This is a genomic window from Candidatus Hadarchaeales archaeon, from assembly GCA_038736355.1.
Lineage (GTDB): Archaea > Hadarchaeota > Hadarchaeia > Hadarchaeales > WYZ-LMO6 > WYZ-LMO6.
On record JAVYML010000002.1, the window covers coordinates 113,748 to 167,458 of the forward strand.

The 53,711-nt window shown below is 57.0% G+C and carries 65 protein-coding genes, 2 tRNA genes and 2 CRISPR repeat arrays (2 of these 69 cut by a window edge); of the genes, 47 read left to right on the forward strand and 20 right to left on the reverse strand.

Going from position 1 to position 53,711, the window contains the following annotated elements:
* Positions 1-45: the final stretch of an NAD(P)-dependent glycerol-1-phosphate dehydrogenase gene (locus QXG22_02840; protein MEM0358933.1), read on the forward strand. The gene continues 996 nt to the left of window position 1, outside the view; the window shows 45 of its 1,041 coding nt (coding positions 997-1,041); the start codon falls outside the window, past its left edge; it ends in the stop codon at positions 43-45.
* On the opposite strand, the gene hflX is transcribed toward QXG22_02840, so the two are convergent.
* Positions 42-1,127 carry a GTPase HflX gene (hflX, locus tag QXG22_02845; GenBank protein ID MEM0358934.1) on the reverse strand — a complete coding sequence of 362 codons (1,086 nt, stop codon included), beginning with the start codon at positions 1,125-1,127 and terminating at the stop codon, positions 42-44. The two genes, QXG22_02840 and hflX, sit on opposite strands and share 4 nt — an antisense overlap.
* Positions 1,128-1,201: 74 nt before the next feature.
* On the opposite strand from hflX, the gene QXG22_02850 reads away from it, so the two are divergent.
* Positions 1,202-3,025 carry a transglutaminase-like domain-containing protein gene (locus QXG22_02850; GenBank protein ID MEM0358935.1) on the forward strand — a complete coding sequence of 608 codons (1,824 nt, stop codon included), beginning with the start codon at positions 1,202-1,204 and terminating at the stop codon, positions 3,023-3,025.
* On the opposite strand, the gene QXG22_02855 is transcribed toward QXG22_02850, so the two are convergent.
* Entirely contained in the window at positions 2,962-4,326 is a 1,365-nt protein-coding gene (locus tag QXG22_02855) for a TrpB-like pyridoxal phosphate-dependent enzyme (GenBank protein MEM0358936.1), read from the reverse strand. The two genes, QXG22_02850 and QXG22_02855, sit on opposite strands and share 64 nt — an antisense overlap.
* A 36-nt stretch (positions 4,327-4,362) precedes the next feature.
* A complete protein-coding gene (gene cofC / locus QXG22_02860; GenBank protein MEM0358937.1) occupies positions 4,363-5,007 on the reverse strand; it encodes a 2-phospho-L-lactate guanylyltransferase in 645 nt (214 codons plus the stop codon).
* 76 nt (positions 5,008-5,083) lie between these two features.
* On the opposite strand from cofC, the gene cofG reads away from it, so the two are divergent.
* A complete protein-coding gene (gene cofG, locus QXG22_02865; protein MEM0358938.1) occupies positions 5,084-6,088 on the forward strand; it encodes a 7,8-didemethyl-8-hydroxy-5-deazariboflavin synthase subunit CofG in 1,005 nt (334 codons plus the stop codon).
* A gap of 25 nt (positions 6,089-6,113) precedes the next feature.
* Positions 6,114-7,256, forward strand: coding sequence for a 5-amino-6-(D-ribitylamino)uracil--L-tyrosine 4-hydroxyphenyl transferase CofH (gene cofH / locus QXG22_02870; protein MEM0358939.1), 1,143 nt, complete (start codon positions 6,114-6,116; stop codon positions 7,254-7,256).
* Here the strand turns inward: cofH and cofD are convergent.
* The gene (gene cofD / locus QXG22_02875; protein MEM0358940.1) at positions 7,238-8,179 is read right to left on the reverse strand and encodes a 2-phospho-L-lactate transferase; all 942 of its coding nucleotides are present in this window, start codon (positions 8,177-8,179) and stop codon (positions 7,238-7,240) included. The genes cofH and cofD overlap by 19 nt on opposite strands.
* A 65-nt stretch (positions 8,180-8,244) precedes the next feature.
* On the opposite strand from cofD, the gene QXG22_02880 reads away from it, so the two are divergent.
* A complete protein-coding gene (locus QXG22_02880) occupies positions 8,245-8,868 on the forward strand; it encodes an HAD family hydrolase (protein ID MEM0358941.1) in 624 nt (207 codons plus the stop codon).
* On the opposite strand, the gene cofE (QXG22_02885) is transcribed toward QXG22_02880, so the two are convergent.
* Positions 8,842-9,600: a coenzyme F420-0:L-glutamate ligase gene (gene cofE, locus QXG22_02885; GenBank protein MEM0358942.1), complete on the reverse strand. Its 759-nt coding sequence runs from the start codon at positions 9,598-9,600 to the stop codon at positions 8,842-8,844. The genes QXG22_02880 and cofE (QXG22_02885) overlap by 27 nt on opposite strands.
* Positions 9,601-9,662: 62 nt before the next feature.
* On the opposite strand from cofE (QXG22_02885), the gene cofE (QXG22_02890) reads away from it, so the two are divergent.
* On the forward strand, positions 9,663-10,427 hold the full coding sequence (gene cofE, locus QXG22_02890; protein ID MEM0358943.1) for a coenzyme F420-0:L-glutamate ligase: 765 nt from the start codon (positions 9,663-9,665) through the stop codon (positions 10,425-10,427).
* On the opposite strand, the gene QXG22_02895 is transcribed toward cofE (QXG22_02890), so the two are convergent.
* The gene (locus tag QXG22_02895) at positions 10,414-11,181 is read right to left on the reverse strand and encodes a hypothetical protein (protein ID MEM0358944.1); all 768 of its coding nucleotides are present in this window, start codon (positions 11,179-11,181) and stop codon (positions 10,414-10,416) included. The two genes, cofE (QXG22_02890) and QXG22_02895, sit on opposite strands and share 14 nt — an antisense overlap.
* Before the next feature lie 116 nt (positions 11,182-11,297).
* Here QXG22_02895 and QXG22_02900 point away from each other — a divergent pair, with 116 nt between their 5' ends.
* From QXG22_02900 to QXG22_03020, 25 genes are all read left to right on the forward strand, one after another.
* Positions 11,298-12,545: an anion permease gene (locus tag QXG22_02900; protein MEM0358945.1), complete on the forward strand. Its 1,248-nt coding sequence runs from the start codon at positions 11,298-11,300 to the stop codon at positions 12,543-12,545.
* A 40-nt stretch (positions 12,546-12,585) separates the two neighbouring features.
* Positions 12,586-14,034 (forward strand): RtcB family protein, encoded by a 1,449-nt coding sequence (locus QXG22_02905; protein ID MEM0358946.1) that lies wholly within the window; start codon positions 12,586-12,588, stop codon positions 14,032-14,034.
* Positions 14,035-14,871, forward strand: coding sequence for an RNA methyltransferase (locus QXG22_02910; GenBank protein MEM0358947.1), 837 nt, complete (start codon positions 14,035-14,037; stop codon positions 14,869-14,871).
* Positions 14,872-15,870 carry a 50S ribosomal protein L3 gene (locus QXG22_02915; protein ID MEM0358948.1) on the forward strand — a complete coding sequence of 333 codons (999 nt, stop codon included), beginning with the start codon at positions 14,872-14,874 and terminating at the stop codon, positions 15,868-15,870.
* Complete coding sequence (gene rpl4p / locus QXG22_02920) at positions 15,867-16,643, forward strand: 50S ribosomal protein L4 (protein ID MEM0358949.1); 777 nt, start codon at positions 15,867-15,869, stop codon at positions 16,641-16,643. The genes QXG22_02915 and rpl4p overlap by 4 nt, the downstream gene beginning before the upstream one ends.
* The gene (locus tag QXG22_02925; protein ID MEM0358950.1) at positions 16,640-16,903 is read left to right on the forward strand and encodes a 50S ribosomal protein L23; all 264 of its coding nucleotides are present in this window, start codon (positions 16,640-16,642) and stop codon (positions 16,901-16,903) included. The genes rpl4p and QXG22_02925 overlap by 4 nt, the downstream gene beginning before the upstream one ends.
* Positions 16,903-17,607: a 50S ribosomal protein L2 gene (locus QXG22_02930; GenBank protein MEM0358951.1), complete on the forward strand. Its 705-nt coding sequence runs from the start codon at positions 16,903-16,905 to the stop codon at positions 17,605-17,607. The genes QXG22_02925 and QXG22_02930 overlap by 1 nt, the downstream gene beginning before the upstream one ends.
* A gap of 6 nt (positions 17,608-17,613) precedes the next feature.
* Positions 17,614-18,021, forward strand: a complete 408-nt coding sequence (gene rpsS, locus QXG22_02935; GenBank protein ID MEM0358952.1) for a 30S ribosomal protein S19 — start codon at positions 17,614-17,616, stop codon at positions 18,019-18,021.
* A gap of 4 nt (positions 18,022-18,025) precedes the next feature.
* The gene (locus tag QXG22_02940; GenBank protein MEM0358953.1) at positions 18,026-18,475 is read left to right on the forward strand and encodes a 50S ribosomal protein L22; all 450 of its coding nucleotides are present in this window, start codon (positions 18,026-18,028) and stop codon (positions 18,473-18,475) included.
* A 7-nt stretch (positions 18,476-18,482) separates the two neighbouring features.
* Positions 18,483-19,124: a 30S ribosomal protein S3 gene (locus tag QXG22_02945; protein ID MEM0358954.1), complete on the forward strand. Its 642-nt coding sequence runs from the start codon at positions 18,483-18,485 to the stop codon at positions 19,122-19,124.
* Positions 19,102-19,314, forward strand: a complete 213-nt coding sequence (gene rpmC, locus QXG22_02950) for a 50S ribosomal protein L29 (protein MEM0358955.1) — start codon at positions 19,102-19,104, stop codon at positions 19,312-19,314. Before QXG22_02945 ends, rpmC begins: the two co-directional genes overlap by 23 nt.
* Positions 19,314-19,625 (forward strand): stress response translation initiation inhibitor YciH, encoded by a 312-nt coding sequence (gene yciH / locus QXG22_02955; protein ID MEM0358956.1) that lies wholly within the window; start codon positions 19,314-19,316, stop codon positions 19,623-19,625. The genes rpmC and yciH overlap by 1 nt, the downstream gene beginning before the upstream one ends.
* 1 nt (position 19,626) lies before the next feature.
* Positions 19,627-19,896 carry a ribonuclease P protein component 1 gene (locus QXG22_02960; GenBank protein ID MEM0358957.1) on the forward strand — a complete coding sequence of 90 codons (270 nt, stop codon included), beginning with the start codon at positions 19,627-19,629 and terminating at the stop codon, positions 19,894-19,896.
* The gene (locus QXG22_02965) at positions 19,893-20,216 is read left to right on the forward strand and encodes a 30S ribosomal protein S17 (protein MEM0358958.1); all 324 of its coding nucleotides are present in this window, start codon (positions 19,893-19,895) and stop codon (positions 20,214-20,216) included. Before QXG22_02960 ends, QXG22_02965 begins: the two co-directional genes overlap by 4 nt.
* Before the next feature lies 1 nt (position 20,217).
* Positions 20,218-20,640, forward strand: coding sequence for a 50S ribosomal protein L14 (locus QXG22_02970; protein MEM0358959.1), 423 nt, complete (start codon positions 20,218-20,220; stop codon positions 20,638-20,640).
* Positions 20,641-21,018, forward strand: coding sequence for a 50S ribosomal protein L24 (gene rplX / locus QXG22_02975; protein MEM0358960.1), 378 nt, complete (start codon positions 20,641-20,643; stop codon positions 21,016-21,018).
* 36 nt (positions 21,019-21,054) lie between these two features.
* Positions 21,055-22,194, forward strand: a complete 1,140-nt coding sequence (locus QXG22_02980; GenBank protein MEM0358961.1) for a hypothetical protein — start codon at positions 21,055-21,057, stop codon at positions 22,192-22,194.
* Positions 22,195-22,255: 61 nt separating this feature from the next.
* Complete coding sequence (locus tag QXG22_02985) at positions 22,256-22,915, forward strand: histidinol phosphate phosphatase domain-containing protein (protein MEM0358962.1); 660 nt, start codon at positions 22,256-22,258, stop codon at positions 22,913-22,915.
* Positions 22,912-23,982, forward strand: coding sequence for a histidinol-phosphate transaminase (gene hisC / locus QXG22_02990; GenBank protein MEM0358963.1), 1,071 nt, complete (start codon positions 22,912-22,914; stop codon positions 23,980-23,982). The genes QXG22_02985 and hisC overlap by 4 nt, the downstream gene beginning before the upstream one ends.
* A complete protein-coding gene (gene hisG / locus QXG22_02995) occupies positions 23,979-24,854 on the forward strand; it encodes an ATP phosphoribosyltransferase (protein ID MEM0358964.1) in 876 nt (291 codons plus the stop codon). Before hisC ends, hisG begins: the two co-directional genes overlap by 4 nt.
* A gap of 14 nt (positions 24,855-24,868) precedes the next feature.
* Entirely contained in the window at positions 24,869-25,570 is a 702-nt protein-coding gene (gene hisA, locus QXG22_03000; protein MEM0358965.1) for a 1-(5-phosphoribosyl)-5-[(5-phosphoribosylamino)methylideneamino]imidazole-4-carboxamide isomerase, read from the forward strand.
* Positions 25,567-26,139, forward strand: a complete 573-nt coding sequence (gene hisB / locus QXG22_03005) for an imidazoleglycerol-phosphate dehydratase HisB (GenBank protein ID MEM0358966.1) — start codon at positions 25,567-25,569, stop codon at positions 26,137-26,139. The genes hisA and hisB overlap by 4 nt, the downstream gene beginning before the upstream one ends.
* The gene (gene hisD / locus QXG22_03010; GenBank protein ID MEM0358967.1) at positions 26,136-27,410 is read left to right on the forward strand and encodes a histidinol dehydrogenase; all 1,275 of its coding nucleotides are present in this window, start codon (positions 26,136-26,138) and stop codon (positions 27,408-27,410) included. The genes hisB and hisD overlap by 4 nt, the downstream gene beginning before the upstream one ends.
* On the forward strand, positions 27,407-27,835 hold the full coding sequence (gene hisI / locus QXG22_03015) for a phosphoribosyl-AMP cyclohydrolase (GenBank protein ID MEM0358968.1): 429 nt from the start codon (positions 27,407-27,409) through the stop codon (positions 27,833-27,835). The genes hisD and hisI overlap by 4 nt, the downstream gene beginning before the upstream one ends.
* Positions 27,832-29,013 carry a cofactor-independent phosphoglycerate mutase gene (locus QXG22_03020; GenBank protein ID MEM0358969.1) on the forward strand — a complete coding sequence of 394 codons (1,182 nt, stop codon included), beginning with the start codon at positions 27,832-27,834 and terminating at the stop codon, positions 29,011-29,013. Before hisI ends, QXG22_03020 begins: the two co-directional genes overlap by 4 nt.
* Position 29,014: 1 nt before the next feature.
* Here QXG22_03020 and QXG22_03025 read toward each other — a convergent pair whose 3' ends face one another.
* Genes QXG22_03025 through rtcA form a run of 3 tightly spaced genes read right to left on the reverse strand, consistent with a single transcriptional unit; the run spans position 29,015 to position 32,489 of the window.
* Entirely contained in the window at positions 29,015-30,103 is a 1,089-nt protein-coding gene (locus QXG22_03025) for an isocitrate/isopropylmalate dehydrogenase family protein (protein ID MEM0358970.1), read from the reverse strand.
* 2 nt (positions 30,104-30,105) lie between these two features.
* Positions 30,106-31,416: a hypothetical protein gene (locus QXG22_03030; GenBank protein MEM0358971.1), complete on the reverse strand. Its 1,311-nt coding sequence runs from the start codon at positions 31,414-31,416 to the stop codon at positions 30,106-30,108.
* 23 nt (positions 31,417-31,439) lie between these two features.
* Positions 31,440-32,489, reverse strand: a complete 1,050-nt coding sequence (gene rtcA, locus QXG22_03035; GenBank protein MEM0358972.1) for an RNA 3'-terminal phosphate cyclase — start codon at positions 32,487-32,489, stop codon at positions 31,440-31,442.
* A 57-nt stretch (positions 32,490-32,546) separates the two neighbouring features.
* Between rtcA and QXG22_03040 the strand changes: the two genes are divergently transcribed.
* Positions 32,547-32,846: an MGMT family protein gene (locus QXG22_03040; protein MEM0358973.1), complete on the forward strand. Its 300-nt coding sequence runs from the start codon at positions 32,547-32,549 to the stop codon at positions 32,844-32,846.
* On the opposite strand, the gene QXG22_03045 is transcribed toward QXG22_03040, so the two are convergent.
* A complete protein-coding gene (locus tag QXG22_03045; protein ID MEM0358974.1) occupies positions 32,833-33,375 on the reverse strand; it encodes a nicotinamide-nucleotide adenylyltransferase in 543 nt (180 codons plus the stop codon). The genes QXG22_03040 and QXG22_03045 overlap by 14 nt on opposite strands.
* A gap of 62 nt (positions 33,376-33,437) precedes the next feature.
* Between QXG22_03045 and thiC the strand changes: the two genes are divergently transcribed.
* Positions 33,438-34,718 (forward strand): phosphomethylpyrimidine synthase ThiC, encoded by a 1,281-nt coding sequence (gene thiC / locus QXG22_03050; GenBank protein ID MEM0358975.1) that lies wholly within the window; start codon positions 33,438-33,440, stop codon positions 34,716-34,718.
* A gap of 3 nt (positions 34,719-34,721) precedes the next feature.
* Here the strand turns inward: thiC and QXG22_03055 are convergent, their stop codons facing one another.
* Complete coding sequence (locus QXG22_03055; protein ID MEM0358976.1) at positions 34,722-35,783, reverse strand: alanine--glyoxylate aminotransferase family protein; 1,062 nt, start codon at positions 35,781-35,783, stop codon at positions 34,722-34,724.
* Between the two features lie 39 nt (positions 35,784-35,822).
* Here QXG22_03055 and QXG22_03060 point away from each other — a divergent pair.
* Positions 35,823-35,899, forward strand: a tRNA-Pro gene (locus tag QXG22_03060).
* 258 nt (positions 35,900-36,157) lie between these two features.
* On the opposite strand, the gene QXG22_03065 is transcribed toward QXG22_03060, so the two are convergent.
* Genes QXG22_03065 through QXG22_03080 form a run of 4 tightly spaced genes read right to left on the reverse strand, consistent with a single transcriptional unit; the run spans position 36,158 to position 38,125 of the window.
* Positions 36,158-36,694 carry a hypothetical protein gene (locus QXG22_03065; protein ID MEM0358977.1) on the reverse strand — a complete coding sequence of 179 codons (537 nt, stop codon included), beginning with the start codon at positions 36,692-36,694 and terminating at the stop codon, positions 36,158-36,160.
* The gene (locus QXG22_03070; protein MEM0358978.1) at positions 36,648-37,454 is read right to left on the reverse strand and encodes a hypothetical protein; all 807 of its coding nucleotides are present in this window, start codon (positions 37,452-37,454) and stop codon (positions 36,648-36,650) included. Before QXG22_03070 ends, QXG22_03065 begins: the two co-directional genes overlap by 47 nt.
* 15 nt (positions 37,455-37,469) lie before the next feature.
* Complete coding sequence (locus QXG22_03075; GenBank protein MEM0358979.1) at positions 37,470-37,715, reverse strand: hypothetical protein; 246 nt, start codon at positions 37,713-37,715, stop codon at positions 37,470-37,472.
* 20 nt (positions 37,716-37,735) lie between these two features.
* Positions 37,736-38,125: a hypothetical protein gene (locus QXG22_03080; protein ID MEM0358980.1), complete on the reverse strand. Its 390-nt coding sequence runs from the start codon at positions 38,123-38,125 to the stop codon at positions 37,736-37,738.
* 110 nt (positions 38,126-38,235) lie between these two features.
* Here QXG22_03080 and QXG22_03085 point away from each other — a divergent pair, with 110 nt between their 5' ends.
* Positions 38,236-38,829, forward strand: a complete 594-nt coding sequence (locus QXG22_03085) for an ArsR family transcriptional regulator (protein MEM0358981.1) — start codon at positions 38,236-38,238, stop codon at positions 38,827-38,829.
* On the opposite strand, the gene QXG22_03090 is transcribed toward QXG22_03085, so the two are convergent.
* Positions 38,768-40,225 (reverse strand): AAA family ATPase, encoded by a 1,458-nt coding sequence (locus QXG22_03090; protein MEM0358982.1) that lies wholly within the window; start codon positions 40,223-40,225, stop codon positions 38,768-38,770. The genes QXG22_03085 and QXG22_03090 overlap by 62 nt on opposite strands.
* 98 nt (positions 40,226-40,323) lie before the next feature.
* Here QXG22_03090 and QXG22_03095 point away from each other — a divergent pair, with 98 nt between their 5' ends.
* From QXG22_03095 to QXG22_03105, 3 genes are all read left to right on the forward strand, one after another.
* Complete coding sequence (locus QXG22_03095; GenBank protein ID MEM0358983.1) at positions 40,324-40,821, forward strand: hypothetical protein; 498 nt, start codon at positions 40,324-40,326, stop codon at positions 40,819-40,821.
* Positions 40,822-40,879: 58 nt separating this feature from the next.
* A complete protein-coding gene (locus tag QXG22_03100; protein MEM0358984.1) occupies positions 40,880-41,029 on the forward strand; it encodes a hypothetical protein in 150 nt (49 codons plus the stop codon).
* A gap of 99 nt (positions 41,030-41,128) precedes the next feature.
* Positions 41,129-41,983: a radical SAM protein gene (locus tag QXG22_03105; protein MEM0358985.1), complete on the forward strand. Its 855-nt coding sequence runs from the start codon at positions 41,129-41,131 to the stop codon at positions 41,981-41,983.
* Between the two features lies 1 nt (position 41,984).
* Here the strand turns inward: QXG22_03105 and QXG22_03110 are convergent, their stop codons facing one another.
* Entirely contained in the window at positions 41,985-42,665 is a 681-nt protein-coding gene (locus tag QXG22_03110) for a hypothetical protein (GenBank protein MEM0358986.1), read from the reverse strand.
* A gap of 37 nt (positions 42,666-42,702) precedes the next feature.
* Here QXG22_03110 and QXG22_03115 point away from each other — a divergent pair, with 37 nt between their 5' ends.
* Together QXG22_03115 and QXG22_03120 are read left to right on the forward strand one after the other, a co-directional pair.
* Positions 42,703-43,398 carry a 5-formyltetrahydrofolate cyclo-ligase gene (locus QXG22_03115; GenBank protein ID MEM0358987.1) on the forward strand — a complete coding sequence of 232 codons (696 nt, stop codon included), beginning with the start codon at positions 42,703-42,705 and terminating at the stop codon, positions 43,396-43,398.
* A complete protein-coding gene (locus tag QXG22_03120; GenBank protein MEM0358988.1) occupies positions 43,395-43,847 on the forward strand; it encodes a hypothetical protein in 453 nt (150 codons plus the stop codon). Before QXG22_03115 ends, QXG22_03120 begins: the two co-directional genes overlap by 4 nt.
* A gap of 296 nt (positions 43,848-44,143) precedes the next feature.
* A CRISPR array of direct repeats spans positions 44,144-46,655; the repeat unit is 37 nt; unit sequence GTTTCAGTAGGATGCCCCTGAAAATGGGGATTGAAAG.
* Positions 46,656-46,726: 71 nt separating this feature from the next.
* On the opposite strand, the gene QXG22_03125 is transcribed toward QXG22_03120, so the two are convergent.
* The 3 genes from QXG22_03125 to QXG22_03135 form a co-directional block, all read right to left on the reverse strand.
* Positions 46,727-47,620, reverse strand: coding sequence for a GRP family sugar transporter (locus QXG22_03125; protein MEM0358989.1), 894 nt, complete (start codon positions 47,618-47,620; stop codon positions 46,727-46,729).
* Positions 47,621-47,707: 87 nt separating this feature from the next.
* Positions 47,708-48,049, reverse strand: coding sequence for an Mth938-like domain-containing protein (locus QXG22_03130; GenBank protein ID MEM0358990.1), 342 nt, complete (start codon positions 48,047-48,049; stop codon positions 47,708-47,710).
* Complete coding sequence (locus QXG22_03135; protein MEM0358991.1) at positions 48,049-48,735, reverse strand: MBL fold metallo-hydrolase; 687 nt, start codon at positions 48,733-48,735, stop codon at positions 48,049-48,051. Before QXG22_03135 ends, QXG22_03130 begins: the two co-directional genes overlap by 1 nt.
* 63 nt (positions 48,736-48,798) lie before the next feature.
* Between QXG22_03135 and QXG22_03140 the strand changes: the two genes are divergently transcribed.
* The 7 genes from QXG22_03140 (at position 48,799) to QXG22_03170 (ending at position 53,459) form a co-directional block, all read left to right on the forward strand.
* Positions 48,799-49,644, forward strand: coding sequence for a fumarate hydratase (locus QXG22_03140; GenBank protein MEM0358992.1), 846 nt, complete (start codon positions 48,799-48,801; stop codon positions 49,642-49,644).
* Entirely contained in the window at positions 49,641-50,201 is a 561-nt protein-coding gene (locus QXG22_03145) for a FumA C-terminus/TtdB family hydratase beta subunit (GenBank protein MEM0358993.1), read from the forward strand. Before QXG22_03140 ends, QXG22_03145 begins: the two co-directional genes overlap by 4 nt.
* Complete coding sequence (locus tag QXG22_03150; GenBank protein MEM0358994.1) at positions 50,198-50,950, forward strand: 7-carboxy-7-deazaguanine synthase QueE; 753 nt, start codon at positions 50,198-50,200, stop codon at positions 50,948-50,950. Before QXG22_03145 ends, QXG22_03150 begins: the two co-directional genes overlap by 4 nt.
* On the forward strand, positions 50,947-51,408 hold the full coding sequence (locus QXG22_03155) for a 6-carboxytetrahydropterin synthase (GenBank protein ID MEM0358995.1): 462 nt from the start codon (positions 50,947-50,949) through the stop codon (positions 51,406-51,408). Before QXG22_03150 ends, QXG22_03155 begins: the two co-directional genes overlap by 4 nt.
* A 6-nt stretch (positions 51,409-51,414) precedes the next feature.
* Positions 51,415-52,161 (forward strand): sulfite exporter TauE/SafE family protein, encoded by a 747-nt coding sequence (locus tag QXG22_03160; protein ID MEM0358996.1) that lies wholly within the window; start codon positions 51,415-51,417, stop codon positions 52,159-52,161.
* 226 nt (positions 52,162-52,387) lie between these two features.
* Positions 52,388-52,465 (forward strand) — tRNA-Pro (locus QXG22_03165).
* Between the two features lie 373 nt (positions 52,466-52,838).
* Positions 52,839-53,459 carry a hypothetical protein gene (locus QXG22_03170; protein MEM0358997.1) on the forward strand — a complete coding sequence of 207 codons (621 nt, stop codon included), beginning with the start codon at positions 52,839-52,841 and terminating at the stop codon, positions 53,457-53,459.
* A gap of 101 nt (positions 53,460-53,560) precedes the next feature.
* Positions 53,561-53,711: a CRISPR direct-repeat array (repeat unit 37 nt; unit sequence GTTTCAGTAGGATGCCCCTGAAAATGGGGATTGAAAG); it runs 1,488 nt beyond the window's last position.

Consider the following 53,711-nt stretch of genomic DNA (forward strand, 5'->3'; position numbering starts at 1 on the left):
AGAAGGATCGCCCGAAGGATTGCACAGAAAACGGGTGTGATCTAGCCGGAGAGGGGCAACATCCTTTCCTCGGATACCCCGAAGACCTCCCTCCTTATCTCCTCCAAAAGGAGATCGAGATTCTTCCCCTCCTTTGCGGAGATGGGGAGAAGGGGAAGGGGAAGTCTTCCCAGTACCTCCACCTTCTCCTTCAATTCTTGGGGGGAAAGAAGGTCTATTTTGTTCAGCGCCAACAGGATCTTCAAGTTTTTTCCAGAGAGTATTTCCAGGCTCACCTTGAGCTTTCTGAGGATCTCCGCCATGGGATCGCTCCCATCCAGCACCAGGATCACCAGATCCGCAGAGTAAATTTCCTCCAGGGCTGCCTTGAAGGCCTCCACCATCCACGGGGGGAGGCCCTCGATGAACCCCACCGAATCCGTCATCAGGATCCTTTCGCATCCCTTCACCGCCCTTGTCCTTACGGTCAGAGTGGTGAACATCCTGTTGTCCACCTCCACGTTGGAATGGGTAAGGGCGTTGAGAAGGGTGGACTTCCCGGCATTCGTATAACCCGCCAAGGCCACCAGCCTGAAACCCCTCCTCCTGCGCTGCTCCCTCCTCTTTTCCCTGGATTCCGCCAGGGCCTTGAGCTTCCTCCTCAGAAGGGCCATCCTCCTCTTTATCATGTCCATGTACATGTTGAGCTCGTATTCTCCCCTTCCCCTGAATCCAGGCTGCTCCACGGACAACAGGTTCCTTATCCTCTCCCTGATCCTGGGAAGCTCATAGCTGAGCCTGGCATATTCCACCTGGAGCTTGGCTTCCGGGGATCCTGCCCTGCGGGCGAAGATCTCCAAGATGAGCTGGAACCTATCCATCACCTCCACTCCCAGCTCTTTGTTCAGGTTGAAGAGTTGGGAAGGGGTGAGTTGGTTGGCGAAAATCACCAACTCTGCCCCCCTTTCTTTAACGAGCTCAGCTATTTCCTTCACCTTCCCCCTTCCTATTTGGAAGGCGGGATCGGTCTCCCTCACCTGTACTACTTTATCCACCACCTCATATCCCATGGTCTTCGCAAGTTCTTCCAGCTCTCCCAGCTCATCCTTCCCTCCGGGTTGTACCCTCTGCACTAGGATGGCTCGCATCCCTATCCTTTTGGTACGAAAGGGTTTAACCGATATCCCCTCCTTTAAAAACAGCCCCAAAGAAAAGAAAGGTGATGCCGACTACGAACCATCGAAGGGGAAAAAATTATTTTTTCCCCCTCGCTCTGCTAGTAACCCTCCTTCTCCCCACCCTTCCCCTCCCTTACGCCGGGGCCCTTTCCCTACCCTCCTACATCTTGGTGAAGAAGGAGTTCCAGATCCTAGAAAACAGGATGGTCAGGGCGGAGGAAAATTATCTTTTAAACCTCCCACGTCTCTATTCCTCCATCACCATCTATCATCTCCTCCCATCCCAGGATCTTTGGGAACTGAAGGCATGGTGTGAAAAGGGGACGCTGAAGCTGGAGAATCGGAGGGTGGAAGGCGGAACCGAGGTAATCCTCACCATTTCCTTCACTCCTCCCTTCAGTGGAAGGCTCGAGTACGGATTCTCCTACATGGCCTCGGGATGGGTGAGCGGGACTGGACCCAAATACGAGGCGAGGCTGGGAGGAGTGAGGATGGAGAGGGGGGATTATCCCTACGAGAACTATTTGCTCACCATCAAGGGTCCACCGGGAAGTAGACTCTTCTGGTACGAACCTAGGGAAGCCATCCCCTCAGCCGACGGTCTCTCCCTCACCTACTCCACCTCCGTGAGGGCTCCAGGAGTTTTCGAGGGATTGCTGGTAACCTTCTACACCTCTCCAGCATACTACAAGCTCACCCTCTCCGAGGAAGTGAAGAACACGGGAAAGGGTGATTGCGAACTGATAATGAACCTCCTCCTCTTCGGAAGGAAGGGAAATCATTTCGCCTCCATAGTCTCCTCCGATCCACCCGTGGGAAGTCTATACATCGATGGGGAGAACAACTTTTACGCCTCCTTCGGTCTCAAATTGGCACCTGGAGAAAAAAGGAGGTTAAAACTTGAACTCGTGTGGATGGTCGGGCTTCACGATCCAGCCCTCTCCCCCTCGAATGCGGGAACCCTCGATGATCTCCCCTCGGGAATGGAAGAATACACCAAAGGGAGGGAATGGTGGGAGGTGGAGGAACTTCGACCACTGGCCCTCCAATTGGCGGGAGGGGAAAGGAACCTCTATCTCCTCTGTGAAGGATTCCTGAAATGGATGGACCAAACGATCACCTACGTACCCACCGAGAGGAGACAGGGGGCCTTGGAAACCTATCAGAAGAAGAAGGGGGACTGTGACTGCTTCAGCGACCTCTTCATCACCCTCCTCCGGGCCCTCGGTGTGCCCTCCCGCCTCTCCTTTGGTTGGACGGTGGAAGAAAATGGAATAGGAAACCATGCTTGGGCCGAAGTTTATCTCCCGGGCTTGGAATGGCAGCCCGTGGATCCCACTTGGTCGAGGGGTTCTGAGAGATACCTCTTCAGAATGGACCCCCTTCACCTCTGTAGGGGCTCCAGGGGATTGTCCTCCTCCGATTCCTACCTCTCCAGGATCTATCGGGGAGGATATCCCGAGGTGGAACCCGAGGAGGTATCCCTCACCCTCCTCTCGGCTGAAGAAGCTTTCCAGGAATTCTTGCTTTCCGCCCGCTCCATGCTCGAACTGGCCGAAAAGGTTGGAAAGGGAGATCCAAGGCTGGAGAAGGGGAGGGAATACCTACTCAAAGGTCAAACGGAGAAAAGGATGGAGGATGTTCTCCTTTCCCTTTCCCTCTCCATGGAGATTCTCGGAGAAAGGGGGAAACCCCTAGAGCTTCCCTTCTGGGTTCCCCGGTGGATCCTCGTCCTCTTGGGAGTCCTCTTGGGAGTTGCGGTGCTGCTGGCGCTGGTGATATGGTTGGTCGAAAAGAAGTTGTCCTATCGTCCCCACTTGGGAAGCTGCATCAGGGCCTTCTCCACCAGTTCCTTCGGATACTCGTAATCCTCCAGCTTTCCCTCAAGGTAGGCACTCCAAGCCCCTAGATCCAAGAAACCATGACCGCTGCAGTTGAAGAGGATTACCTTCTCCTCCCCCGTACGCTTACACTTGAGAGCCTCGTCCACCACCGCTTTGACTGCATGAGCCGTCTCCGGCGCAACCACGAATCCCTCCGCTTGGGCAAAGAGACGGGCCGCCTCAAAGACTTCATTCTGATGGTAGGCCAGGGCACCGACATATCCCTCCTTGGTGAGCTTACACAGGAGAGGGGCATCGCCGTGGTATCTCAAACCACCTGCATGGATGGGAGGTGGAACGAAGGTATGGCCAAGGGTGTACATCTTCAGGAGGGGCGTGAGTCCTGCCGCATCTCCGTGGTCGTAGGTGTAGATTCCCTTGGTCAGGGTGGGGCAAGCTTTGGGTTCGCAGGAGAAGGCCTGTAGCTCCGGTTTCTTCCCCGTAAGCTTGTCCGCCATGAAGGGGAAGAGAAGGCCAGCGTAGTTGCTCCCTCCTCCCACGCATCCGAAGATCACATCCGGATACTCTCCCGCCATCTCCATCTGCTTCTTGGCTTCCAACCCCACCACGGTCTGGTGGAGGAGTACGTGATTGAGGACGCTCCCCAAGGAATACTTGGTGTTGGGATGGGTGACGGCGTCCTCGATGGCCTCGGAGATCGCTATTCCCAAGCTGCCGGGGTTCTGCGGGTCCTCCTTCAAGATCTTCCTCCCGTACTCCGTCCTATTGCTTGGACTCGGAATGCACTCCGCTCCCCAGATTTCCATGAGGATCCTGCGGTAGGGTTTCTGTTCATAACTCACCCTCACCATGTAGATCGTGCACTTGAGACCGAAGAGCATGGTGGCGAAGGCAAGGGCGCTCCCCCACTGCCCTGCCCCCGTTTCCGTGGTCAGTCTCTCCACACCTTCCTTCATGTTGTAATATGCCTGGGCCACAGAAGTGTTGGGTTTGTGACTTCCAGGGGGGCTCACCCCTTCCCACTTGTAGTAAATCCTAGCGGGAGTCTTCAGAAGGCGTTCCAGCCTGACGGCCCGATAGAGGGGAGTGGGTCTCCAAATCCTGTATACCTCCCTCACCTCCTCCGGGATGGGGATCCATCTCTCCCTGCTGACTTCCTGCCTGATGAGTTCCTTGGGAAAAATGGGTTCCAGTTCTTCTGGACGTACGGGTTCTCCCGTCGCGGGATTGAGGGGAGGATCGAGGGGGGAGGGAAGATCCGCCTGAATGTTGTACCACGCCTTGGGGAGCTCCTCCTCGTCCAGCAGGAACTTAACGCGGTCCATCCTCACCCCTCTTCCTGTAAAGAATAAAAAAGTTCCTCAACGCACAAATTTGTGCTTTCCAAGGGAAAGAAGGAAATCGAGGGTGCGGGTACCGAGTCCCAGGGTTCCCGCCTTCAGCAGATCCTCCACTTCATCCACATCTGTGGCCACCGTATCCGACTGGTAGATCTTTGGGGTTATCCCCACCCTCAAACTCTCCCTCACGTGGAGGGGAAAACTCTCCCCTCCGAACCTCAAGGGTATCACGTTGGGGGGGCGGAGAAAAAGGGCATTGGTTCCACGGGTCTTGGAGGGTGCTATCACCACCTCCCTTTGAGATGAGGCCATTCCCCTTATCCCCTCCACATCCTTTACCCTAAGAAAGGGAAGATCGGCGGGGAGGATCAAGACCTCCTCCATCCCCTCTCTCACCGCCTTTTCCACCGCCAGTGAGAGGGCTAGGTTGAGCTCCAAACCTGGTTCCTTCAGGCCCTCCGCTCCCCTCTCCGAGGCGAAGCGCAGGACCTCTTCGTCAGGGGAAACCACCACTTTCCTCATCTCCACCCCCGAAAGGACTGCCAGCATGTCCGAAAGCATGCACAGGACCAATTCCTTTCTCTCCTCGGGGCTGAGGACCTTTTCAAAACTGGACTTGGCCTTGGAAAGATGCTTGACGGGCAAGAGGATCCAGCCCCCGGTCATCCCATCACCCATAGGTCAGCCCCTTTTACTCCCTTTGGCCCTCTGCTTTTTTATGGGGAGGGATGGGGGGAAGATGATGGAAGGAACAGTGACCTATTCTTCGAACGTCTTCGTGCCCCTCACCAACCTATGCAGGAACCGTTGCTCCTATTGCGGTTTCAGAAGGGAAGAAAGGGAAGCCTCCTTCCTTTCCCCAAAGGAAGTCTTTTCCCTCGTCCTCAGGGGGAAAAAGGCTGGCTGCTCGGAGGTCCTCCTTACCCTGGGGGAGAGACCGGAAGTCCATCCCCTCGGGAGGGAAAAGCTAAGGGAATTTGGTTACCGAACCACCTCGGAGTATCTACAGGAACTCTGCAAGTACATCCTCAAGCTCGGCCTCCTCCCCCATACCAACGCGGGCGTGCTGAGCGAGGGTGAACTGGAGGGACTGAAGAAGTACAACGCGAGCATGGGATTGATGTTGGAGTGTGTTGCCGAGCTGGAAGCCCACAGGGAAAGCCCTGGAAAGGATCCGGAGCTGAGGCTTAAGTTCATAGAGAAAGCGGGAAGGCTGAGAATACCCTTCACCACGGGACTCCTCGTGGGGATAGGAGAAAGCAGGGGGGAAAGGGAGAAATCCCTGGAGGAAATCCGGAGGCTGCATGAGAAATACGGTCACATCCAGGAGGTGATCATCCAACCCTTTTCCCCCAAACCCGGCACTCCGATGGAAAACTTCCCACCCCCTTCCCTCAAAGAACTCTTGGATACCGTCAGGATGGCTGCTAGGATCCTCCCCCCGGGAATGGGTATCCAAATCCCACCGAATCTGGTACCGGATGTAGTACCCTTCCTCAAGGAAGGAGCAAACGACTTGGGAGGAATCTCGGAGATCACCCCGGATTTCATCAACCCCGAACATCCCTGGCCCAAGTTGGTGGAATTGAAGAGAAGGGTGGAAGGAGCTGGTTTCAAGTTGAAGGAAAGGTTGCCCCTCTATCCCAAGTATGCCCTCGATCCTTCCTTCATGTCGGAAGAGGTAAGGAGGGTGGTCTCCAAGCTGGCGGATGAAAGGGGCTACAGACTCTCTCCCCAAAAGGGTTAAGAAGATGGAGACGAGAGGCTCCAACATGGAAAGGATTTTTCCTGTCCTCGAGAGGAGATGGGAAAGGGAGCTGGCGGAAAGCGACCCGGTGGTGGTCCAGGCCCTAGAAAGGGCCCTCTCGGGAAAGGAGTTACAACTGAAGGAAACCGTTGAGCTTTTGAAGGTGAAGGGCAGGGAACTGCGCCTCCTCCTCTTCACGGCCGATTTTCTCAGGAAGAAGCTGGTGGGTGAAATCGCCACCTACGTGGTGAACCGAAACATCAACCATACCAACGTCTGCATGGGCTCTTGCAAGTTCTGCGCCTTCCGCCGCCCTCCTTTCCATCCCGAGGCTTACTCCCTCACGCGTGAGCAGGTGAGGGCCAAGGCGGAAGAGGCGGTGAGGATGGGGGCCACGGAGATCTGTTTACAGGGTGGTCTCCACCCCTTCCTCGGTCTGGAAGACTACCTCGAACTCATCCGCGTGATAAAAGGAGTCTCGGAAAGGCTTCACATCCACGCCTTCTCACCCGCCGAATTGGACCACCTTTCCAAAAGGGAGGGATTGCGAATGGAGGAGGTGGTGAAGATCCTGAAGGAAGCTGGCCTAAACTCCGTTCCAGGGACGGCTGCGGAAATCCTCAGCGACAGGGTGAGAAAGATGGTCTGCCCGGAGAAGATCCGGACAAAGAGATGGATAGAGATAGTGAAGACTTGTCACCGCATGGGAATACCCACCACGTCCACCATGATGTATGGAACCGTGGAAACCCTTGAGGAAAGGGCGGAACACCTCCTGCTCCTCAGGGAGATCCAGAAGGAAACCCGAGGCTTCACGGAATTCGTCCCCCTCCCCTTCGTTTCCAAAAACACTGAGCTCTCCTCCTTGGGTGTGAGGGGTCCCACCTTCGAAGAGAGCCTTAAGGTACATGCCGTCGCCAGGTTGGTGCTGGCCGGATACATCAACCACCTTCAGGCTTCTTGGGTGAAGCTTGGACCAGAAGGGGCCATGACCATGCTGTTCGCAGGAGCTGACGATCTGGGTGGAACCCTCTTCGAAGAAAACATCACGAGGGAAGCCGGGGGTGAATGGGGACAGGTGATGACACCCCAACAGCTCCGTTCTCTCATCGTCAGGGCGGGGAGGATACCCAGACAGAGATCCACCCTTTACGAGCTCCTGGATTGATGGGCCATCTCCTCCAGGATTTTCCTCGCCAACCTCCTCCTTTCCCCCAAGTTCCGCATCCAGAGGTTTGCCAAATGAACCTTCATCCCCAAATCCTCGATAAAAGGGGCAAACCCCCTATCGGAGGAATGGAGGAAAAAGTGTCCCGCCACCTCCCGATAGTAGCTCGCCACCCCTCTGGGGCTCACCTCAAAACCCAGGGCCTTCATGAGCTTTCCCGCCGGACCGCTGACGGGAGCCCTTCCCAAAATGGGGCTCACCACCACTACCTCCTCCCTCCTCCTTTTCAGCTCTTCCCGGATCTTCCTCAGCGATAGAATGGGACCTATGCTCGTCACTGGATTGCTTGGGCCTATCAGAATGAATTCACTTTTCCTGAGGGCCTGCAAAACCCCTGGCGCGGGCTCGGCGGTCTCCGAACCCCTGAACCTCACCCCCCTGACCCTCTCCCTTCCCTTTCTTCCCACCCAGAATTCCTGGAAGTGCACCCATCCCCTGGGTGTGAGGATCTCGGTAACCACCTTGCCATCCGTCATCGGGAGAACCTTTACCCTTATGCCCATCCTGGCGCAAAGTTCTGCGGTAAACTGGGAGAGGCTCTTTCCCCTCTCCAGTTCCAAAGTCCTGAAAAGGCAGGTGGCCCTGTCCCTATCTCCTAGCTTCAAGAGCTCCCTTACCCCCAGCCTTTCCAAGGCCCTATGGGTTTCAAAGGTATCTCCCTCTATTCCCCACCACGTCTCCTCGTTGATGATACCAGCAAGGGTGTAGACCACAGCATCCAGATCGGGGGAAACCCTGAGACCGGAAATCTCTATGTCCTCCCCCGTGTTGACCACCACGCAGAGATCCTCCTCTTTCGCCTCCCTCAACATCCCCTGAAGGAGCTTCGGAGTACCCGTCCCCCCGGATAGAAGGGTGATCATCTTTCTTGACTTTTCTCTCCTCCTAAAAAGGGGAAGTTTTTTCCTTCCCCCATCTATGAAGCCAGATGGGGATCAAAGCCATCCTCTTCGATCTGGACGGAGTGCTCGTGGATTCCCTGGAGGTTTGGTACAAAGCCATGAACGAAACCCTGCGCAAGTTCGGCAGGGATAGGTTGGGAAAGGGGGAATATCTGAGGAAATACTGGGGTTTCAGTCTTTCCAGGAACTTCGAGAAACTGGGATTGGGAAGGGAAGCCGTGAACTACTGCCTTTCCAGGTATGAGCATCATCTGGGGGAGATCGAGCCCTTTCCTGGAACCGAGGAAGTGCTGGGAGAGCTTAGGAAAAGGAGATTCAAGCTGGCCTTGGTAACCAACACTCCTTCAAGGATGGTAGAAGCCCTCCTTTCCAAACTTGGATGGAAGGAGCTCTTCGACACCATCATCACAGGAGATGAGGTGAAGAGGGCCAAACCCCATCCGGAAGCCGTGAGGAAGGCCTGCCGCAGATTGGGAGTTTCACCCGAGCACGCCCTGCTCGTGGGCGATACGAGGAGCGATGTCCTGGCTGGGAGGAACGCCAAGGTAAAGGTGGTGGGGGTAGGAGTGGAGGGGGACTTGAGGATCGAAAACCTGAAAGAACTCCTCCTCTTCCTCAGGAAATCAGGTGAAGAGATCCTTCTCCCTTGATCTCACCAGTTCCCTAGCACTTCCCTTTCCCCTTTGGTATTTCGCCCCCCTCACCAGCACGACCGGTGTGCCCTCCCCCGCCTCGCCCATCATGGAAACCGCTGCGGCTGCTATGGCATCTGCTTGGGCCACCACCGTCACCTCCAGTTCCTTCCCGTAGAGGTCCTTCCTTCCCCTCAGATCCCACAGGGGTTTCATTCCCGAAACTCCTATCGCCACCCCCAAACATCCGGTGCGAAAGGCCCTGCCCTGTGTGTCGGAAATGATCACGGCCACTTCCACTCCCAGCTCCTTCTTGATCTTCTTCCTGATCCTTTCAGCACTCCTGTCGGGGTCTCTGGGGAGAAGGGTTACCCTTCCCCCCTCCACGTTGGAGTGATCCACGCCCGCGTTGGCACACACGAATCCATGTTCCGTTCTGGTGATCAGTACATGGGAGGATCTCACGATCTCCTTGGCTTCCCTGAGAACCACTTCCACCTCTCTGGCATCCTTCCCCAGGCGCGAAGAGAGTTTCTTCGCCAGCTCCGAGGGTCTGATTTTCTTCAAATCCACGACTGCCCCTTCTGCCTTGGATACGATGGATTGCGCCACCACGAGCACGTCCCCGGTTTGGAGGGAGAACCCCTGGGAACGAAGGGTCTTCACTATCAGCTCCCCTATATCATCCCCCTTCTTCACCAGGGGAAAACCCGGAAGGGGGATCACCTCCATCTTGTTCAGCTCCGGCATCCTAGAGTGTGGGAAAGGGAGTTTAAAGGCACCTTCATAAGGGTCAAAGGTTACTTTAACCCGTGGAAGTGAAGCTCATAGGAATTAGGACTCCCCTCGTGAAACCCGGAGATCATCTCCCCTCCCTCCTCCTGAGGGCCCTCAGAAAAGCTGGAGGATTGAGAAACCACGATATTTTGATCCTTTCCTCTAAGGTGGTTGCCACAGCCCAGGGAAGATTGGTAAAGCTCTCGGAGGTAAAACCCAGTTCGCGCGCTAAGACCCTGGCGGAGAAAACTGGACTGAATCCCCTCTTCGTGGAAGTGGTGCTCAGGGAGGCCGATTCGGTGCTTGGAGTCTCGAGGGGGGCCATCCTCACCTTGGTGAAAGGACTCCTGTGCGCCAATGCCGGGGTGGATCTCTCCAACGCTCCACCGGGCTATGCCATCCTCCTTCCCTCCCATCCCCAGCTCTTCGCAGAAGAACTCAGGAAATACTTCGAGAAGGAAGAAGGGGTGAGGGTGGGAATAATCCTCTCCGACAGCACGGTGAGACCCCTAAGGCTCGGAACCGTGGGACAGGCAATAGGGATTTCGGGTATACCCGGCGCACTGGATTGTAGGGGAACGTCCGATCTCTTCGGCAAAAAACTAAGAGTTACCAGGAGGGCCCTGGCCGACCAGCTTGCCACCGCCGGAGAGCTTCTGATGGGAGAAGCGGGTGAAAGGATTCCGTTGGTGGTGGTGAGGGGACTACGGATAAAGGGCAAGGGCATACCCTCGCCAGCTGTCAGACCCGAGGAATGCCTCTATTTTTCCCTCCTGAGAAAAGGATTCAAACGCGGTTGAGAGGTTTTAGCTCCACTCCCCTCTTATCCGAATGTATCTCAAACATTTTTTCCTCCAAAAGGGTTCCGAGAAGCTTTTCGCAAACCATCACTTCCTTCCCGTGTTCTTTGCGGAAGGTGATAATGCCATCGGCCTTCGAGAGGATATTGGCCTCGAGGGAAGGATCCAAAGTGCCAGGTACTAACAGGGCCAAGATCACGAATCCCCACTTCCTGCAAGCCTCTCCCATTTCTTCCAAGAAAGCCAAAAACTCCACCTTCTCTTCTTCTGAAAAGAAGAGGGCGAAGTCGTTAAGAGGGAAGAAAATCAAAACGGAGTTGGAAGCTTCCCTCTCCAAAAACTTGGAAAGATCGGAAAAGATTTTGGCCTTGGCATCCCTCACCACCTTCCCATCCGTTTGTTTGAGCCATCTCGCCAAGTCCATGAAGGACTCGGGAAGTTCCCAGAAGGAGCGGAAAAAGGCCTTGGAGGAAAAAGTCTTGCAGAAATCCTCCGAGAATTTTCCACTAACATCTTGAAGCACGCTCTGCTTGGTAGTGGCGAGGGTAAGATACCAGATGCGTTCGGGAAGGACTTGATTTTCATGTAGCTTGGAACCGTTGAGTCTTGCCAGCCTAACGGAAAGCGTGTGGAGGAAGTCCTCCTTTCTGGTACCTGGAGGACCTACCAACACGATCAAAGAACCTAGAGGAAATCCTCCTTGAAACACCTTATCCAACGGTTCAAAACCCGTGGGAACCCTAAGAATCATCATTTTTTTTCTTACCCTCCTTTCTTTAAAAGTATAGCCTATCTTATAAATTATTTCCGATTTTGAAATAGCCTCTTGACAAAAGCTTTAGAGAGAAGCCGTTCACCTCAGAAGGTCGAATGGAAACTTCCAAGTGGGCCACGCTACTCATCTTTGTGTGTTGCTATGCCCTAGCGATTTCGCGCAAAACCAGACTTTCCCTGATCTCCCTTTCCTCCGCCCTTCTCCTCCTCTTGCTGGGGATTTTGAATCCGAGGGAGGCTTTCGAGTCCATCAGGTGGAGCGTCCTAGCGCTCTATTGGGGCTTCCTCCTTCTTTCCCTTTCCTTCTCGGAGAGCGGTCTCCCCTCCCTCCTCGCCCACCGTTTCCTCAAAGCTTCCAGAAGCGAGGGTAAGGCCCTCTTCCTCCTCTGTGGCCTCACCGCCCTCCTCTCGGCCTTCCTGGAGAACGTGGGGGTGGTTCTCATGATGGCTCCCATAGCCCTGGAGCTGGCGAGAAAAACCCGCACCTCACCCTTCTTGCCACTGGTTTCCGTGGCCCTTTCCTCTAACATGACCACCACCGTGAGCATGATTGCCGATCCCCCCTCCATCATCCTAGCCTCGGAAACCGGCATGCACTTCATGGACTTCTACTGGTTCAAGGGGAGACCGGGGTTGGGTACCCTTTCCGTGATAGGGGTGATAACCGGTCTCCTCACCCATTACTTCCTGCACCTAAAGAGGAGAAAGAACCGTATCGAAGTGAAGGAGGAAAGGATGAAGGTAGACTATTCTCCCCTCCTCCTCTTCCTCGCAGGGATCCTCCTCCTCTGTCTGGAGCCCTACTTGAAGATAGGCCAGGGAACTATAGGCTTGGGAGTAGGACTGGGTTCCCTATTCCTGTGCTGGAGGAAGGCCGGAAAACTCCTCCGCGAGTTCGATTGGGATTCCCTCCTCTTCCTGCTCGGTATCTTCGTGGTGATAAGGGCCACCGAAAAAGTGGGGCTTCTCGAAGACCTAGCGGGAGGTCTGGAAGGCCTGAAGCTCGGTTCCCTCTCCATCCTCTTCTTGCTCACTTATCTTTCCATGGGGCTTTCTTCCTTCATGGACAACGTTCCCCTCACCATCCTGATGCTCCCTATCTGCAAGGACCTAGGGGGCTTGTTGGGCATGAGTTCCCTTCCCCTCATGTATGGGGTACTGATAGGAACGGGAATAGGGGGAAACATAACACCCGTGGGTGCTGCTGCCAACCTCTTCGCCTGCAGGATTCTGGAGAAAAAGGGACACAGGGTAAAACTGAAGGAATACCTCAAGCTCAGCCTACCCCTTTCCCTCGTTTCCGTTTCCGTTTCCCTTCTCCTCCTTCAACTCTTCTGGATGTGACCCGGAAAACGATTTAGGCAGCACGGGGAAGAATAACAAGATGACCGTAAAACTCAAGAGGATAGACGAGGTCAGGTGGGAAATCCCTCAAGATTACAAGCCTGGGATGAGGGTACCTGCCCGCATCTACGCCGATGAGGAGATGATAAGGGAGATGGGGAAGGATCTGACGCTGGAGCAGGCCGCCAACGTTTCTTTCCTCCAGGGCATCTACAAGTATAGCATCACCCTACCCGATGGTCACCAAGGTTACGGCTTCCCGATAGGTGGCGTTGCCGCCACGGACGCGGAAACTGGTGTGATCTCTCCCGGAGGGGTGGGCTATGACATCAACTGCGGTGTTAGGGTTCTTCGTACCAACCTCACGAAGGAAGAAGTGATCCCCAAGCTCCACCAACTCGTAGAGACCCTCTTCAGGAATGTTCCCTCGGGACTGGGGAGCACGGGACACGTCAGACTCACCCCGCAGCAGCTGGACGAGGTCCTGGAGCTCGGTGCAAAATGGGCCGTGGAAAATGGCTTCGGTTGGAAGGAGGATTTGGAGAGGCTGGAGGAGGGAGGATGCATGGAAGGTGCCGATCCGAAGAAGGTGAGCACTGAGGCCAAGAAGAGGGGATTCCCACAGCTGGGCAGTTTGGGGAGCGGGAACCACTTCCTAGAAGTGCAGGTGGTGGACAGGATTTATGACCCCGAAGTGGCCAAAGTCTTCGGTCTGGAGAGGGAAGGGCAGGTAACCGTTATGATCCATACTGGTTCCAGGGGTTTGGGACACCAAGTCTGCTCCGACTACTTGAGGACGATGGAAAGGGCTGCCCATCATTACAAAATCCACCTCCCCGACAGGGAGTTGGTGAATGTGCCTTTCACCTCACCGGAGGGGGAAGCCTATTTCTCGGCCATGAAGGGTGCCGCCAACTTCGCTTGGGCCAACAGACAAATGATCACGCATTGGGTAAGGCAGAGTTTCGAACAGGTTTTTGGAAGGGAAGCTGAAGCCTTGGGCCTCCACGTGATCTACGATGTGGCACATAACATAGCCAAGCTGGAAGAACACAAAGTGAACGGGGAGAAAAAGGAAGTAGTGGTGCACAGGAAAGGGGCCACGAGGGCCTTTGGCCCTGGACATCCCCAAGTCCCCTCTCTCTACAGGAAGGTAGGACAACCCGTCCTCATCCCAGGGGACATGGGGACAGCTTCCTATTTGCTGGTGGGGACGGAGAGAGCCATGGAAGAGAGCTTCGGCTCCACCGCTCACGGTGCGGGAAGACATCTCTCCAGGGCCGCTGCCCTCAGGCAATTCAGGGGAGATGAAATAAGGAACGAATTGGGAGAGAGGGGTATCTACGTGAAGGCAGCCAAACTCTCCGTGATAGCCGAGGAAGCCCCCCAGGCCTACAAGAACGTGGATAAGGTAGTGGAGATCACACACCGGGCAGGTCTCTCCCTGAAAGTAGCGAGACTCATCCCGGTGGGGGTGGCAAAGGGTTAAATGGGTTCCATCTCCGTCCTTCTCCCCTCTTCCCTCGTTTCTGACAGTCAAAGCCAGCTCGAGAAAACCTTTAAGCTCGGGATGGTGGCCCGTGCCCTTGCCATCTTCAGGGTGGAGGAAGTGGTAATCTACAGGGATCGTGATCCACACGTGAAGGACCACAGGAAGGAGACCGACTTCATCTGTACAGTCCTCAGATACGCCGAAACCCCACAATACTTGAGGAGACTCCTCTTCCCCAAGATGGAGACCCTCAGATACGTGGGAATCCTTCCACCCCTCAGAACGCCCCATCATCCCCTTCAGACCGAAAAAAACACGCCTGGGGCCTTCAGGGAAGCGGTGGTGCTGAAGTCGGAGAAAGGGAGGAGCCTCCTGGAGCTCGGACTGAAGGAAAAGGGGGTTACGGAGAAAAGGCTGGAGGAAGGGAGGAGGGTGACCGTCAAGCTGGTGGAGAGGGTGGGGGAAGTTTGGAGGGTGGAGGTGGTACCGAGGGAAGGCACGGGAGAGTACTGGGGGTACAGGGTCTTGGAAAAGGGAAGCCTTTCGGAAGCCGTCAAAAGGTATGAGGCTTACTTTAAAATAGGGACGTCGAGATACGGTAAAAAACTGGAGGAGTTGAGGAGGAGTCTGAAGGAGATGAAACCGGAACGTCTCATGGTGGCCTTCGGAGGCCCCTATGCCGGTTTGCTCTCCATATGCGAGAGGGAAGGCAGGAGAGCGGAGGAACTCTTCCATCTCCTCGTGAACACCCTTCCCGGGCAGGGTGTGGCCACGGTGAGAACGGAGGAGGCCCTCCTCGCCACCCTAGCCCTCTTGAGAGCGGAGGTGGAATGAATGGGAAGGAGAGCCCATAGGCCTAGGAGGGGATCGCTGGCCTTCTCCCCGAGGGTGAGGGCGCCTTCCCCCATACCCCACATCAGATCTTGGCCGGAGGAAAAGGAGGTGCGTTTACTGGGCTTCGCGGGATACAAGGCTGGAATGACCCATGTTTTTTATATAGACGACAAGAAAACCAGCCCCACGGCGGGAAAGGAGATCTTTTCACCAGCCACCGTGATAGAGACCCCTCCCCTGAAGGTCTGTGGAGTGCGCCTGCTGGAAAAGACCGATCATGGCCTCCGAACCCTCACCGAAGTCTGGGCGGATGACCTGCCCAAGGAGCTGGGTAGGAGGATCAAACTCCCGAAGAAGGCCTGTCAGGAGGAGGGAATGAAGAAGGCTGAAGAGCTGCTGAAGGAGGGAAGGGTCGCGGAAGTGAGGGTGCTCGTTTGTACCCAGCCCTGGCTCTGCTCTGGACCCAAGAAAAAACCCGACCTCTTCGAGGTGGGAGTGGGTGGACCCGATGTTCTTTCCAAATGGGAATACTGCAAGGGCCTGCTCGGAAAGGAAGTGAGGGTTTCGGAAGTCTTCAAACCAGGCGAATACGTGGACGCCACCGCCATCACGAAGGGCAAAGGTTTCCAGGGACCGGTCAAAAGGTGGGGGGTGAAGATCCTTCCCAGAAAAACCGATGACGGAAGAAGACAGGTGGGTACCCTGGGTCCCTGGACCCCTGCGAGGGTAATGTGGACGGTTCCAGCCGCTGGACAGATGGGATACCACCAGAGGACGGAGTTGAACAAACGCATCCTCAAGATAGGGAAGGGAGAAGAAGTGACCCCGCCAGGGGGCTTCAAAAGGTGGGGAACCGTGAAAAGCGATTACGTACTGGTGGCCGGATCCCTGCCCGGACCCACGAAGAGACTCATCCATCTGAGACCAGCCGCGAGGATGAGGGAAAGCCCGGGAGTCCCCGTGGTGACCTACATAGCGAGTGCGGGTGGGAAGAAATGAAGGTCCCCGTTTTCTCCCTCGAAGGAAGCAGGATAGGGGAGGTGGAACTCCCCGAGGTCTTTCAGGAGGAATACAGACCGGACCTCATAAAGAGAGCCGTGATCTCCTCCCAGACCGCCCGTCTTCAACCAAAGGGGGTTGATCCCATGGCCGGCAAGCGCACGACGGCGGAGACGTGGGGGAAGGGTTATGGGGTGGCCAGGGTACGGAGGGTGAAGGGAAGGGGATCACCAGCCTCAGGCACGGGTGCCTTTTCCCCCCACACGGTGGGGGGGAGAAGAGCCCATCCTCCCCTTCCTTGGAAGATCCTGAAGGAGAGGATCAACAAAAAGGAAAAGAAGCTCGCCTTCCGCTCGGCGGTAGCAGCCACGGCAAGGGTTGAACTCGTGCGCTCGAGGGGCCATCTCGTGGAGAAAATACCTTCCCTCCCCCTGGTGGTGGAGGACAAACTCGAAGAACTCTCGGAGACGAAGAAGGTCAAGGAGGTCTTTCAAAAGCTTGGGCTCTGGGAGGAAGTGGAAAGGGTCTCCGAGAAGGAAAAGATAAGGGCTGGAAGGGGGAAGATGAGGGGAAGAAAATACAGGAGACCCGTTGGACCGCTGCTCGTCATCTCCGGGGACAAAGGGATAAAGAAGGGAGCAGGGAATCTTCCTGGGGTGGAGGTGGTGGAAGTGAGGAACCTGGGAGTGGAGGATCTGGCACCGGGGGGAATGCCGGCGAGACTCACGGTCTGGACCACCTCCGCCCTAGAAAGGCTGGAGGAGAGGGTATGAAGGATCCCCACAAGGTGATCCTCTATCCCCTTGCCACCGAAAAGGCCGTGAGGCTAATAGAGAAAGAAAACAAGCTAACCTTCGTGGTTTCAGAGGATGCCAACAAGATCGACGTGAAGAGGGCGGTGGAAGTGCTTTATGGGGTAGAGGTGGAAAGTGTGAGGATAGTGCGCGACCCGAAGGGCAGGAAAAAGGCTTACGTGAAACTCACCCCAAGATTTATTGCGGATGAGGTGGCATCCAAATTGGGGGTGATCTGATGGGAAAGATCATAAGGGCACAGCGAATAGGAAAGGGTTCCCCCACGTACAGGGCCAAGAGCTGGAGGAGGGTGGGGGAGGTGAAGCTTCCCCCGACGCGTGCCACCAAGGGGGTGGTGGTGGACATCGTACACGAACCGGGGAGAGGCTACCCCCTCATGCTGGTCAAGTTCAGGGAAGGCTTCAGGGTGGTCCTTCCCGCTCCCGAGGGGATAAAAGTGGGGGAGGAAATAGAATGTGGTCCCGGGGCGGGGGACAAGATAGGCAACATCAAAACTTTAGCGGAAATCCCGGAGGGAACCAAGATCTTCAACGTGGAAGCCCTTCCGGGGGATGGGGGGAAGTTCGCCAGAACTTCTGGCTCATATGCCGTTTTGGTGGCCAAGGAGGGGGGGAAGGCAATGGTGCAGCTGCCCTCGGGGGAAATAAGGGCCTTCGACCTGAGGTGCAGGGCCATCATAGGCACGGTCTCGGGAGGGGGCAGGATAGAAAAACCCTTCCTGAAGGCGGGGAAGAAACACCATGCCATGCTCGCGAAGGGGAAGCCCTATCCACGCGTGAAGGGTGTGGCCATGAACGTGGTGGACCATCCCTTCGGAGGCGGAAGGGGGAGGCACGCTGGCAGACCCAAGATAGTTTCCAGGAATGCCCCTCCGGGACAGAAGGTGGGTCTCATAGCCGCCAGGAGAGTTGGAAAGAGGTAGGGGAGGATGCCGAAGAAGTTCACCTACAGGGGATACACCCTGGAAGAACTGAAGAAAATGCCCTTGGAGGATTTTGCCAAGCTCCTTCCCTCTCGCCAGCGTAGGTCCCTCCTCAGACTCCTGAGGGGTCTCCATCCTGAGGGAAAGAAACTCCTGACCAAGGTCAGGAAAGTCCTGCAAAAGGGGAACGGGGATACCATCATCCGCACCCACCTGAGGGAAATGATCATCCTCCCGGAGATGGTGGGGCTGAAGTTCGGAGTGTACAACGGAAAGGAATTCGTGGTGGTGGAAATAAAGCCGGAGATGATAGGGCACAGGCTGGGTGAGTTCAGCCAGACGAGGAAAAGGGTGATCCATGGGGCTCCGGGCATAGGCGCCACGCGCAGCTCGATGTTCGTCCCGCTGAAGTGATGGGATGCCCAAGTTCGGTTATTCCTGCAAGGTGGAGGAACCCTGCGCCAAGGCCATGGGTAGGGAACTGAGGATTTCTCCCAAGGATGCCGTGGAAATCTGCAGGGAGATAAGGGGAATGAAGCTGCGCCAAGCCCAGGCTTACTTGGAAGAGGTGGTGAAAAAGAAAAGGGCCGTTCCCTTCAGGAGACATGCCAAAAAGGTGCCCCATCACAAGGGAACCAAGGGTGCCGGAGCCTATCCCGTCAAGGCGGCCAAGGCCATCCTGCAGGTCCTGAAGAACGCTGAGGCCAACGCCGTTTACAAGGGATTGAACGTGGAAAAGCTCAAGATCGTGCATGCGAGTGCCAGCAAGGGAATAACCCTTCCCGGCATTCTGCCTAGGGCCTTTGGCAGGGCCACACCCTATAACAAGCCCCTTACGAACGTACAGATCGTCCTCAAGGAGGCTTGACTTGAGGGTGGATAAACTCTTCGTGAAGAGGGCAATAGAGTTCGCGGAACTCAACGATTACTTGGAGAAGGAACTGGAGCATGCGGGCTATGGAGGGGTGAGTATAAGCAAGGTACCCATGGGTACTAGGATTACCCTTTACGTGGAGCGACCTGGGGCCGTGATAGGAAAAAAGGGAAAGAGCGTACAGGAGCTGACGGACGAGCTGGCCAAGAAGTTCAAGCTCGAGAATCCCCAGATAGAAGTGGTGGGAATAGAAAAGCCAGAATTGAGTGCCCCCATCATGGCAAAGAGGATCGCCTTCGCCCTCGAAAGGGGGGCGAACTTCAGGACCCTCGGATACACCTTCATGAACAGGATCATGGAAGCTGGGGCCAGGGGGGTGGAAATCGTGATCTCCGGTAAGCTTGGAGGGGAGAGGGCGAAGAAGGTGAGGTTTTACCAGGGATATTTGAGTAAGGCGGGGGATCCCGCCCACAAGCTGGTGAGCTACGGTTTCGCCTACGCCAAGCTAAAACCGGGTGTGGTGGGGGTGAAGGTGAGGATCATGCCTCCAGGTCCCATGCCGGATGAAATAAAGCTTAAATCCGAAACCCCACAAACTCAAGAGACTCCGGAGGGAGAAGATGGCGGTGCTGAGGGCGGATGAAATAAGGAGCATGAGCCTGGAGGAAATAAAGGCCAAGCTGAGGGAGCTCCGCGCCGAGCTGGCCAGGGAGAGGGCCATGAGGAAGGGGGGAGGACCCTCTGAAAATCCGATGAGGGCGAGGGAACTCAGACGTGCTATAGCAAGGATTTTAACGGTGGTAAGAGAAAAGGAAAAGGTGAAAACTCCATAATGCAGGGGATCTGTCCACGTTGCGGCCTTCCTGCTGAACTTTGCGTTTGCAAGGAGATCTCCAGGGAACAACAAAGGATAACCGTGTATTCCGAGAGCCGGAGGTTCGGGAAGGTGGTAACAGTGATCGAGGGACTGGACGACAAGAAAAGCAACCTGAAGGAATTGCTCAAGAAGCTGAAGAGCAGGATGGCATGTGGAGGTACGATGAGGGAAAACGCCATAGAACTGCAGGGAGATCATAAGAACAAGATAAAGGAAGTTCTGGTGGAGCTTGGGTTTTTACCCGAATCCATAGACATCATTGAGTGAGATGCCCCTGCGCCCTTCCAACCTAGTAAGGCACGAACTGATCGGGTTGGAAGTGGAAATCGTGGAGAGCAGGGACCCGGGCTTGAGGGGACTGAAGGGGAAGGTGGTGGATGAGACGAAGAACATGCTTAAAATAAGGGTAGGGGGAAAGGTAAAAAGCGTGCCCAAGTCTATAGTCTGTTTGAAGTTCATCCTGCCGGGGGGAGAAGAAGTGGAAGTGGAAGGAAGGAGGCTGGTGGCCAGGCCCGAGGAGAGGGTGAGGAAGGTATGAGGAGCGTCCTAGGCGTTAAGCCACCGGAGAAATCCTGTTCCGATCCGCGCTGCCCTTTCCACGGAAGTCTTTCGGTCAGGGGAAAGGTGCTGGAGGGAACAGTGGTGAGCGACAAGAGGGCAAAGACCGTGACGGTGGAAATCCCGAGGGTCCAAAAGGTGAGGAAGTACGAAAGGTTCGAAAAGAGGACCTCCAAAATCCATGCCCATAATCCCCCCTGCATCAACGCCAGGATGGGGGATAGGGTGAAGATAGCCGAATGCAGGAGGCTGAGCAAAACCAAGGCCTTCGTGGTGATAGAAAAAATGGAGGGTGGTTGAGATGGGGAAGAGGACAGGAGGCATCATGGCCACAGGCATGGTTTCGCCCGTGCGAGCCCTTCCCATAGGCGCCAGGCTGACCTGTGCAGATAACACGGGGGCCAAAGAGATCCAGATCATCTCGGTGGTGGGATTGAAAGGAACGAGGAGGAGGTTGGTCTCGGCCGGGGTGGGGGACCAAGTGGTGGCTTCCGTCAAGAAAGGAACTCCCGAACTCAGAAAGCAAATCGTGCGCGCCGTGGTGATAAGACAGAAGAAACCATACCTAAGGGCGGATGGGATCAGGATCAAGTTCGAGGATAACGCTGCCGCCATCATCACTCCAGACGGCTCACCGAAGGGCTCGGAGATCAGGGGGCCCATAGCCAAAGAAGCTGCCGAACGCTGGCCCAAACTGGCAGGAATAGCCACGATGGTGGTTTGAATGGTCAGCAAAAAACCAGGAAAGCAGAGGCTGAGGCTCTACACCCTTCCCCTCCACCGCAGACATGTCCTCCTCTCCGCCACCCTCAGCCCGGAACTGAGGAAGAAGTATGGCAGGAGATCCCTTCCCGTGAGGAAGGGGGATAGGGTGAGGATCATGAGGGGCGATTTCAAGAAGCTGGAAGGGGAGGTCTTGAAAGTGGATAGGAAGAAGGTAGCTGTGATAGTGGAAGGGGCTACCGTGAGGAAGGCGGATGGAACGGAAGTTCCAAGGAAGATCCATCCCTCCAACCTCATGATCGTGAAACTGGCTCAAGACAAGAAGAGGGAAAAAGCCCTCTCCAGGTCGGGATCTCAAAAAGCATCAACAAAACGCTAATTTTTTTAAAAAAAACTTGAAAGAAAACAGGGAAACATGAAACAAAGAGGGATAGCACCCGTTTTGCTAGCAGTGATAGTGGGACTCGCGGTAGCAGCGGTAGCAGTGGTCGCGGGAACCGCGGTACTGAAGAGGGGTGGTGGGGAAACAGGTGTACCAGTCTATTCCGGGTCCAAAAAGACCCCCATGCCCCCGTACTTCGTTGGACACCTTTGGTACATGGAAGTAGAGGGAATCACCATCCACACCTACTTCGTGGAGGGGAAAACTGCGAGCGAGATCCTGGATTGGTACCGGAGGGAAATGACTGAGAAGGGATACGAGAACTACGGGGCGTTCATGGGAGTCCTTCCCATACCGCCCTATGGTTCTTTCGAGTGGGGATGGATGGCGTTCAGGAAAGGGAATAGAGCGGTGGTGGTGGGTGCCTTCAGCGGGACCACGGGAGGTCAGACGGGATGCTGGTACGCCGTGGCGGAGGGACCGCTGGATAAGCTGATGCCACCTGGAGCACCTGGAGGAGGTCGGGAGCAGCTCCCCGGCTCCGACCAGGTGAGCGGTGTCGAGCCCATCAGCAGGTACCCAGGATCGATAATGCTATGGCATGAAACCTCAGGACCCTGGCCGGACCGAATCTCGATTATTTACGGAAGCTCGGAAAACCAACACCGCGTTATAGGGAGTTGGTTCAAAACCCAGCTCACAGGGGCGGGATGGAGCATATTGGATGAAAGCGAAAGTGGAGAAAGAGTCGTCCTATGGCTCAGGAAAGGGGAGAACGAGGTGGGCCTCTACATATATCCTCCCGACGAAGAGAGGGCCTATTCCAGGATAGAAGTGGTTTTCGACTGCTGGAGGATCCCTGCAGGCGATCTCAAGCAAGCGAGGAGCGAGCCCGTCCAGAGGTATCCGGGAGCGGTGGTAATAGAATACTTCGACATGGTCATGGCAGGAATGAAGAACATCTCCATCAGTTACGTCAGCAGCTCGGGGGCGGACACGGTCTTCAACTGGTACCTGAGCTCCCTGCCCCAGCAGGGATGGCAAATCCTCACCTACTCCCCCAGCGAACGGGGTCTCTCCGCCAACAGAGGAAGTGAAACGCTGACGGTGAATGTCTCCCCCAACGAAAGGCAATACACGGAGATAGAAGTAGCATACTGGGGACCCGCATAAACCCCTTCTTTTTTTCTTTTTTAAAGCAAACGGATAAGAGGGAGCAGGCCCTAGAGGGAAGATGCGCATAGACCTGCACACCCACTCCCTCCTGAGCGATGGAAAGGTCCTGCCGGTGGAGCTGGCCAGGAGGGCGGAGGCCATGGGGCATGGGGTCCTCGCCATCACAGACCACGCCGATCCCTCCAACTTGGAGAGGCTCGTCCCCTCCCTGCTGAGGGCGGCCGAGGAGGTCAACAGGAACATGGAAATCAGGCTCGTGCCCGGAGTGGAGCTAACCCATCTCCCTCCCCAAAGCATAGGGAGGATGGCCAGACTGGCCAGGAAGCTTGGGGCGGCTTTGGTGGTGGTGCATGGGGAAAGTCCAGTGGAACCCGTTCCACCCGGGACCAACGAAGCGGCCATCGAGTGCGGGGAGGTGGACCTGCTCGCCCACCCTGGCTTCATAAGGAAAGAACTGGCGGAGAAGGCTGCCGAGAGGGGGATCTACCTGGAGCTCACCTCGAGGAGGGGACACTCCCTCACCAATGGCTGGGTGGCGAAGGTTGCCCTCAGGGTGGGATGCAAGCTGCTGGTGAACACGGATGCCCACGAGCCCGAAGAACTCCTCACCCAGGAGGATGCAAGGAAAGTGGCCATGGGGGCAGGACTGGAGGGTGAAGAAGCTCGGATGACGGTGGAGGAAAACCCGAAAGAACTTCTGAAGAGGTTGGGGTATTGAAGTTCTCTGAAAGGGTCAGGGAGTTCCTGGAGGCCGGAAGGGCCTACCCCTATGCGGGAGAATACGGGAGGAGGAAGGGACTGGTGAACCTCGCCTCCAACGAAAGCCCCTTCGGTCCCTCCCCCCTCGTCCTGAGGGCCCTCAGGAAAGCCCTCCCCTCCATCGGCCTTTACCCCGATCCCCGTCAAGAAGGGCTGAGGGCGGCCATAGGGAAATACGTGGGATTGGGGAAGGAAGAGGTGCTGCTGGGCAACGGTTCCGACGAGCTCATGGATCTCCTCTGCAGGGGCTTCCTCGACCCCGGCGATCGTGTTCTCATCCCCCTTCCCACCTTCAGCTTCTACGAGATCGGCGTGAGGCTGAGCGGAGGGATCCCCGTTTTCTACGAGGGAAAAAACATGGAATGGGATCCGGCCGAGCTGGCCTCCGCTTGCAGGGGGGCTAAGATGGTCTTCTTGGGAAGACCGAACAACCCGACGGGTGGATGCCTGGAAGAGGAAGGGGTGAAGGGTTTGCTGGAGACCGGAGCCCTCGTAGTCGTCGATGAGGCCTACGTGGAGTTCTCCTCGAAGGGCTCTTTGGCCGGGTGGATAAGGAAATGGAAAAATCTGGTGGTGCTGAGGACTTTCTCCAAAGCGTTCGGACTGGCGGGCTTGAGGGTGGGCTATCTGCTCGCCGGACCTGAGGTGGTTTCGGTGCTGGAGAGGTTGCGCCAGCCCTTCAACGTGAACCGATTGGCCCAGGTAGCAGCGGAAACTGCCCTGAAGGACCGGAAATACCTCAGGAAGGTGGTGGAGGAGGTGAGGAAGGAAAGGGAGCTCCTGAGGGAAGGTCTGCTCTCCCTCGGGTTGGGTGTTCTTCCCTCGGAGGCGAACTTCCTCATGGTAAACACCTCCCCATGGAAGATGGGGGGAGGGGAACTCTGTAGAAAACTTTACGGGAAGGGGATCCTGATAAGGGACCTCTCGGGCTTCAGGGGGGCTGGAAAGGAATGGGTGAGGATAACGGTGGGAAGAAAGGAAGAAAATAAAAGACTACTAGAAACGCTAAGGAAGGTGAGAGGATGAGGGAAGCCAAACTCAGGATGAGTGTTCCCAAGGGGCATCTGGAAGAACCCACCGTCAGGCTCCTCCAGAACTCCGGCATAGGGGTGGTGGGAAGGGACGGCAGGCAACTCTTCTGCCGGACCCATGATCCGGACCTTGAGCTGGTGTTCGTAAGGGCGGAAGACATCCCCGATTTCGTGGCCGAGGGGGCCACCGATCTGGGCATCACGGGATACGACCTAGTATGCGAAAGCCAGAAGGAAAACGAGGTGGTGGAGTTGCTCGACCTGGGATATGGTCGCACCAGGATGGTGATAGCCTCACCCGAGGGATCCGAAATAAGTTCTCCCTCCGATTACCGACCGGGACTGAGGGTGGCCACGGAGTTTCCCAACCTCACCCGCCGGTACTTTTCCCAAAAGGGAGTGGAGGTGGAGGTGGTGAACCTCACGGGGGCTGCGGAAATCGCCCCCCTAATAGGAGTGGCCGATCTGATCGTGGATGTGACGAGCACGGGCACCACCCTCCGAACCCACCGCCTCAGGGTGGTGGACACCATCCTAGAGAGCACGGCCAGGCTCATAGCCAACAGGAGAAGCTTGGAGGAGAAAGGCGAGAAAATAGAGGAGATAAGGACTGCCCTGAAGAGCGCCACGGAAGCTGAGGGAAGGAAGCTGATCCTCTTAAATCTCCCCGAGGACAGGCTGGAAGAGGTAAAGAGGATCCTGCCGGGCATGGCGGGTCCCACCGTTTCCAGGGTGGAGGCAAAGGAACCCATGCTCGCCGTTCAGGCCGTGGTCAAGGAATCGGAAGTGTATAAGGTGGTAAAGGAACTCAAAAAGGTTGGTGGAAGGGATATTCTCGTCCTCCCCATCGAACGCGTCCTTCCCTAGGTGCTACCTTGCTGGTGATTCCCAGCGTGGACATCCTCAAGGGAGAATGCGTGAGGCTGAGGAGGGGTAGGGAGGAGGAGAAGAAGGTTTACGGTGATCCCCTCGTCTGGGCCAGGAAGTGGGAAGAGGAAGGGGCGAACCTCCTCCACGTGGTGGACTTGGATGCTGCCTTGGGGAAGGGAAATAACAGGGAAACCGTCCTCAGGATTCTCGGGGAAAGAAGGGCCAGGGTGCAGGTGGGAGGGGGGGTGAGGACCATCCGAGTGGCCGAGGAATACGTGGAGAGGGGGGCTTCGAGGGTGGTGGTGGGGACCTCGGCGGTGAAGGATCCTGGGTTCGTGAGGGAATTGGTGGAAAGGCTGGGTGGCGAAAGGGTGGTGGTGGCGCTGGATTCCAGAGGTGGAAAGGTGGTGGTGGGTGGATGGAAGGAGGAAACGGGAAGAGACGTGGTGGAGGTGGCTAGGGAAATGGAGGAAATGGGAGTGGGCTGTCTCCTTTATACGGAAGTGGAGGCTGACGGTACCCTTTGTGGAATAGGGGAGAAGGTGGGAGAAATCCTCTCCAAGATAAGGCTGCCCGTTCTCCTCTCGGGAGGGGTGCGCTCGCTGGAAGATGTGAGGAAAGCCAAGGAAGCCGGGGCGGCAGGATTAATCATCGGAACCGCCTTGTACGAAGGTAGGTTCACGTTGAGGGAAGCCATGGAGGTGGCCGAATGAGGAAGTGCAGGCTGGGGAGGAAGACCGAAGAGACAGAGGTAACGGTTTACCTCGATCTGGATGGGAAGGGAAGGGCGGAGGTGGAAACGGGAATAAAGTTTTTGGACCACCTCCTTTCTCACCTGGCCAAGCACTCCGGCTTCGACCTCAGGGTGAAGGCTAGGGGAGACATGGAGCACCACGTGGCGGAGGATGTGATGATCGTGCTGGGACAATGCCTGGAAAAAGCGCTTGGGAAAAAGGAAGGAATAAGGAGGATGGGGGACGCCATCGTACCCATGGATGAAACGCTGGTGATGGTCTCCGTTGACCTGAGCGGGAGGGGATATTCTTCCGTGGAAATGAAACTCAGATCCAAGAAGGTGGAGGACCTGGATGCCGACCTCCTGGAACACCTCCTCCAAACCCTAGCCCAGAACGGGAAGTTCAACCTCCACGTGAAGGTGCTGAGGGGGAGGAACGACCACCACAAAGCCGAGGCGGTCTTCAAAGCGCTGGGGCTTGCCCTGGGGGAGGCCTGCAGTAGGAGGGGGAGGGGAATACCCAGCACGAAGGGTGTGCTCTCTTGAAGCTCTTGGACTTGAAGGGGAAGCCCAGTGCCCTAGAGCTCAGGGAGAGGGGGCCCCTTTGGAAAGCCGTGCTCAAGAAGGTGGAGAGGATCGTGGAAGAGGTGAGGAAGGATGGAGACAGGGCCCTCCTGAGGCTCACCCTGCGCTACGATGGGGTAAAACTCAGGAGGGAGGACCTGAAGGTGGAAGAAGGGGAAATCTCCTCGGCCTATAGGGAGGTTGAACCGAAAACTTTGCGCTCGCTGGAAAGGGCTGCCGAGGTCCTGGAGAGATACCATCAAAGGCAACTCCCAAGGAGCTGGTCCATTTCCACCCTTCCCGGCATAAAGGCCGGGCAACTCTTCCTCCCGCTGGATTGCGTGGGGGCCTACGTGCCCGGGGGTCTGGCCCCCTATCCTTCCACCGCCCTCCACCTCCTCGTCCCGGCGAGGGTGGCGGGAGTGAGGAAGAGGGTGGTCTGTACCCCTCCCGGTCCCGGGGGGAAGGTCAACCCCCTCATCCTGGTAGCGGTGGATCTGGCTGGGGGAGGGGAGATCTACAGGGTGGGTGGAGCCCAAGCCATAGCGGCGATGGCCCTGGGAACGGAAACCGTGCCCAAGGTGGAGAAGATAGTGGGTCCGGGAAACCTGTACGTGACCGCCGCCAAGCTCCTCCTCTCCTCCGAGGTGGGCATCGATTTCGCAGCGGGCCCCACCGAGCTGGCAGTGGTGGCCGATGCCTCCGCCGATCCTTCCCTCTTGGCCTGGGATCTGTTGGCCCAAGCGGAACACGATCCCCAGACCAAGCTCTGGCTTCTTACCCCAGAAAGGGAGCTGGTGAAAAGGGTGGAGGAGGAGGTGGGGGAAGCGCTGAAAACCCTCCCCAGGAAGAAAGTGGTGGAGAGGGCCCTGGAAAGGGGGAGGGTGGTGATAACGGGGGATCTGGAAGAGGCAGTGGAGGTGGCCAACCTCCTCGCCCCTGAACACCTCCAACTGGCCGTGAGGAACCCGAGGAAATGGCTGAGAAAGGTGAGGTGCGCCGGGACCATCCTCCTGGGACAGAAGACCCCTCCCGCGGCCGGGGATTTCGCCGTGGGGCCCAGCCACGTGCTCCCCACCATGGGGGTTGCCCGATGGAGGGCGGGTCTCACCGTTTACGATTTCCTCAGGTGTCCCAGTGTTCAAGAGGTGAGCGGGAGGGGACTCAGGGAAGTGGTGGCCGTGGCGGAAAAGCTGGCGGAAGCGGAAGGTCTTTATGCCCATGCCGAGAGCCTGAGGAGGCGTCTGGAATGAGGCTGAAACCGGAACATGTGGAGGAGGTTCTCAAGGAGCTGAACTTCAGGGAAGGACTGGTGACGGCGGTAGTACAGGACGAAAGAACCGGGGAAGTGCTGATGGTGGCCCATCAGGACCCGGAGGCGGTGAGGAAAACCCTCACCACGGGACTGATGCATTACTGGAGCCGTTCGAGGAAAAAGTTGTGGTTGAAGGGGGAAAGTTCCGGTCATATACAGCGCCTGAAGGGGGTGAGGGTAGACTGCGATGGCGATTCCCTCCTTTATAGGGTCGAACAAGTGGGCGGGGCCTGTCATGAGGGCTATCGCACCTGCTTCTTCAGGGGACTCAGGGGAGGAAAACTGGTGGAGGTGGGGAAGAGGATCTTCGACCCGGAAAAGATTTACGGGGAGGAGAAAAAGCGGGGAAAGGCGGTGGGATGAAGTACGTGGTCGTGGTGGGGGACGGGATGGCTGACCATCCCGTGCGCAAGCTGGGTGGGAAGACACCCTTGGAAGTGGCCCACAAACCCAACCTCGATTCCCTTTGCAGGAGGGGGAGGATGGGGATGCTCAAAACCGTACCCAACGGGATGCCCCCCGGTTCGGACGTGGCTAACCTCTCCATCCTGGGCTATAGGCCCGAGACCTGCTACACCGGAAGGGGCCCCCTGGAAGCCGCCGACTTGGGGGTGAAGCTGGGACCCAACGACGTGGCCTTCAGGTGCAACCTCATCACCGAAAGGGAGGGGAGGATGTACGATTACTCCGCCGGCCATATCAGCACCGAAGAAGCCGCGGAACTCCTGAAGGAACTGGGGCGCAGGTTCAGGATGGGAGAGTTCCATGTGGGGATCACCTACCGTCATGTATTCGTCCTCAGGAATTGCGATCCCAAACTGGAAACGGATCCCCCCCACGAAATCCCGGGGGAACCCATTTCCCAGCACCTCATCAGACCCCCCAACGATACCCTAGCCAAAAAACTCAACCGCATGATGCTGGAGTCCAAAAAAATCCTCTCCGAACATCCTGTCAACATGGCCAGGGAAATGCAGGGAAAGAATCCGGCCAACATGATCTGGTTGTGGAGCCAGGGGGGGAGGCCGAGGTTGCAGGAGTTCAAGAGGAAGTACGGATTGAAGGCAGCCCTCATCTCAGCCGTCCCTCTCATCCGTGGAATAGGGATCTACACGAACATGACGGTGATCAGGGTGCCGGGTGCCACGGGTTATTTCGACACGAACTACGAAGGGAAAGCCCTCTACGCCCTGAAGGCCCTCGAAACCCACGATTTCGTTTACGTACACGTGGAAGCACCTGATGAGGCAGGACATGAAGGAAACCTGGAGATGAAGATAAAGGCGATAGAGGATCTGGACCGCAGGCTCCTAGGCCCTCTCCTTGACGGTCTGCCCGAAGATTGTAGAATAGCCATCCTCCCGGACCATCCCACACCGATAGAGGTCAAAACGCATGTGGCCGAACCCGTACCCTTCCTCATCCACGGCCCGGGCCTGAAAGGGGATGGGATGGACTTCTGCGAGAAGAGCGGGTCCAGGGGATCGTTTGGATTCCTGGAAGGGGAGCAATTCTTCAAAAGCTTCCTGGTCTCTAGGTAATTCACCCCTCTCTTTCCAGCACCTCTATGATGGCATCCGCCATTTCCTTCGTTCCGACCGCCGAGGGATCGGAGGGATCAGGTTTCAGGTCGTAGGTAACCCTTTTCCCCTCCTCTATCACCCTTGCCACCGCCCTCTCCAATCTGGAAGCCGCTTCCCTTTCTCCCAAATGGTGAAGCATCATCACCCCACTGAGGATGGCGGCAGTGGGATTCACCTTGTTCTTTCCGGCGTATTTGGGGGCGCTCCCGTGGACGGGTTCGAAAACCGCCCCCCTCTCCCCCACGTTGGCACTCGGAACCATTCCCAGTCCACCCACCAGTCCCGCACACAGGTCGGAGAGGAGGTCCCCGTAGAGATTGGGACACACGATGACATCGTAAAGCTCCGGTTTCTGGACCAGCTGCATACACATGTTATCCACGATCCTATCCTCGAACTCTATGTCGGGATATTCCTCGGCCACCCTTCTAGCGGTTTCCAGGAAGAGACCGTCGGAGAACTTGAGGATGTTGGCCTTGTGTACGGCTGTGACCTTTTTCCTCCCGTTCTTCCTCGCGTACTCGAAGGCAAACCTCACTATTCTCTCCGAGGCCCTTTCGGAGATGGACTTGAGGCTCACCCCGGAGTCCTCCCTCAGGGAAACCCCCTTGGATCTCCTCAAGAACTCCAGCAGCTGCCTCGTTTCTTCCTTCCCCCTCTCGAACTCCACCCCTATGTACAGGTCCTCCGTGTTCTCCCTTATCACCACCAGATCCACCCCCTCATACCTGCTCCTCACCCCCCTGTACCATCGACAGGGTCTGATGTTGGCGTAGAGGTCCAAGAGCTGCCTGAGGGCCACGTTCACGCTCCTGAAGCCTTTCCCCACGGGTGTGGTGATGGGTCCCTTGAGGGCCACTCCCGTCCTCCTCACGGATTCCAGTACTTCCTCCGGAAGGGGAGTGCCCTTTTCCTCCATGGCCTTCTCCCCCGCCTCCACCCTCTCCCACTCTATTCTCACCCCCGTGGCCTCGATACACCTGCGTGCCGCCTCCGTGACCTCCGGACCTATCCCGTCCCCGGGGATGAGGGTGACGCGATGAACCATCTTCAGACCTCGAACCCAACCTTTCTCGCCAGCTGCCTGAACTCCTCGTCCCTGAGGGGCATCCTCCTGTTCCCGTTTACGAACTTCTCCCTGATGATCCCAACCAGCTGCTCCAACCTAGGATCCTTCTCCTCCACGGGCTTCCCGAGTATTTCCTGCAGCCTCAGCCTTATTCCATGTTTGCCCGATCTCTTTCCTATGACGATGGTCCTGCGCTGCCCCACCAGCTCTGGGGGGAAAGGTTCGTAGGTCAAAGGGAGGGCGGAAATCCCCTGGAGGTGAATCCCCGATTCGTGGGCGAAGGCCGCATCCCCCACGATGGCCTTGTTGATGGGGAGATGGTAACCCGTGACGGAGGAGAAGAAGAGGGCCAACTCCCTGAGGGGTGCAAAATTCCACTTCTTGATGTCGTGGTGGAGGTAGCAGTTGAGCATGACCTTCTCCGTCTCGGCATTCCCTGCCCTGTCCCCCACCCCGAGGAAGGTCGTGCTCACATAGATCTTTTCGTAGAGTCCCGAGGCTGCCCTCACCGCTGCCATCGTGTTCTCCACCGCATTACCCAAATCGTCGTGGGCGTGGATTTCCACATAGGGGATTTTGGTTTCCCTCCTGATGTGTCTGATCTTGGCGGGGATACCGTTGGGGAGGGTGGCAAGGGGGTCGGAGAGGCCCACTCCCACCGTGTCGCAGATGCGGTAAACGGTTGCTCCCGCTTCCGCCACTTCGTTGATGAAGAGCCTCTCGAATTCCCAATCGGCCCTGGTGCTGTCCTCACCATGCACGAAAACCGTAAGACCATGCTCCACCGCATAGGAAACCGTCTCCACCACCTTCTCCAGCAGCTGGAGGGGGGTTTGTTCCCATTTCTCGAAGTGGATGTAGGAAACCGGATGGGAGATCCCCACCTGCTCGAATCCCAGTGAAATGGCCATGTCCACGTCCTCCTTGGAAGCCCTGCACCAGGCCGCCATGATGTCGCCCAGGCCCTCGTCCCTCATCAGCCTTATGGCCTGCTGATCCGTCTTCGTGAAGGTCATCACCTCCAGCCTCTCCACACCTATTTCCCTGAGAAGACAGGCGATGCGGCAGGTCTCCTCTGGCTTCGGCGTGATCATCCCCGCCATCTGCAATCCCTCCCTCAGGGTGGTATCGTCCACCACCACGTCCACGTTGAGGGGAACGGGACGATAAACCAGCCTTCTCAGCTGCTCCCACTTCTCCCCATCGAAATGGGGGGAAGAGAGCTCCCTCAGAAGCGAGATTTCCTCCAACCTTTTCTTCTGGAAGGGATCGTGCATCTTCGTGAACTCCATACGGGGGATTGACGTTCTCTTCTCTAATTAACTTTTCGAAATCCTTCCACCCTCAGCTTGGCGGGCCTATCCAGCTCTCCCTCCACCAAGAAGTCGACCCCCACCATTTCCTCCACCAGCTCCACGTTGGTGAGGGCGTGGAGGGTGAGACGTGTACTCCAAATTTCCGACCTCCCCCTCGCAAGGGCCAGGTAGGGAATTAGCTGATCCGTGAGGTATCTGTCCACCGCATGACCCGTCCTCAGCTCCTCCAGGAGCTGCTCGGCCGCCTCCTTCCCCACCCTTTCAGCGGGTTTCCCCGGCTTTCCCAGGGAGCTGCTCCCAAGGATCCCCCCCTCCGAGGTGAGGGCCCAAAGAACGATGCCGCTTCCCGGTCCTAACCCCTCCGAGACCTCCGTCCTTATCCTAGCCCCATAGCCCTCCCTGAGCAGGCGCAGCTTGGCGGCGTGGGCCTGCCTGCTGGCCACATGGGGGGGCAGACCCACGCAGTGGGAGATGCCTTCCACCCTCTCCACCCTCCCCGCAAGGGTGAGCGTGAGGGGCTTGAGCTCCCCTGCCGGTTGGGTCCTCGCCACCACTCTCCCCCCTCCCTTCGGATAGTGTCCCCTCTGGAGGCACTCCAGCTCCACCCTGTATCCCATCCTCGCCAGCATCGGGAGGGTCACGTGCTTGAAGTAGTCGACAGGTGGGGCGAGCGGATTGTCCGTCCCTCCCCTTATCTCCACCTCCGCGGGCTCCCGGGCGAAGGCCAGGGGTGGCAGGAGGACCTGCAGGATGAGCATGGTGCTTCCAGCCGTCCCTATGTCGAACCTGTACTTTCCACCCACGACCTCACCCGGCTCGAAGTAGATCTCCGTGGAGTTCAGTTCCGCGCCCTTCACCCTTGCCCCGCATATTTCCGCCAGCGCTTCCACACCCTTCAGATGCTGGGGTTGCAGGCCGGGCTTCTTGCGCTTGAGCCTGATGTTGTAAACCCTCACCGGCCTACCCATCACCGTCGCCAAGGCGAGGGCGGTACGGAGAACCGCCCCCCCTCCCTCTCCCCTCGACCCATCGATTTCCAGAGGTTCCATTAGAAACCCACTTCCCTTCTCCGTTATAGCTTTTCGGTGGGTTTACGAGGATAAGGGATGGATCTCCGCTCGAGGGTTCTCGAACTCACTTCCCTCATCCCGAAGGGAAAGGTAACCACCTACTCGGAGCTGGCGAGGGCAGCCGGGGCTCCGGGGGCTTCCAGGGCGGTGGGAAGGATCCTCTCCCGCAACCCGCATCCAGTGAAGATCCCATGCCACAGGGTGGTGAGGTCTGACGGAAGGATTGGGGGATACCTCTTGGGGGTGAAGAGGAAGGTGGAGCTCCTGAGAAAGGAAGGGGTGGAAGTGAAGGGAGGGAAGGTGGACCTGAAGAAATTCATGTTCAGGTTTTCCTAGGTCCCAGGAGACGGTCCGTTTTAGAAAGGTCCCTCAGCCTCCCCACCCCATCTATTTCCTCGATCACCTTCACCACTGCCGGAGGGACCAGGTGCTCCCATTTCTTCCCCCTGATCATGCGCTCCCTGATCCTCGTTCCCATGTACTCCCTCCTGTTGTAGAGGGGCGGCGTCCTGACCTCGTAGCCGGCCTCCCTGAAAAGCCTCCCCACGAGGGGGTTTCCCGTGTAAACCACGGAAAAGGGAGGGGAGAAGGAAACGACGTGAGAGACCCAGAGGGCATTGTTGTTGATGTCCGGAATGGGGACGATGTGGACCCTTGCCATCCCTATTCCCTCCTCCACCAGCGATCTTCCGAGCATGAGCATCCTCTCCCCAGCCGTGAAAGGGTTCTCCAGCGTGTGGCTCTCCTGGGCACTCCCTATCCCCACGATCAGTTCATCCACCTCCTTCAGGATTTGCTTGAAGATCTCCAGATGTCCCTTGTGGGGAGGTTGAAAACGTCCTATGAAAAGCGCCCTCTTCACCATCCTCTCTCTATTCCTCTGTTCCCACCCCTTTTATTCCTCCCCTCCGAAAGAAAGAGGAGAACATGCAGATGAAGGAGGCCAGAAAGGGGAGGTCCACTCCGGAGATGAGGGCGGTGGCCAGGGACGAGGGTCTTCCCCTCTCGAGGGTGATAAGGGGGGTGGCGGAGGGCAGGATCGTCATACCCCACAATCCCCAGAGAAAGGAAAGGGTCCATCCGAAGGGAATAGGGGAGGGTCTGAGGGTGAAGGTGAACGCCAACGTGGGTTCCTCCCCCGATTACGTGAAGGTGGAGGAGGAGGTGGAAAAGGCCAAGGTTGCCCAGGAGTACGGTGCGGACACCGTGATGGACCTGAGCATAGGCGGGGACCTCGATCTGATAAGGAGGAGGATCCTGAGGGAGGTAAGCCTGCCCGTGGGAACGGTACCGATCTACCAGGCCGGGATAGAGGCCTCAAAAAGGGGAAGCCTGCTGGACATGACCTCCGACGACATGTTCAATGCCATAAGGAGACACGCGAAGGACGGGGTGGACTTCGTGACGGTCCACTGCGGTGTGACGAAGGAGGTGGTGGAGAAACTGGGAGGTAAGAGGGTCCTGGGGATAGTGAGCAGGGGAGGGGCCTTCCTGAGCGCCTGGATCCTCAAGAGGGGGGAGGAGAATCCCCTCTACAAAGAGTTCGATTACCTCCTGGAACTCGCCTCCGAATTCGACCTCGTCCTGAGCCTGGGTGACGGACTGAGGCCCGGGAGCATAGGGGATGCCTCCGATTACTTCCAGCTGTACGAACTCATGACCCTCGGCAGACTGGTGAAGAGGGCCAGGGAGAAGGGGGTCCAGACGATGGTGGAGGGGCCAGGACATCTGCCCCTCGACCAGGTTGAGTGGAACGTGAAGCTGGAAAAAGCCGTGTGCGGGGGCGCCCCCTTCTACGTGCTGGGACCGGTGGTTACAGATGTGGCCCCGGGATACGATCACCTCGTGGGGGCGATAGGTGGGGCGGTTGCGGGTATGGCCGGGGCCGACTTCCTCTGTTACGTCACCCCCTCCGAGCACCTCTGTCTACCCTCCGTGGAAGATGTGAGGGAAGGGGTGATAGCCATGAAGATCGCCGCCCACGTGGCGGATGTGGCGAGGGGTATAGACCTGGAAAGGGAGCTGGAGATGGGAAAGGCTAGGAGGGATCTCGACTGGGAAAAACAGTTCAAGCTCTCCCTCTATCCCGAAAGGGCTAGGAAGATCAGGAGCGAGAGACCACCGAGGGTCGATCCCAACACCTGCAGCATGTGCTCGAAATTCTGCGTCATCAAGTTCCTGGGGGAAGTGCTGCAGGGGAAGGCCTGAAGCTCAACCACCCAAGACTTCCGCCAGCTTCTCGAACATCTCCTCTATGTCCCGGAGCGTGATGTACCCCATGTTCCCTATCCTGAAAGTCTTCTCCTTCAGTCTCCCGTAACCCTGGGCAAGCTCTACCCCCTTCTCCCTCATCCTCCGGTAGATCTCGAGCCCGCTCAGATGGGAAGGGGCATTGACGCAGAAGATGGTGGGGCTGGTGTACTCCTCCTCCGTGAAGAGGTTGAGACCCAAGTCCCTAATCCCCCTCAGGATCCTTTCCGCCCTCTCCCTGTATTCCTCGAAATACCTCTTCTTCCCCTTCTCCTCTATCATCCTCAAGACGCGGTTGAGTGCGAGGATCAGGGGGATGGGTGGGGTAACGGGGGTCTCGTCCTTTTCCTGGGAGCGTTCGTATCTCTCGAAGTCGAAGTACCAGCCCTTGTTCACCATCGTCCTGGACCTAGCCATGGCTTCCTCGGAGACCCAAACCACCGCCATGCCTGGGGGAAGACCGAGGCATTTCTGGGAGCCGGCAAAGCATACGTCCAGACCCAGTTCATCGGGAGAAAACTCCACGCCACCGAAAGCACTCACGGCGTCCACCAGGAGGAGCTTTCCATGCTCCTTTACCACCTCGGAGAGCTCGGGGAGGGGATTGAGGAGACCCAGACTCGTCTCGCAGTAAGTAATGGTCACGGCCTCCACGTCGGGATGTTTGCGAAGTTCCTCGTCCAGCCGTTCGGGAAGGGCTGGCTTCCCAAGCTCCGTCTGGAGGACTATGACCTCCCTCCCGTTGGTCTCAGCCACCTTCGCGTACCTCTCCCCAAACTCACCCGCCACCACGCAGAGGACCTTCTTCTTCACGCAGTTCCTGATGGAGGCCTCCATCGCCCCCGTACTCGAGCTGGCGAAGAGGAAGACCCTCTGCTCGGTATCCAGGAACCATTTCAGTCTCCTCACGGTGTCGCGATGGAGACGGTGGTATTCCTCACTCCTATGACTGAACATCTGCCTGCCCATTTCTTCGAGCACTTCCGGGTAACAGGCCACCGGACCAGCCGTGAAGAGCTTCACGGGTATCCCTCTTAAAGGGAAAAAGGGTATTAAAAGGATGGGGCCGTGGGGTAGCTTGGCTAGCCTACCAGCTTGGGGTGCTGGCGACCTGGGTTCAAATCCCGGCGGCCCCACCAAACCTGCTGCAGGTCCAACTGTTGAAATCACATCCTCCAGGCCCTCTCCCGTAGCCTAGTCACCTTAGGGGTCCAACCGCGAAGGGAGTGGCAAAGGCAACACGCACTCCCCCAAGATCTCCCGGCGAAGGTCGGGCATACCTGGACCGGCTCAGGAGCCCTCTCCGCGGGAGCTCAGCACATCCGGCGACCCAGGACCTCCCCCTGATCCCGAATCCGCAGGCATGCGTTCGTCCCCACCGTCCCCAAAGCACCTATTTACCTACGACGGTTCCTTTCAGCCTTCCACCCTGTCCTCAGCTCCTCCAAAAGTCCGGGATTCGCCTCCTCAAGGATTTGCTCCACCAAGTGCCTGATGACCTCCCCCTCTATCGGCCTGAAGCAATGGTCGCAACTAAGAGCGTACTCCCGTCCGAAGTAGAGGTTCTCAAGCACGGATTCTCCTTCCTCAGCTTTCCACTTGGCCTTCACCCTCACCAAGAGTTCGGGGTTGGACCCTACCAGAATTCTATCGATTATGTATCGAACGAGATCCTCAGGCACACCCGCCGTGCAAACTGGACAAAAAAGGGAGATCTTTCCAGTGTAGAGTCCAACAAGCCAGGAAAAGTACTCTTCCTCTCCCTTCCTCCCGGCCCTCATTTCTTCCAGCATCCCCGGATTGGCATCCAACAGGATCCGCTCCACCAACCACCTGAGCTTTTCCTTTCTCACTTCCTCTCCGCACTCGGGACACGGAAGGGAAAACTCACCAGACCATATCCTCCAAACCTTCATCTTCCTCACCTTCCTCATCCATGCGGAACATCAACATCTCGAGCTCGTGTACCAGCATCCGCAAACGTCCCTCCCACCAGTTTCTCCTCCTCCTGAGCGTGCTTATGCTCTCGGGCCTATCGCGGATGGCCAGGTACTTGGCCAACACCAGGTCGTACGTGGGGAGCTTTTCACCCCCCTTCACCTGCACGCAAAAGCGCTCCCTTCCGTCCGGAGAAAGGACCTCACCGCTTTTCGTGAGCAGGTACTCCCTCCCGTTCGCCGCCTTCACCAAGATCTTCCCCTCACTCAGAAGCTTTTCCGTCAGTTCCTCCCCCAGCACTTCCCTGAGCGTACGCAGCGCCCTTTCCTCGGCCTCCTTCTTGGATGAGAGGATGAACCTGGCCAGCTCCCAGGCCCTTTCAGGAGTGAGCTCCCAGAAGCCCAGCAAGCAGACCCTGATCCACCCCTCCAGTTCCCTCCAGTCCACCTCGAAGTCCCCCAAGAAGATTTTCCCATCCCTCACCTCCAAGATGCCGATGGGCAGGGAGCGATGCTCCAGCTCGAAGAGGCCTTCCATTCCCCTCTCGAGGTCCTCGGGGGAGGGATTCCGCTTCAGTCTCCTGCGGAACCCCTCCATATAGAGTCTGAGCCTCCCCTCCATCCTTGCCTTTCTCAGCCCTTCCAGAAAGTATTGCAGCTCCCCTACGGAGTGGTATTCCCGTCCATCCCGGAAGTACCTTGGCCCCCCTGGACCATACAGATGTATCTCCCCGACTTCCTCGACCTCCCGTGCCAAGGCGACCCTCCCCGCTCAGCCCCCCGTCACGCGGGGAACCAGCAGGAGCTCCACCTCAACGGCACCCTTCCCGCTCTCCTCCTCCACCGCGTCCCTCACGGCTTCGAGGTTCTCTCCCAGCAGTCGCGTTCCCTCCCCGGTTTTGATGGCCACCTGGTATCCATCCTCGAGTTCTGGTTGCAGACGGTCCCACAGCTCCTGCTCGGTGCATGCCAGACAGGTGTCTCCCGAGGCCCCCAACTTCCTGATCACCACCTTCATCCTTCATCCCTCCTTTTTTGTTAGAAGGAATTCCTTCTCCGGTAATAAGCGATGGAAGAAGGGAGTTCACCCGCAAAAAAGTTCATCTCCCGGTCCGAGCGCCCCCGCTCGAACCTCATGGACCTGTAGAACTCGCGAAATTCTTCGGTCTGGTAATAGATCTCCTCCCCCTTCGCGGTGACCTGATATCTGCGCGGGTAGCCCTCGAGGACTTCCACCCATCCCCTCACAACCATGAGCTCCAGGATCCGGCGCATCCTGTCCCGGCGCTGGTGGCTCCTCACTCCATACCTCATCAGCTGGTAGAGGGTGAAGGGCCCCTCATCCTTCCTAAGAACCATGTACTCCAGCAACTCCAGTGCAGTGCACTCGGCCGGGAGATACTTGGTCCTACCCCCTCCTTTCTTCAAGGGAATCCCCCGTCTATTTAGGGGACCCATACTTTTATACGTTTCGGTAATCCCTAATCGTAAGGATTTTCCTAACTTTTTTAAGGAGGGAGGAAGCAGTTGGAAAGGGAATGCCCGAGATAAGTCCCTTCGCGAGCGTGGGGGTCTCGAACGTCTTCTTCAAGATGGTGCTAGGGGAAAACACGCCCAAGGCGATAGCGGAGGCCCTGGGGACCAAGCCCTCCACCGTGGTGGAGCACCTGCGCAGGCTGCAGGAGATGGGAGTGGTGAGGCTAGGGAAGAAGGAGGGGAAGTACCAGCATTACGAAATCGACTGGGGGAAGCTCGCAAAATCCTTCCTCAGGCACTCCTACACCCTTTCCCTGCTGAGGGTGGGTGGAAAGAGCGAGGAGCTGAGGGAGATGGAGGGGGTGGCGGAGGAGCTGGGGAAGATGGAGGAGTTCAGGGAGCTCCTGCGCCTCTATTTCGTGGAACTCGCCAAAAACATGGAGGAAGGGAAGTATCCCAGGCGCACCATCTGGGGGGCCATCTACGGGTTCGAGGATTCGCTCGAGATCCTTCCCTCCCTGAAGGGAAGGCTGGGGGAGAAGGGGAGGAAGCTGACGAACCTGCTGGAGAGATGGGAGAGGAGCGCCAGGGAATTCAGATCCAGGGGACCCGCCTCGGCCTTCGAGAAGGCGATGCTCGAGCTCGGGAGGACTTGAGGGCGGGAAGGGCTGGGGCTAAAACTTCCGCCCTTCCTCCTACCAACTCATCCACCTCATCCCCCAACAAATATTCCCTTTCCCACAGGGCCTTCGCCACTTCTTCCAGCCTCCTCCTACCCAACCCCTTCAAGATCTGCCTGGTTTTGGTCAGGCAGGCCCTTCTGAACTCCTTCGCCTTGGCGTAAATCTCCTCCCTTTCCGACTCGGGGGTGGGCTTGAGGGCTCCGAAGGTCCCGCTCAAATCCTCCAGCGCCGGAATGTCATAGTTGGTGCATGTGTCCCTCTCCATGAAGTACTCGAGCGAGATTTCCGTGGCCTCTGCCGTGTCTTGGGGTTCGTCGAGCGTGGGGCTTCCCAACACCATCTCTTCAGCCGCCTTTCCGGCCAACAGGATGCAGACCCTCTTTTCGTACACCTCCGGACCATGGGGACCAGGACCCCAGCAGGGCAGGGTACAACCCTTCCTGTAGTTCCTGGCCGGTACCACCACCAACCTCACGCCTACACCCAGCACCTTGGACACAACGGCATGCCCGGTCTCGTGGACACAGGTTGCCCACCTCTCCTCCTCGTTCTTCCAGCTCCCCTCCGGTGCCCCCATCACCTCCCTAACGAGGGCGGAGATCAGGTGTTTGGTCCTCACCTCTTTCTCCCCGGCCAGCGTGGCCTGCAGATGGGCCTCCTCCACCATTTCCTCTATGGCCGAAGGTTTGAGTTCGGGGAGGGCATTGGCCAACCTTTCCAAGTCCACCCCAACGGTGGGTTTTTTGGAGAGGTAGTACTCGAGGATCTCCTTCCTCCCTTCCTCGTCAAGGGTGAATTCCACGATCCTGGAAAGCCTCCCGGCCCTCGTGAGGGCTTCGGGCAAAAGGGAAAGGGAGTTGGTGCAGGCCACCACGAAGACACCTTGGGGCCTCCCCTTGATCCCGTCCAGCTCGGAGAGAAGAGTCGTATAAACGGGAGAGGCCACGAGCATGCCCCTATCCTCCCTCGCCTTCTTGTCCAGGAGGGAGAGGAGCTCTTCGAAATGGAGGAGGATTATCCTTCCTTCCCTCTCGTGGTATTCCCTAGCTAGGGAAAAGAGCGAAACGATGTCCTCCGTGGTCCACTCGTCCCCACACCTGGGGAAGCGTGTTCCATCCACGAGCTTCGCCCCGCTCTCGGTGGCCAGGATCCTCGCTGAAAGGGTCTTTCCCATTCCAGGGGGGCCACTGAAGATCACCCCAACCGGAAGCCTGTATTCCCTTTCCCGGAGCTCTTTGTACCTGCGGAGAAGGGAGATGAGTTCTGAGAGCTCCCTGGACACATGGGGCATCCCCTTGAGCTGCTCCAGCCTGGCCGGATCGAAGTTTTCCCCCTCGAAGTACTCCCTCCTGCGCCTCTCGAGGGTCATCGGAGGAGGAGGGAAACACGAGGACTTTAAAGTTGGAGGAAAACTTTTCCGTCAAGATGGTGGGAAGACGTTTATCCCTCGAAGCCTGATATATCCACATGGTCCAAGGGGACACCAGGAGGGTCCCAGGCTGGGACAACGCCCCCGTCCCCATCTGCCACGGGGGGGACCTAAGGGCCCTCACGTTCTGCTGCCATCCCGATTATCCCCTGACCTTCTCAGCCATCTGCCTCAGGGAGAAGGCTCTGAAGGAGGCAGGGCTCCCCTCCGGGAAATACGTGGAGATCAAGGACTGGTTCTCCGAACAAGTGGGCTGGGATTCCCCGGACGTGTGCTTCGGCTCCCTCTCCTACTGCTGCATGAGGAGGAGGGGATGCCCCGGGGAAAGGGACCGCGTCCTCATGGAACTCTATGGCAGACCCTTCGAGAGGGCCCTGGAGGAGTACTTCCTGAGGAAAAGGATCTTGGCCGTACACCTCCTCCGAGAAGCCTCCAACCAGGGTGCCGTGGGGAGGCTTGTGGAAAGGGAGATCAGGGACCTCTCGCGGATTGAAAGAGGGGACCTGATTTCCCTCCTCCGCCTGAAACCCCCCTGACCCTCCGGGACAAAAGTTTTCATCCATCCTTTATTACCGGGCGCTAAGAGTCTGCTCGATGAAGGAAACCTTGGCCACCCTCCTCACCACCTCAACCCTGGCAGTGATCACCGCCATGTTCTGGCCCGAGTGCACACTCCTGTGGGCCATTCCTGCGGCGGTGATGCTGGGGATAGTGGCGGCCTCAAAGAAATCGGGAAAAAGATAAGCGGGAAAACCGGGCGAATCGGTCCTGACCGAAACCCGCCAGTTTGATCCAGACGCGATTCACGGTGACTCCTTTACCCGGTCCTGGGAAAGAGGGATGATGGAGCTCCTGAGGGAGTTCGACCCCTGGAGGGATCCCCTCTGTACCTGTCCACCCAAGCTCTCCCTCAATCCCTACACGGGCTGCTCCCACGCCTGTCTTTACTGCTACATCACCTCCTACATCCCGCGCGGGTTCGAGTGCCGGCCCAAGAAGGACCTCCTGCGCAGACTGGAGAGGGAGGTGGAAAAGCTGGAGGGAAGGCCCCTGATTTCCATGTGCAACAGCAGCGATCCCTACCCACCCATGGAGAGGGAACTCCTGCTCACCAGGGGGTGTCTGGAAAGGTTGGTGGGAAGGGCGAGGGTACTCCTCGTAACCAAGTCGGATCTGGTGGTAAGGGACTTGGATCTCCTCTCCCGCCTTCCCTGCGCCGTGAGCATGACCCTCACCACCCTCAGGCCCGGGCTTGCCCGCAGGCTGGAGCCGGGCGCCCCTCCCCCGGAGAGGAGGCTGAAAGCCCTGAGGGAGCTGTCCGATGCCGGCGTGCCCGTGAGCGTGAGGTTGGACCCCATCATCCCCGGTCTGAACGAGGCTGAAATCCAAACCATCGTAGAGGCGGCTGCTTCGGTGGGAGTAAAACATGTGACCTCCTCCACCTTCAAACCGAGGGCGGACAGCTGGGAAAGGATGAGGAGGGGCTTCCCCAACCTCTTCCCCTACCTGAGGGAACTCTATTCCAAGGGGGAGAGGAGGAAGAGGAGCCTCTACCTCCCGAGCGAAATGAGGAGGGAACTCATGGGGAGGGTAAGGGAGGCCTGTCTTTCCCTCGGTCTGACCTTCTCCACCTGCAGGGAGGGCTTTCCCGAACTCCAAACTTCTGAGAGTTGCGACGGGAGCCACTTGATAAAATGATTCAATCCGTTTCTGGGAGGAGACATACCGCCGCCCCTATGGCCAGACCCGCGGAAACCCTAACGTCCAATTTCCTCAGCTTCGGGAGGAGCCCTCCCTCGCATATGAACCTGACGGGATCGAGATAGAGCAGGAACTCCCTTTCCTTCCCCTCGATCCTCCAATACCTCTTCGCGTCCTTCCTTATCCTCTCCACGCGCTCCTCCAGTACCTCCTCCGGCTCCTGGGTCCAAAGTTTCTCCGCGCTCTCCACGCTCCAACGGTAGAAATCCAGCACCGTATAATCGGCGATCCTCAAATGGAGCTTCCAGTCCCTGTCCGTGAGCTTCCCGGAAACCCTCACGCTCCCCACCTCCAGGGGTCTGAGGGATTCGACAGAATCCCCATCCAGAACGAAGAGGGGGCTCACGTAAGTGGAGGAGAGCACGATCGCCTCGGCAACACCTTCACCGAGTCTCCTACCCAAGAGTCTGGCAAGTTTGATGAGCTCTCCGTCGGGATAGACGAGCTCCACGAAGGGCTTCTTCACCTCCATCTTTCCGGAGAGGGAAGGGATGACCCCCAAGTTCCTGTACTTGAAACGTTCGGTCAGCCAACGGATGCGTTCCAGGGCCTCTTCGGAATCCGAGAAGAGGAGGACCCCCCTCAGGTTCTTGACGGTGGCCGCATACCTGGCGAGCATCCGCTTTCTATTTTGTTCAGGAAAAATTTAGCTGAAGATGGAGGAGAAGGAAAAAATCCGCCGGAGGATCTGGAAGCTCCTCGAGGAGAAGGGTGTAGCCACCTTCCCGAAACCCATCGTGGGAAGGATTCCCAACTTCTTGGGAAGCGAAAGGGCTGCCGAGCTCCTCCGCTCCTCCGAAATCTATTCCAGGGCAGAGGTGGTCTTCGTGAGTCCCGACTCACCCCAGCTTCCCGTCAGGAGGATGGTTTTGGAGGATGGGAAGAAGCTGATAATGGCCTCCCCGAGGCTCAAGAGGGGCTTCTTGGAAATCGAAGGGGATCCATCGAAGGCCACCCTTTCCCGGGCGATGGAGTGGGGGAAGGAGGTGATGCCCTGGGACCTAAAAATAGATTTGATGGTGGAAGGATCCGTGGCCGTTGACCCTTTCGGGGGAAGGGTGGGGAAGGGAGGGGGCTTCGGGGATCTCGAATTCGCCATCCTGCTGGAAACCGGGGCCATAGGAAGGGAAACACCCATCGCCACCACGGTTCATGAGTTCCAGATAGTCGAAAACGTACCCATGGAATCCCACGATGTGCCCGTGGATTGGATCTTCACTCCAAAGCGTCTCCTCGAGGTAAAGGTGAAACGCCCAAAACCCAAGGGAATCCTCTGGGAACTCCTCGAGCCCTCCAAGATGGAGGAAATCCCCATCCTTTCCATCCTGAAGGAGAGGAGGGAGATGGGTTGATTTCCTACCAGGAGATGTGCAGGAAGGAAGGCCTGAGGCTGAGAAGGGGGATGTATTACCGTCCCGGGAAATACAGCCTGGTGCTGGTTTCTCCCATGGCATCCTACGAGGATACCTGGCGGGAAGGGGGGAGGATCCTCCTTTACCAAGGGCATGACGCCCCCAAGAAGGGTAGGGACCTAGATCAACCCTACAGAACGAAAACAGGAAAACTCACCCAAAATGGTCTCTTCTTCGAAGCGGTGAAGGCCTTCAAGCTCGGGAAGAGGAAGGCGGAGGTGGTGAAGGTATACGAGAAGGTAGCAACCGGGATTTGGAGGGAAAGGGGCCTCTTCAGGCTAGTGGATGGATGGAGGGAAAGGAAAAGAGGTCGTGTGATCTTTAGGTTCAAGCTGGAGAAAATTGCAAACGATAGCTATACTCAAAAGGAGAAGGGGGAAAGGTCTTGATGGGATACCCCACCCCAGCCGAACCATATTTTTGGGGACCTAGATCTTCGTCTGGAATCCTTGGAAGCCCTATGCACCGTCGAATCCGCGTATGCCCCAAGACAACGTTTTATTTTGTCTTCAGCCAAAAACCGAATTAGAGCCAGATTAGACTAGGATTTGGAGAAGGTACAGTTTCGGTGAAAGGCGAAAGGTTGTGAACTTCTTTATAAATCCCCCCCGCAGAAACCGAAGTTCACAAACCGAGACCCAAAACCTTTAAGGATGGGCGAGAAAAATTCGAGAGAAAGAGGGGGGTTTCAGTAGGATGCCCCTGAAAATGGGGATTGAAAGTTTGTTTAAATAAACGCTTTTTGAGTTGCCACGGGCGTTTCAGTAGGATGCCCCTGAAAATGGGGATTGAAAGTACCTCCCAGCTTTGCGCATCCAGAACGCATAATAGGTTTCAGTAGGATGCCCCTGAAAATGGGGATTGAAAGTTATTCATCTGCACCGTGTATTACCTGAGTATGGGGTTTCAGTAGGATGCCCCTGAAAATGGGGATTGAAAGTCTGCGGCACCAGATGGTATAGTGCCACCCGTTTCCGGTTTCAGTAGGATGCCCCTGAAAATGGGGATTGAAAGAAATTCCTCCGGCTTTGGCCATTTCGCCGATATAGTGTTTCAGTAGGATGCCCCTGAAAATGGGGATTGAAAGGGAGGAGGTAAATTATGGAAAAACCGGTTTTCGGTTGTTTCAGTAGGATGCCCCTGAAAATGGGGATTGAAAGCATCGGGAAAAACCAAGCTTTTACCCAAAAGTGGAATATGTTTCAGTAGGATGCCCCTGAAAATGGGGATTGAAAGAATGAAGAAATTTCACTAAGGTTAACAACGGCGTTTCAGTAGGATGCCCCTGAAAATGGGGATTGAAAGGGTTCCTTCGTTCGATAGCCAGAGCCAGAATTTCAGGTGTTTCAGTAGGATGCCCCTGAAAATGGGGATTGAAAGTTCAGGATGCCGATATTCCACTTTTAGGCAAAAGTGTTTCAGTAGGATGCCCCTGAAAATGGGGATTGAAAGCGTGGTATGGGCCAAGCCTATGGTATTACCCCAGCGTTTCAGTAGGATGCCCCTGAAAATGGGGATTGAAAGGGTGATGCGGCTCCGGTGGGACATAATCCGGCGGTTTCAGTAGGATGCCCCTGAAAATGGGGATTGAAAGCTCACTTGCACTTACAGGCATCCTTACATCACCTCCGTTTCAGTAGGATGCCCCTGAAAATGGGGATTGAAAGGAAGGAAAATTAAATGACATCGGCATCGGAAGCCATAGTTTCAGTAGGATGCCCCTGAAAATGGGGATTGAAAGAGGAGGACCGCCTTCCCTTCCGCCAGTTGGAGGACGTTTCAGTAGGATGCCCCTGAAAATGGGGATTGAAAGAGGTGGCCCAGAGGGGCCAGGAAACTGGAGGGCTGACGTTTCAGTAGGATGCCCCTGAAAATGGGGATTGAAAGAATTCCTCCATTGGCAAACCGTATTTTTCCCATAGCGTTTCAGTAGGATGCCCCTGAAAATGGGGATTGAAAGTTAATCTCGAACCCGTGACCCTCCCCGCCCCTAAGCGTTTCAGTAGGATGCCCCTGAAAATGGGGATTGAAAGTTGCCTACCACAGCGGCCACATACCTGATTTCCAGGTTTCAGTAGGATGCCCCTGAAAATGGGGATTGAAAGCGACTCTGAAGAAGGTGGGTGAAGTGATTGGTTGTCATTTCAGTAGGATGCCCCTGAAAATGGGGATTGAAAGGTTTCAACGACCAAATAGTAGATACTCTTGTCTTTCGTTTCAGTAGGATGCCCCTGAAAATGGGGATTGAAAGATTACTCCCGTAAGCTGGCCTGTCGCCCCGGGAGTGGTTTCAGTAGGATGCCCCTGAAAATGGGGATTGAAAGTCCTCCCGTGGGTGATTCCATAAGTATCCCCGGGGGCGTTTCAGTAGGATGCCCCTGAAAATGGGGATTGAAAGTCCGAAAGGAGGAAGGAGGAAAGGAAGGCCGATCGTTTCAGTAGGATGCCCCTGAAAATGGGGATTGAAAGGGTGATTTCACAAACCTTCCGGTTTCGATACTTCTCGTTTCAGTAGGATGCCCCTGAAAATGGGGATTGAAAGTGCAACCGGAAGCCCAAGCATATGGTCAGGTCTGGAGTTTCAGTAGGATGCCCCTGAAAATGGGGATTGAAAGTCCTTCAAAGCTAAAAGCCGTTAATACTCCAACCGAGTTTCAGTAGGATGCCCCTGAAAATGGGGATTGAAAGGGACATAGCTCTTTCGTCATTTCGCAACCCCAGCAGTTTCAGTAGGATGCCCCTGAAAATGGGGATTGAAAGGAACGGCCGGGGGGGCCAACGAGGCGGAGCTGGCCGTTTCAGTAGGATGCCCCTGAAAATGGGGATTGAAAGCCAAGTCCCGATAGAACGCCTTGAGCCATCTCCTAAGTTTCAGTAGGATGCCCCTGAAAATGGGGATTGAAAGCGTAGTACACATAGATAGTGTTGTCACTATTCTCCAGTTTCAGTAGGATGCCCCTGAAAATGGGGATTGAAAGGGAAAATTTCAGCTCCTTAATACTTTCCGTATCGAAGTTTCAGTAGGATGCCCCTGAAAATGGGGATTGAAAGTTAAGCACGGTCAAGACATAATTGTAGGCTCTCCCGGTTTCAGTAGGATGCCCCTGAAAATGGGGATTGAAAGCTCCTCTCATTTACTCCATCATCGGGAGTTTTAGACGTTTCAGTAGATGCTTCTCCGATCCCCCTCCAAATCCGTGACCGAAATCCCAGAATCTGGAGGAGTGCCTTTTTCGTATCCAACCACAAATTCCCTGAGCTTGTGATCTCAGGCTAGGGCCCTTCCCATCCCCAGCCCCACCACGCCCACCAGCACCATGAGGATGCCCAGCACGGCCAAGAGCTTGGCCCTTCTTTCCATCTCCCCGAACTCCCTGTAATAGAGGACTCCCCACAGAACCGCCACCACCGTGCTGGCGGTGCCTATGGGGAAGGCCACGGCCACGCCCAGGGAAGGGGCGGCCGAAAAGTTCATGAGGTTTCCCCCCATCCAGAGGAAACCAGCCAGAAAACCCAAGAGATGCTCCCTCCTTCCCCCTCCCCACCAGGGACCCAGGAGACCCTCCCAGAGGGTGCGGAGGAAGTAAACCATCCAGGCCCCCACCGCGATGAGGGCGCAGTACTGGAAGGGGGTGATCCCCGCCTTCAGGGAAGCTGCCACCCCCGCTCCCCCGAAGGTCCCGAAACACAGGGCACCGAGAAGGGCCCACCTCACCCCCCTCCATCCCCCCTTTCCCTCGAGGGATCTCCCGAGCAGGAAGGCCCCCGAAAGCATGCATAAAAGACCCGCCGAGGCCACGGCCAGGGGGAGGCCCCCTTCCATCTCCCCGAAGAGGAGGACTCCCCAGAAGAAGGCCACGGCCGCGGAAAGGTTCAGGAAGGAATAGGAGTAGGCCAGGCCGAGCTCCCTTATCGCCGAGAGCCCGGCGTAGTTCCCCGCCGCCCAAACCATTCCGGAGAGGAGGGGAAGGAGGATTTCCGGTCCCCAGCTCCCCCCTCCTTCCAGAAGGAAGACCGCCCAGGAGAGGAGCAGGCCCCCCAAAAGGAGGTCGTTGGAGAACTCCCAGGGGCCGAACCTCCTGAGGTGCTTGAGGGGGTTGCAGTAGGTTCCCCAGAGGAAGGCGGAGAAGAGGCTGAGGAGAAAGGCCGTGCGGTCGATCAAACCATCACCTTACCCCTTTTACCTTGAACCCATCTAAAAAAGGGGGTTGCCCATCCTCAAAACCCTATAACGGGAGGTTCAAGGAATTCAGCAGGTAAGGTGCAGGGCTGCAGCCACCCTCTTGGTCTTGGAGAGTCTGTTGAAGCTCTCCACGGCCTTTCCCGTTTCCTCGGCCACCAGCTCTATCCCCTTTTCCCCCAACACCCTCACCGTCTCCTCGGGAACCTCCATTTCTCCGGAGTATCCCCTTCCCACCACCAGTATCTGTGGCTTCTCTTCCATTACCTCCTTCAAATCTTCGGGACATACCCTATGCCCCTTTTTCCTCCACCATCTTTCGATGCGGTCGGGGAGGATGAGGACATCGTGGGTGTAGACCCTACCGTTTATAACTATCCTTCCGAACTCGTACGAATCCACCCTGAACATCAGATCTTGTACACCTTGCCGGGCTCCGGGAGGATCACCTTCACCCCCCGAAGCTCATCCTTGGCCCTCTTCTCGAATTCCTCCGCTTCCTCCGGGGAGCAGTGAAAAGGAACCGCTACCCTGCATCCCAGTGCCCTGGCCATACGGAGGGCATCCTCAACCGAAGCCGTTGGGGAAGGAGCACCGGCTGGCAGAAAGGCCACGTCGGCCCTGTATTTTCCCACTTCGGCTGTGAAGGAAGAATCGGAGCCGTGGAAGAAGGTGAGCCCCCCTGATTCCACCAGGAACATCAAAGGTTCCTCTGCCGGGTGCTCCGCTTCTATACCCCTCACCTTGGCCCCTTCAACTTCTGCGGTTTCGCCTGCCCTCAACAGCACGAGCTTTCCCACCCTTCCTTTCAAGGCAGGATAGCTTCCCGAATTGCACACCACTGTTCCCCCCGAGGCCCTTTGTAGTTCTATCAGGTGGGAGGGTTCGAAGTGGTCGAAGTGTTCATGCGTGATGAGGAAGAGCTGTGGCTTCCAGGCCGAGAGGTCTTCCTTCCTCACCACCTCCGCGGGATCGAAAAGGAAACGGTGGTTGGCGGTGCTCACGGCGAGGGCGGAGAACTCGAAATAGACGAATCCCAGTTCACCCCTAGAGAGGTGGAGTCTGGCCAGACCACCCAGCCCCTCTCCCAGTCTCATCTTTCCTATTCAGGTTGTGGGGTAATAAATAGTGCCTTTATTCCCCCCGCCCAAAGGAAGGTGATGTCCCTTCAGACCAAGCTGGAAGTAGTTTGTCTGGAACTCCTGAAGAAAACGAGCACCGACCTCCCACCCGATGTGGAACAGGCCCTCGAGAAGGCGGAAAAAGGGGAAAGGGATCCCGTGGCCAGGGCCAACCTCAGGGCCATTCTCGAGAACCTGAGGGTGGCGAGGGAAAGGGGGGTTCCCCTCTGCCAGGACACGGGACTTCCCCTCTTCTACTTCTGGATGGATCCTTCCCTCCCCCTCGATCCCTTCGAAGCCGCCAGGAAGGCCGTGAAGAGGGCCACGCGAGAGGGCTTCCTCCGCCCCAACACTGTCCATCCCCTCTCCAGAAAGAACGAGGGTAACAACTTGGGAAAGGAAATGCCGAGGGTGAAGGTCTTCCGGAGGAGGGGGGAAGAAGTGGAGGTGACCGTCCTGCTCAAGGGGGCGGGATCGGAGAACTGCAGCAAACTGGCCATGCTCGCGCCCGAGAAGGGACTTGAGGGAATAAAGGAGCTGGTGGTGAAAGCGGTGGCGGAGGCGGGAGGAAAGCCCTGTCCCCCCATCATCCTCGGGGTTGGAATAGGGGGAAACGCGGAACTCTCGATGGAACTGGCCAACCTCTCCCTCCTCCGTCCCCTTCCGGAAAGGCACCGTGAGCCCTCCCTCAGGAGGCTGGAAGAGGAGCTGGAGAAAAGGATCAACCGCCTGGGTCTTGGTCCCATGGGGCTGGGGGGAAAAACCACCTGCCTGGGGGTGAAGGTGGAATATGCCCACACCCACACCGCCAGCCTCCCCGTTTCCCTGAGCTTCCTCTGCTGGGCGGCGAGGAGGGCTTCCGCCTCCCTGGAGGTGAGGGGATGAAGGAGCTCAGCCTCCCGGCTTCCAGGAAGGATACGGGATGGCTCAGGGCCGGGGACCTGGTCTTCCTGACGGGCGAGGTGGTGACGGCCAGGGACCAGGCGCACCTGAGGCTGGCCGAGCTCCTGAGGAAGGGGAAGGATCCTCCCCTGAACCTGAAGGACGGGGCCCTCTACCACTGCGGACCCCTCGCCAAGAGGGAGGGAAGGGAGTGGAGGATCCTCTCGGCTGGTCCCACCACCAGCTCACGCATGGATTCCCTCCTTCCCCTCCTTCTGCCATGGCTGGGGGTGAGGGTGGTGATAGGGAAGGGAGGAGTGGGGAGGGAAACGGCGGAGATCATGAAGAAGCGGGGATGCGTGTACCTGGCCTTTCCGGGGGGATGTGGTGCCTTAGCAGCCAGGGCGGTGGAGGAAGTGAGGGGGGTACACTGGCTGGAGCTGGGCATACCGGAGGCCATGTGGGTACTGAGGGTAAGGGGCCTCGGCCCGATGGTGGTGGCGATCGACAACAGGGGAAGAAATCTTTACGAGGAGGTGAGGAGGGGGATGGTGATTTGAAGGGGTACGTGGGGGAGATCTTCAGCTCCGTACAGGGGGAAGGTCTGCTCGTGGGAAGGAGGCAGGTTTTCGTGAGGTTCGCCGGGTGCAGCCTGCGCTGTTCTTACTGCGACACGAAGGAGTACAGGAATCCCCATCCTCCCCTCTGCAGGGTGGAACTCTCTCCCGGGGGCCGTTTCAAAAGGTTGAGAAACCCCCTCTCCACCGAGGGGGTGGTAAAGGAGGTCATGGGTCTCTCCGCCCCCGACATCCACTCGGTTTCCCTCACGGGAGGGGAACCGCTGGAGGCGGGGGATTTCCTGGTGGAAGTGGCCTCCTCCCTCGAAAGGGCGGGATTTCCCCTCTACCTGGAGACGAACGGTTCCCATCCTGAGATCCTCGAGAGGGTCCTTCCCTACCTCCGGTATCTCTCCCTCTGCGTGAAGCTGAGGGGACAGGGGAGCGTGCCGGAGGGGGAATGGGAAGGGCTCTTCGAGAGGGAGCTGGACTGTGCCAGGCAGGCTTCCGAAGCAAAGATAAGGGCCTTCCTGAAGGTGGTGGTGAGGGGAAAGGAGGACCTAGAGGGTTTCGGGGAGGTTTGCGAGCGCCTGGCGGAGCTGAACCTCCCCCTCGTCCTCCAGCCCGCCACGGGGAGGGGGGGTGCGGTCCCCATGCAAGAGCTCCTCCCCTTCTCCAGGATGGCCGCTGAAAGGGGGATAAGGGAAATAGCCCTAATACCTCAGGTACACAGGCTTTGGGGGATGAGATGAGGATAGAGCTGGAGGCCGGGCACTTCTCGGCCGTACACTTCATCACGGAACACGAAAAGTGCGAGCATCTCCACGGACACAACTGGAGGGTGAGGGTGGCGGTGGAGGGGGAACTGGATCAGAGGGGAATGGTCGTGGACTTTTTGGAACTGAGGGAGAAGATGGGTGAGATCCTGAAAAAGTACGATCACAGGGTGCTCCTTCCCACCCTCAATCCCTCGGTGAGATTGGAGGAGGAGGGTGAAAACCTGAGGGTGAGGGCGGGAAACAGGACCTTCCTCTTCCCCCTCGAGGATGTGGTGAGGCTTCCCGTGGTGAACATAACCGTGGAAGAGCTCGCGAGGCTCATGGGGGAAGAACTGGCCGGAAAGCTTTCTGGATCCAACCTCCGCAGGTTAACCGTCACGGTCTCGGAGGCCCCCGGTCAGGAGGCCGTCTTCGAACATTCCTTCGGGTAGGAAGCGGTGATAGAGGTCCTACTCTTCCCTGCCGGTCTCTCCGTTTCCCTCCTTTGTTCCAGCATAGGTCTGGGAGGGGGCATCTTCATGGTCCCCCTCCTCCTCTGGCTGGGACTTCCCACCCAGGTCGCGATAGGCACCAGCCTCTTCGCCATCACCGTGGTAGCATGCTCCTCCACGCTCGCCTACGCCCTCCAGCGCAGGATAGACTACAGGACGGGATTGCTGCTGGACTCACTCGATGTTCCGGGGGCGGTGGTTGGGGCATATCTTACCACCCTCCTGGCCGGGAAAACCCTTTCGCGCCTCTTCGGCTCGATGCTCCTCGGGGTGGCCTGTCACCTCTGGCTCAGGAAAAAGACGGGGAGGAAGGTTCCTCCCCCCATCACCCCATCCCTCCTGGTGATGACGATGGTGGGAAGTTTCACCAGCGGGCTGGTCTCGGGGATGTTCGGAATAGGGGGAGGGATAGTGGACGAAATCGTCATGCTCCTAGCCCTGGGCATGTCCATCAAACTCTCCGCCGGGACTGCCATGTTCGGGATGTCCCTTACCACCCTTCCGGCCTTCCTTTCCCACTTCTTCCTCGACCACTTTTCCCCTCCCCACGGCCTGCCACTGGCGGCGGGGTGCGCGGTGGGAGGACCGATGGGGGCAATGGTCTCCAAGAAACTGAATACAAGGACATTACAGAGGTTGTTGGGGGTGGTGGTGCTGGTGGTGGGAATCAGGCTTATTCTCTGGGGAAGATAGACTCCGCTTCCCCAGATGTCGTCTAATCAAACGAAATCCGTTCAGCACTTATGCTTGGAGAAGCAGGAGGTGCAGAGCCTTTTACCACAACTCGAACAGGTCATTATCTTCGAGGCATCCTTCACGTTCTTTCCGCATTGGACACACTTCGGCACTCTCTCACCCCCTTAGTTGTTTTCTTCTTGCCAAGAAATAAGAATAAATCCGTATCCCTCAGGAGTTCGTTGGGGTCGTGGGGTAGCCTGGTCTATCCTCCTGGCTTTGGGAGCCAGGGACCTGGGTTCAAATCCCGGCGACCCCACCAAGGCCCTTTGGGAAATGGTTTTTCAACAAAGTTTATTTGTACTCTGACAACACTTAAAAAGGCCGATATGCTCAAATTCTCATCCATAACTTTGTACCTCAATTTTCCCTCTCAAACGAGGCTTCCCCGCTGGATGGGCTCGGCTTTCAGGGGTGGCCTCGGCCAACATCTCAAGCGGACAGTGTGCTATCATCCGTTACGGGAGTGCGAAAGCTGCGAGCGTTCATCCGAATGCCTTTTCTATGCGGCCTATCAAAAATCCTCCGCGAAGAAAGGTCGTGGCCCTCCTCCACGACCGATCATCCTCGTCCCTCCGTTTTTCGGAAAGGAAATGGGATTCGCAGATGGGGTAAGACTCGAATTGAAGCTTCTGATGTTTGGCGATTACATCCGCTATTTTCCGCACACCATCCTAGCCCTCCAGCAATTCGGGAGCTACGGACTGGACGACGCAAGACACATAGGACAAAACAAGTTCGAGGTGGTGGAAGCTAGGTGCGAGCTCTCGGGCGGGATAGTCTACGATGGGAGCAAGATATATCCCTCAAACATTAAAGCGGTGGATGTCGTTGATCTACCACCTGTGAAGCATAGGCACTTACGAGTGGGCTTTAAAACCCCCATCGAACTCCCCCTTGGCTTCCCACCCTCTCCCCAGCATCTCCTGAAGCTCATCCGCCAGAGGCTGGTTCTCCTCGTCAACGAGTATGGGAGCGGAAAGCGTGTCCCAGAGCCTAAGTGCGAAGGAAAGGTCAAACAGGTTGCAAAGCATTACCATAGGCTAATAGGTTGCTCCCAGCGCTCGGGCAGGAGGGAATTCTGGAACTGCTGGACCGGCATAGCCGAGTACGAATTCGAAAAGATCGACAAAACTGGTGAGTGGCTGCTCGGCGTGGGAGGGGTGCTGGGGGCTGGGGCCAAGTCCTCCTTCGGGATGGGCTTCTTGGATCTCCGTGGGAAGAATCAACTAGGACCCAGTCCTGCGGGGACTTGAGTTGTGAACTTCTTTATAAATCCCTCCTGCAGAAACCGAAGTTCACAAACCGGGGCCCGAAACCTTTAAAGATGGGGGGCGAGAAACAAAAGAAAGGGGGGGTTTCAGTAGGATGCCCCTGAAAATGGGGATTGAAAGACTGGTTGGCGGTCTTGGTGGATGGGGATGTATGGTGTTTCAGTAGGATGCCCCTGAAAATGGGGATTGAAAGTCAGCCAGTGGAAGGGAAGGCCTTACGTGCGCACGTACGTT

Coding starts and splice junctions, on each gene's coding strand:
- QXG22_03145 (MEM0358993.1), top strand. CDS start 49,641: ATGAAGGAGCTCAGCCTCCCGGCTTCCAGGAAGGATACGGGATGGCTC.
- QXG22_03095 (MEM0358983.1), top strand. CDS start 40,324: ATGGTCCAAGGGGACACCAGGAGGGTCCCAGGCTGGGACAACGCCCCC.
- hisB (MEM0358966.1), top strand. CDS start 25,567: ATGAGGAAGTGCAGGCTGGGGAGGAAGACCGAAGAGACAGAGGTAACG.
- QXG22_03045 (MEM0358974.1), bottom strand. CDS start 33,375: ATGGTGAAGAGGGCGCTTTTCATAGGACGTTTTCAACCTCCCCACAAG.
- yciH (MEM0358956.1), top strand. CDS start 19,314: ATGCAGGGGATCTGTCCACGTTGCGGCCTTCCTGCTGAACTTTGCGTT.
- QXG22_03025 (MEM0358970.1), bottom strand. CDS start 30,103: ATGGTTCATCGCGTCACCCTCATCCCCGGGGACGGGATAGGTCCGGAG.
- QXG22_02985 (MEM0358962.1), top strand. CDS start 22,256: ATGCGCATAGACCTGCACACCCACTCCCTCCTGAGCGATGGAAAGGTC.
- QXG22_03030 (MEM0358971.1), bottom strand. CDS start 31,416: ATGGAGTTCACGAAGATGCACGATCCCTTCCAGAAGAAAAGGTTGGAG.
- cofH (MEM0358939.1), top strand. CDS start 6,114: ATGGAAAGGATTTTTCCTGTCCTCGAGAGGAGATGGGAAAGGGAGCTG.
- QXG22_03110 (MEM0358986.1), bottom strand. CDS start 42,665: ATGCTCGCCAGGTATGCGGCCACCGTCAAGAACCTGAGGGGGGTCCTC.
- QXG22_03040 (MEM0358973.1), top strand. CDS start 32,547: ATGGATCTCCGCTCGAGGGTTCTCGAACTCACTTCCCTCATCCCGAAG.
- rtcA (MEM0358972.1), bottom strand. CDS start 32,489: ATGGAACCTCTGGAAATCGATGGGTCGAGGGGAGAGGGAGGGGGGGCG.
- rplX (MEM0358960.1), top strand. CDS start 20,641: ATGGTCAGCAAAAAACCAGGAAAGCAGAGGCTGAGGCTCTACACCCTT.
- hisG (MEM0358964.1), top strand. CDS start 23,979: ATGAGGGAAGCCAAACTCAGGATGAGTGTTCCCAAGGGGCATCTGGAA.
- thiC (MEM0358975.1), top strand. CDS start 33,438: ATGCAGATGAAGGAGGCCAGAAAGGGGAGGTCCACTCCGGAGATGAGG.
- QXG22_03105 (MEM0358985.1), top strand. CDS start 41,129: ATGGAGCTCCTGAGGGAGTTCGACCCCTGGAGGGATCCCCTCTGTACC.
- hflX (MEM0358934.1), bottom strand. CDS start 1,127: ATGCGAGCCATCCTAGTGCAGAGGGTACAACCCGGAGGGAAGGATGAG.
- QXG22_02895 (MEM0358944.1), bottom strand. CDS start 11,181: ATGATGATTCTTAGGGTTCCCACGGGTTTTGAACCGTTGGATAAGGTG.
- QXG22_02960 (MEM0358957.1), top strand. CDS start 19,627: ATGCCCCTGCGCCCTTCCAACCTAGTAAGGCACGAACTGATCGGGTTG.
- cofE (MEM0358942.1), bottom strand. CDS start 9,600: ATGCCGGAGCTGAACAAGATGGAGGTGATCCCCCTTCCGGGTTTTCCC.
- QXG22_02910 (MEM0358947.1), top strand. CDS start 14,035: ATGGGTTCCATCTCCGTCCTTCTCCCCTCTTCCCTCGTTTCTGACAGT.
- hisI (MEM0358968.1), top strand. CDS start 27,407: ATGAGGCTGAAACCGGAACATGTGGAGGAGGTTCTCAAGGAGCTGAAC.
- rpl4p (MEM0358949.1), top strand. CDS start 15,867: ATGAAGGTCCCCGTTTTCTCCCTCGAAGGAAGCAGGATAGGGGAGGTG.
- QXG22_03130 (MEM0358990.1), bottom strand. CDS start 48,049: ATGTTCAGGGTGGATTCGTACGAGTTCGGAAGGATAGTTATAAACGGT.
- QXG22_03075 (MEM0358979.1), bottom strand. CDS start 37,715: ATGAAGGTGGTGATCAGGAAGTTGGGGGCCTCGGGAGACACCTGTCTG.
- QXG22_02925 (MEM0358950.1), top strand. CDS start 16,640: ATGAAGGATCCCCACAAGGTGATCCTCTATCCCCTTGCCACCGAAAAG.
- QXG22_02940 (MEM0358953.1), top strand. CDS start 18,026: ATGCCCAAGTTCGGTTATTCCTGCAAGGTGGAGGAACCCTGCGCCAAG.
- QXG22_03065 (MEM0358977.1), bottom strand. CDS start 36,694: ATGAGGAAGGTGAGGAAGATGAAGGTTTGGAGGATATGGTCTGGTGAG.
- QXG22_03100 (MEM0358984.1), top strand. CDS start 40,880: ATGAAGGAAACCTTGGCCACCCTCCTCACCACCTCAACCCTGGCAGTG.
- QXG22_03085 (MEM0358981.1), top strand. CDS start 38,236: ATGCCCGAGATAAGTCCCTTCGCGAGCGTGGGGGTCTCGAACGTCTTC.
- QXG22_03090 (MEM0358982.1), bottom strand. CDS start 40,225: ATGACCCTCGAGAGGCGCAGGAGGGAGTACTTCGAGGGGGAAAACTTC.
- QXG22_03115 (MEM0358987.1), top strand. CDS start 42,703: ATGGAGGAGAAGGAAAAAATCCGCCGGAGGATCTGGAAGCTCCTCGAG.
- QXG22_02980 (MEM0358961.1), top strand. CDS start 21,055: ATGAAACAAAGAGGGATAGCACCCGTTTTGCTAGCAGTGATAGTGGGA.
- QXG22_02850 (MEM0358935.1), top strand. CDS start 1,202: ATGCCGACTACGAACCATCGAAGGGGAAAAAATTATTTTTTCCCCCTC.
- QXG22_02970 (MEM0358959.1), top strand. CDS start 20,218: ATGGGGAAGAGGACAGGAGGCATCATGGCCACAGGCATGGTTTCGCCC.
- QXG22_03170 (MEM0358997.1), top strand. CDS start 52,839: ATGTTTGGCGATTACATCCGCTATTTTCCGCACACCATCCTAGCCCTC.
- QXG22_03140 (MEM0358992.1), top strand. CDS start 48,799: ATGTCCCTTCAGACCAAGCTGGAAGTAGTTTGTCTGGAACTCCTGAAG.
- cofC (MEM0358937.1), bottom strand. CDS start 5,007: ATGACCGGGGGCTGGATCCTCTTGCCCGTCAAGCATCTTTCCAAGGCC.
- cofG (MEM0358938.1), top strand. CDS start 5,084: ATGGAAGGAACAGTGACCTATTCTTCGAACGTCTTCGTGCCCCTCACC.
- QXG22_02855 (MEM0358936.1), bottom strand. CDS start 4,326: ATGGACCGCGTTAAGTTCCTGCTGGACGAGGAGGAGCTCCCCAAGGCG.
- QXG22_02915 (MEM0358948.1), top strand. CDS start 14,872: ATGGGAAGGAGAGCCCATAGGCCTAGGAGGGGATCGCTGGCCTTCTCC.
- QXG22_02900 (MEM0358945.1), top strand. CDS start 11,298: ATGGAAACTTCCAAGTGGGCCACGCTACTCATCTTTGTGTGTTGCTAT.
- QXG22_02930 (MEM0358951.1), top strand. CDS start 16,903: ATGGGAAAGATCATAAGGGCACAGCGAATAGGAAAGGGTTCCCCCACG.
- QXG22_03020 (MEM0358969.1), top strand. CDS start 27,832: ATGAAGTACGTGGTCGTGGTGGGGGACGGGATGGCTGACCATCCCGTG.
- QXG22_02965 (MEM0358958.1), top strand. CDS start 19,893: ATGAGGAGCGTCCTAGGCGTTAAGCCACCGGAGAAATCCTGTTCCGAT.
- QXG22_02905 (MEM0358946.1), top strand. CDS start 12,586: ATGACCGTAAAACTCAAGAGGATAGACGAGGTCAGGTGGGAAATCCCT.
- rpsS (MEM0358952.1), top strand. CDS start 17,614: ATGCCGAAGAAGTTCACCTACAGGGGATACACCCTGGAAGAACTGAAG.
- cofD (MEM0358940.1), bottom strand. CDS start 8,179: ATGATCACCCTTCTATCCGGGGGGACGGGTACTCCGAAGCTCCTTCAG.
- QXG22_02880 (MEM0358941.1), top strand. CDS start 8,245: ATGGGGATCAAAGCCATCCTCTTCGATCTGGACGGAGTGCTCGTGGAT.
- QXG22_03135 (MEM0358991.1), bottom strand. CDS start 48,735: ATGAGACTGGGAGAGGGGCTGGGTGGTCTGGCCAGACTCCACCTCTCT.
- rpmC (MEM0358955.1), top strand. CDS start 19,102: ATGGCGGTGCTGAGGGCGGATGAAATAAGGAGCATGAGCCTGGAGGAA.
- QXG22_03155 (MEM0358995.1), top strand. CDS start 50,947: ATGAGGATAGAGCTGGAGGCCGGGCACTTCTCGGCCGTACACTTCATC.